This window comes from Streptomyces arenae, from assembly GCF_022343545.1.
Taxonomy (GTDB): domain Bacteria; phylum Actinomycetota; class Actinomycetes; order Streptomycetales; family Streptomycetaceae; genus Streptomyces; species Streptomyces humi.
Window position 1 is genome coordinate 1 of record NZ_JAKQYH010000054.1, and the last position, 56,895, is coordinate 56,895.

General features: G+C 71.5%; 53 protein-coding genes and 1 pseudogene (1 of these 54 only partly in view). 39 read left to right on the plus strand and 15 right to left on the minus strand.

Annotated features, from left to right (window positions below; genetic code table 11):
• Positions 1–395, minus strand: a pseudogene (locus tag MB828_RS24025) (hypothetical protein); the annotation flags it as partial.
• A 237-nt stretch (positions 396–632) separates the two neighbouring features.
• On the opposite strand from MB828_RS24025, the gene MB828_RS24030 reads away from it, so the two are divergent.
• Positions 633–1,466, plus strand: a complete 834-nt coding sequence (locus MB828_RS24030; protein ID WP_133025550.1) for a trypsin-like serine peptidase — start codon at positions 633–635, stop codon at positions 1,464–1,466.
• A gap of 66 nt (positions 1,467–1,532) precedes the next feature.
• On the opposite strand, the gene MB828_RS24035 is transcribed toward MB828_RS24030, so the two are convergent.
• Both MB828_RS24035 and MB828_RS24040 read right to left on the minus strand, forming a co-directional pair.
• Entirely contained in the window at positions 1,533–3,143 is a 1,611-nt protein-coding gene (locus tag MB828_RS24035; protein ID WP_301650040.1) for an N-acyl-D-amino-acid deacylase family protein, read from the minus strand.
• A gap of 8 nt (positions 3,144–3,151) precedes the next feature.
• Positions 3,152–4,429 (minus strand): amino acid deaminase, encoded by a 1,278-nt coding sequence (locus MB828_RS24040; protein ID WP_301650041.1) that lies wholly within the window; start codon positions 4,427–4,429, stop codon positions 3,152–3,154.
• Between the two features lie 136 nt (positions 4,430–4,565).
• On the opposite strand from MB828_RS24040, the gene MB828_RS24045 reads away from it, so the two are divergent.
• From MB828_RS24045 to MB828_RS24065, 5 genes are all read left to right on the plus strand, one after another.
• Complete coding sequence (locus MB828_RS24045; RefSeq protein WP_301650042.1) at positions 4,566–5,909, plus strand: sugar kinase; 1,344 nt, start codon at positions 4,566–4,568, stop codon at positions 5,907–5,909.
• On the plus strand, positions 5,906–6,673 hold the full coding sequence (locus tag MB828_RS24050) for an IclR family transcriptional regulator (protein WP_301650043.1): 768 nt from the start codon (positions 5,906–5,908) through the stop codon (positions 6,671–6,673). The genes MB828_RS24045 and MB828_RS24050 overlap by 4 nt, the downstream gene beginning before the upstream one ends.
• On the plus strand, positions 6,670–7,080 hold the full coding sequence (locus MB828_RS24055; RefSeq protein WP_301650044.1) for a RidA family protein: 411 nt from the start codon (positions 6,670–6,672) through the stop codon (positions 7,078–7,080). The genes MB828_RS24050 and MB828_RS24055 overlap by 4 nt, the downstream gene beginning before the upstream one ends.
• A 118-nt stretch (positions 7,081–7,198) precedes the next feature.
• Positions 7,199–8,677, plus strand: coding sequence for a GntP family permease (locus MB828_RS24060; RefSeq protein ID WP_301650045.1), 1,479 nt, complete (start codon positions 7,199–7,201; stop codon positions 8,675–8,677).
• A 78-nt stretch (positions 8,678–8,755) separates the two neighbouring features.
• The gene (locus MB828_RS24065) at positions 8,756–9,358 is read left to right on the plus strand and encodes a hypothetical protein (RefSeq protein WP_301650046.1); all 603 of its coding nucleotides are present in this window, start codon (positions 8,756–8,758) and stop codon (positions 9,356–9,358) included.
• On the opposite strand, the gene MB828_RS24070 is transcribed toward MB828_RS24065, so the two are convergent.
• Positions 9,355–10,710: a M14 family metallopeptidase gene (locus tag MB828_RS24070; protein ID WP_133025543.1), complete on the minus strand. Its 1,356-nt coding sequence runs from the start codon at positions 10,708–10,710 to the stop codon at positions 9,355–9,357. The two genes, MB828_RS24065 and MB828_RS24070, sit on opposite strands and share 4 nt — an antisense overlap.
• Before the next feature lie 275 nt (positions 10,711–10,985).
• Between MB828_RS24070 and MB828_RS24075 the strand changes: the two genes are divergently transcribed.
• The 3 genes from MB828_RS24075 (at position 10,986) to MB828_RS24085 (ending at position 15,073) form a co-directional block, all read left to right on the plus strand.
• Positions 10,986–13,550, plus strand: coding sequence for an ATP-binding protein (locus MB828_RS24075; protein ID WP_301650047.1), 2,565 nt, complete (start codon positions 10,986–10,988; stop codon positions 13,548–13,550).
• A gap of 15 nt (positions 13,551–13,565) precedes the next feature.
• Positions 13,566–14,486 carry an MEDS domain-containing protein gene (locus tag MB828_RS24080; RefSeq protein ID WP_301650048.1) on the plus strand — a complete coding sequence of 307 codons (921 nt, stop codon included), beginning with the start codon at positions 13,566–13,568 and terminating at the stop codon, positions 14,484–14,486.
• Positions 14,487–14,590: 104 nt separating this feature from the next.
• Positions 14,591–15,073 carry an ATP-binding protein gene (locus MB828_RS24085; RefSeq protein ID WP_301650049.1) on the plus strand — a complete coding sequence of 161 codons (483 nt, stop codon included), beginning with the start codon at positions 14,591–14,593 and terminating at the stop codon, positions 15,071–15,073.
• 55 nt (positions 15,074–15,128) lie between these two features.
• Here the strand turns inward: MB828_RS24085 and MB828_RS24090 are convergent, their stop codons facing one another.
• The gene (locus MB828_RS24090) at positions 15,129–16,850 is read right to left on the minus strand and encodes a chitinase (protein WP_343236191.1); all 1,722 of its coding nucleotides are present in this window, start codon (positions 16,848–16,850) and stop codon (positions 15,129–15,131) included.
• 260 nt (positions 16,851–17,110) lie between these two features.
• Between MB828_RS24090 and MB828_RS24095 the strand changes: the two genes are divergently transcribed.
• The 14 genes from MB828_RS24095 (at position 17,111) to MB828_RS24160 (ending at position 28,421) form a co-directional block, all read left to right on the plus strand.
• Entirely contained in the window at positions 17,111–17,971 is an 861-nt protein-coding gene (locus tag MB828_RS24095; RefSeq protein WP_430381419.1) for a hypothetical protein, read from the plus strand.
• A 91-nt stretch (positions 17,972–18,062) separates the two neighbouring features.
• Entirely contained in the window at positions 18,063–18,767 is a 705-nt protein-coding gene (gene cpaB / locus MB828_RS24100; RefSeq protein WP_133025539.1) for a Flp pilus assembly protein CpaB, read from the plus strand.
• A gap of 12 nt (positions 18,768–18,779) precedes the next feature.
• Positions 18,780–20,012 (plus strand): AAA family ATPase, encoded by a 1,233-nt coding sequence (locus tag MB828_RS24105; protein WP_301650050.1) that lies wholly within the window; start codon positions 18,780–18,782, stop codon positions 20,010–20,012.
• Between the two features lie 215 nt (positions 20,013–20,227).
• Positions 20,228–20,557: a pilus assembly protein gene (locus MB828_RS24110; protein WP_301650051.1), complete on the plus strand. Its 330-nt coding sequence runs from the start codon at positions 20,228–20,230 to the stop codon at positions 20,555–20,557.
• A gap of 1 nt (position 20,558) precedes the next feature.
• On the plus strand, positions 20,559–20,903 hold the full coding sequence (locus MB828_RS24115) for a TadE/TadG family type IV pilus assembly protein (protein WP_046732338.1): 345 nt from the start codon (positions 20,559–20,561) through the stop codon (positions 20,901–20,903).
• A gap of 18 nt (positions 20,904–20,921) precedes the next feature.
• Positions 20,922–22,259, plus strand: coding sequence for a CpaF family protein (locus MB828_RS24120; protein WP_301650052.1), 1,338 nt, complete (start codon positions 20,922–20,924; stop codon positions 22,257–22,259).
• A 2-nt stretch (positions 22,260–22,261) separates the two neighbouring features.
• On the plus strand, positions 22,262–23,206 hold the full coding sequence (locus tag MB828_RS24125) for a type II secretion system F family protein (RefSeq protein ID WP_133025535.1): 945 nt from the start codon (positions 22,262–22,264) through the stop codon (positions 23,204–23,206).
• Positions 23,207–23,218: 12 nt separating this feature from the next.
• The gene (locus tag MB828_RS24130) at positions 23,219–24,106 is read left to right on the plus strand and encodes a DUF5936 domain-containing protein (RefSeq protein WP_165941580.1); all 888 of its coding nucleotides are present in this window, start codon (positions 23,219–23,221) and stop codon (positions 24,104–24,106) included.
• A gap of 216 nt (positions 24,107–24,322) precedes the next feature.
• Positions 24,323–25,480 carry a sensor histidine kinase gene (locus tag MB828_RS24135; RefSeq protein ID WP_301650105.1) on the plus strand — a complete coding sequence of 386 codons (1,158 nt, stop codon included), beginning with the start codon at positions 24,323–24,325 and terminating at the stop codon, positions 25,478–25,480.
• Positions 25,481–25,516: 36 nt separating this feature from the next.
• Positions 25,517–26,290: a response regulator gene (locus MB828_RS24140; protein WP_301650053.1), complete on the plus strand. Its 774-nt coding sequence runs from the start codon at positions 25,517–25,519 to the stop codon at positions 26,288–26,290.
• A 107-nt stretch (positions 26,291–26,397) separates the two neighbouring features.
• The gene (locus tag MB828_RS24145) at positions 26,398–26,583 is read left to right on the plus strand and encodes a membrane protein (RefSeq protein WP_046732333.1); all 186 of its coding nucleotides are present in this window, start codon (positions 26,398–26,400) and stop codon (positions 26,581–26,583) included.
• Complete coding sequence (locus tag MB828_RS24150; RefSeq protein ID WP_301650054.1) at positions 26,583–27,164, plus strand: pilus assembly protein TadG-related protein; 582 nt, start codon at positions 26,583–26,585, stop codon at positions 27,162–27,164. Before MB828_RS24145 ends, MB828_RS24150 begins: the two co-directional genes overlap by 1 nt.
• 35 nt (positions 27,165–27,199) lie before the next feature.
• Positions 27,200–27,784, plus strand: a complete 585-nt coding sequence (locus tag MB828_RS24155) for a hypothetical protein (RefSeq protein WP_301650055.1) — start codon at positions 27,200–27,202, stop codon at positions 27,782–27,784.
• A gap of 7 nt (positions 27,785–27,791) precedes the next feature.
• Positions 27,792–28,421, plus strand: a complete 630-nt coding sequence (locus MB828_RS24160; RefSeq protein WP_301650056.1) for an OmpA family protein — start codon at positions 27,792–27,794, stop codon at positions 28,419–28,421.
• 39 nt (positions 28,422–28,460) lie between these two features.
• Here MB828_RS24160 and MB828_RS24165 read toward each other — a convergent pair whose 3' ends face one another.
• On the minus strand, positions 28,461–28,823 hold the full coding sequence (locus tag MB828_RS24165) for a DUF192 domain-containing protein (RefSeq protein WP_301650057.1): 363 nt from the start codon (positions 28,821–28,823) through the stop codon (positions 28,461–28,463).
• 229 nt (positions 28,824–29,052) lie between these two features.
• Between MB828_RS24165 and MB828_RS24170 the strand changes: the two genes are divergently transcribed.
• The 6 genes from MB828_RS24170 (at position 29,053) to MB828_RS24195 (ending at position 33,404) form a co-directional block, all read left to right on the plus strand.
• Positions 29,053–29,364 carry a hypothetical protein gene (locus MB828_RS24170; protein WP_301650058.1) on the plus strand — a complete coding sequence of 104 codons (312 nt, stop codon included), beginning with the start codon at positions 29,053–29,055 and terminating at the stop codon, positions 29,362–29,364.
• The gene (locus MB828_RS24175) at positions 29,361–30,644 is read left to right on the plus strand and encodes a hypothetical protein (RefSeq protein WP_301650059.1); all 1,284 of its coding nucleotides are present in this window, start codon (positions 29,361–29,363) and stop codon (positions 30,642–30,644) included. The genes MB828_RS24170 and MB828_RS24175 overlap by 4 nt, the downstream gene beginning before the upstream one ends.
• Entirely contained in the window at positions 30,641–31,264 is a 624-nt protein-coding gene (locus MB828_RS24180; protein ID WP_301650060.1) for a hypothetical protein, read from the plus strand. Before MB828_RS24175 ends, MB828_RS24180 begins: the two co-directional genes overlap by 4 nt.
• A 1-nt stretch (position 31,265) precedes the next feature.
• Positions 31,266–31,922 (plus strand): hypothetical protein, encoded by a 657-nt coding sequence (locus MB828_RS24185; RefSeq protein ID WP_301650061.1) that lies wholly within the window; start codon positions 31,266–31,268, stop codon positions 31,920–31,922.
• Positions 31,923–31,987: 65 nt separating this feature from the next.
• Entirely contained in the window at positions 31,988–32,866 is an 879-nt protein-coding gene (locus MB828_RS24190; RefSeq protein ID WP_301650062.1) for an LLM class flavin-dependent oxidoreductase, read from the plus strand.
• Positions 32,867–32,906: 40 nt separating this feature from the next.
• Positions 32,907–33,404: a GNAT family N-acetyltransferase gene (locus MB828_RS24195; protein ID WP_301650063.1), complete on the plus strand. Its 498-nt coding sequence runs from the start codon at positions 32,907–32,909 to the stop codon at positions 33,402–33,404.
• Positions 33,405–33,455: 51 nt separating this feature from the next.
• Here the strand turns inward: MB828_RS24195 and MB828_RS24200 are convergent, their stop codons facing one another.
• Positions 33,456–33,980 (minus strand): DinB family protein, encoded by a 525-nt coding sequence (locus tag MB828_RS24200; RefSeq protein WP_301650064.1) that lies wholly within the window; start codon positions 33,978–33,980, stop codon positions 33,456–33,458.
• A gap of 52 nt (positions 33,981–34,032) precedes the next feature.
• Here MB828_RS24200 and MB828_RS24205 point away from each other — a divergent pair, with 52 nt between their 5' ends.
• The 5 genes from MB828_RS24205 (at position 34,033) to MB828_RS24225 (ending at position 41,034) form a co-directional block, all read left to right on the plus strand.
• The gene (locus MB828_RS24205) at positions 34,033–34,830 is read left to right on the plus strand and encodes a methyltransferase domain-containing protein (protein ID WP_301650065.1); all 798 of its coding nucleotides are present in this window, start codon (positions 34,033–34,035) and stop codon (positions 34,828–34,830) included.
• Positions 34,831–35,922: 1,092 nt separating this feature from the next.
• A complete protein-coding gene (locus MB828_RS24210) occupies positions 35,923–36,696 on the plus strand; it encodes an isoprenyl transferase (RefSeq protein ID WP_133025523.1) in 774 nt (257 codons plus the stop codon).
• Between the two features lie 409 nt (positions 36,697–37,105).
• On the plus strand, positions 37,106–38,431 hold the full coding sequence (locus tag MB828_RS24215) for a PhoH family protein (RefSeq protein ID WP_046732322.1): 1,326 nt from the start codon (positions 37,106–37,108) through the stop codon (positions 38,429–38,431).
• A 426-nt stretch (positions 38,432–38,857) separates the two neighbouring features.
• Positions 38,858–39,550, plus strand: coding sequence for a transglycosylase SLT domain-containing protein (locus MB828_RS24220; protein WP_301650066.1), 693 nt, complete (start codon positions 38,858–38,860; stop codon positions 39,548–39,550).
• A gap of 119 nt (positions 39,551–39,669) precedes the next feature.
• Positions 39,670–41,034, plus strand: coding sequence for an AI-2E family transporter (locus tag MB828_RS24225; protein ID WP_301650067.1), 1,365 nt, complete (start codon positions 39,670–39,672; stop codon positions 41,032–41,034).
• A gap of 63 nt (positions 41,035–41,097) precedes the next feature.
• Here MB828_RS24225 and MB828_RS24230 read toward each other — a convergent pair whose 3' ends face one another.
• From MB828_RS24230 to MB828_RS24240, 3 genes are read right to left on the minus strand one after another with little or no spacing between them, the layout of a single operon-like run.
• Positions 41,098–43,434: an ABC transporter permease gene (locus MB828_RS24230; protein ID WP_301650068.1), complete on the minus strand. Its 2,337-nt coding sequence runs from the start codon at positions 43,432–43,434 to the stop codon at positions 41,098–41,100.
• Positions 43,431–44,120: an ABC transporter ATP-binding protein gene (locus MB828_RS24235; protein ID WP_301650069.1), complete on the minus strand. Its 690-nt coding sequence runs from the start codon at positions 44,118–44,120 to the stop codon at positions 43,431–43,433. The genes MB828_RS24230 and MB828_RS24235 overlap by 4 nt, the downstream gene beginning before the upstream one ends.
• Positions 44,117–44,641 carry a PadR family transcriptional regulator gene (locus tag MB828_RS24240; RefSeq protein WP_133025519.1) on the minus strand — a complete coding sequence of 175 codons (525 nt, stop codon included), beginning with the start codon at positions 44,639–44,641 and terminating at the stop codon, positions 44,117–44,119. Before MB828_RS24240 ends, MB828_RS24235 begins: the two co-directional genes overlap by 4 nt.
• 195 nt (positions 44,642–44,836) lie before the next feature.
• Between MB828_RS24240 and MB828_RS24245 the strand changes: the two genes are divergently transcribed.
• Positions 44,837–45,769: an NAD-dependent epimerase/dehydratase family protein gene (locus MB828_RS24245; RefSeq protein ID WP_301650070.1), complete on the plus strand. Its 933-nt coding sequence runs from the start codon at positions 44,837–44,839 to the stop codon at positions 45,767–45,769.
• A 338-nt stretch (positions 45,770–46,107) separates the two neighbouring features.
• On the opposite strand, the gene MB828_RS24250 is transcribed toward MB828_RS24245, so the two are convergent.
• Together MB828_RS24250 and MB828_RS24255 are read right to left on the minus strand one after the other, a co-directional pair.
• Positions 46,108–46,368 carry a hypothetical protein gene (locus tag MB828_RS24250; protein ID WP_301650071.1) on the minus strand — a complete coding sequence of 87 codons (261 nt, stop codon included), beginning with the start codon at positions 46,366–46,368 and terminating at the stop codon, positions 46,108–46,110.
• On the minus strand, positions 46,365–47,282 hold the full coding sequence (locus MB828_RS24255) for an SPFH domain-containing protein (protein ID WP_046732315.1): 918 nt from the start codon (positions 47,280–47,282) through the stop codon (positions 46,365–46,367). The genes MB828_RS24250 and MB828_RS24255 overlap by 4 nt, the downstream gene beginning before the upstream one ends.
• Before the next feature lie 258 nt (positions 47,283–47,540).
• Between MB828_RS24255 and MB828_RS24260 the strand changes: the two genes are divergently transcribed.
• Positions 47,541–49,958, plus strand: a complete 2,418-nt coding sequence (locus tag MB828_RS24260; protein ID WP_301650072.1) for a transglycosylase domain-containing protein — start codon at positions 47,541–47,543, stop codon at positions 49,956–49,958.
• Positions 49,959–50,014: 56 nt separating this feature from the next.
• Here MB828_RS24260 and MB828_RS24265 read toward each other — a convergent pair whose 3' ends face one another.
• The gene (locus MB828_RS24265) at positions 50,015–50,428 is read right to left on the minus strand and encodes a hypothetical protein (protein WP_133025514.1); all 414 of its coding nucleotides are present in this window, start codon (positions 50,426–50,428) and stop codon (positions 50,015–50,017) included.
• Positions 50,429–50,675: 247 nt separating this feature from the next.
• Here MB828_RS24265 and MB828_RS24270 point away from each other — a divergent pair, with 247 nt between their 5' ends.
• Genes MB828_RS24270 through MB828_RS24280 form a run of 3 tightly spaced genes read left to right on the plus strand, consistent with a single transcriptional unit; the run spans position 50,676 to position 54,101 of the window.
• Entirely contained in the window at positions 50,676–53,054 is a 2,379-nt protein-coding gene (locus MB828_RS24270; protein ID WP_301650073.1) for a glycoside hydrolase domain-containing protein, read from the plus strand.
• Positions 53,051–53,422 carry a hypothetical protein gene (locus tag MB828_RS24275; protein WP_301650074.1) on the plus strand — a complete coding sequence of 124 codons (372 nt, stop codon included), beginning with the start codon at positions 53,051–53,053 and terminating at the stop codon, positions 53,420–53,422. Before MB828_RS24270 ends, MB828_RS24275 begins: the two co-directional genes overlap by 4 nt.
• Positions 53,415–54,101, plus strand: a complete 687-nt coding sequence (locus MB828_RS24280; protein ID WP_301650075.1) for a hypothetical protein — start codon at positions 53,415–53,417, stop codon at positions 54,099–54,101. The genes MB828_RS24275 and MB828_RS24280 overlap by 8 nt, the downstream gene beginning before the upstream one ends.
• A 62-nt stretch (positions 54,102–54,163) precedes the next feature.
• Here the strand turns inward: MB828_RS24280 and MB828_RS24285 are convergent, their stop codons facing one another.
• Positions 54,164–56,245 carry a SpoIIE family protein phosphatase gene (locus MB828_RS24285; protein ID WP_133025510.1) on the minus strand — a complete coding sequence of 694 codons (2,082 nt, stop codon included), beginning with the start codon at positions 56,243–56,245 and terminating at the stop codon, positions 54,164–54,166.
• 318 nt (positions 56,246–56,563) lie between these two features.
• Positions 56,564–56,895: the final stretch of a cytidylyl-2-hydroxypropylphosphonate hydrolase gene (fomD, locus tag MB828_RS24290; protein ID WP_301650076.1), read on the minus strand. The gene runs 382 nt beyond the window's last position; 332 of the gene's 714 nt are visible here — the last part of the coding sequence; its start codon lies beyond the right edge, outside the window; the stop codon is at positions 56,564–56,566.

Sequence of the window (56,895 nt, forward strand, 5' to 3'; positions counted from 1 at the left end):
GGCCGCCGCCCGAGGAACCGGGCGGCGGCCGTCGGGGCGATCGGCGCCGCATCGGTGGCCGCGCTGCTCGCCGGAGTCGCCTGGACCTCGTCGTCCGACGGCGCGCAGGGTGAGCGGAACCACACGGAGCGCGCGACGGCCGACGCGTCCGCGCCCGCGGAGGGCGCGACCCCGGGCGGTACGTCCGCCGCGGCGTCGCCGGGATCGGCCGTGCCCGCCGCGGTGCCGCCGTCGGCCCGTACGGCCGTGACGGCCGCGAGCGCCGCGGCCGGCGCGCAGTCGGCGACCGCCTCCGTGCCGGGTGCCACCTCGAACGCCACGCCGGGTGCCACCTCGACCGCCACCCCGAGCCGTACCGCGAGCCCCACACCCGCACCGACCGCTACCGGCGCCACGCCCACCGAGTCCTCCGGCTACGGGGGCCACGGCTGGGGCCACGGCAGGGGCGGCGGCCACTCCCACTAGTCCCCGGCAGCCGGAGGCGCGGGTCGCTGTCACCGGCGGAAATCCGCCATGGCCGTTCCGGAAACAGCTCCTTGCCCTCGCGTGCGCATGTGCTGAGAATGTGCATGACAAAACAGTGGGTGACCGGAAGATCTCCGGTCACCTCGTCATATAGAGGGGACCCCCACATGAACAAGCCTCTCGTCGCCGCGCTCGCCTCCCTGGCCATCACCGGGATCGGCACGGCACCGGCGGTCGCCGCACCGCAGGCCAAGGCGGCCGCGGCGGTGACCGTCAACTTCGCCGGCACCGTCTCGCTCAGCAACTGCTCCGGCTCCGTCATCCGCTTCCCCGACTCCGCGGACACCGACCCGGCGCTGGTCCTCACCAACGGCCACTGCCTGGAGACCGGCTTCCCGGACCCCGGCGAGGTCATCACCGGCCAGTCCTCCAGCCGTACCTTCGGCCTGCTGAACTCCTCCGGTACCCGCGTCGCCACCCTCCGCGCCAACCAGGTCGTCTACTCGACGATGACCGACACCGACGTCACGATCTACCGCACCACCACGACGTACGCGGCGATCAAGAGCTCCTACGGGATCAGCCCGCTGACCGTCAGCGCCACCCACCCCGTGGCCGGCACCGCCATCAAGGTCGTCTCCGGGTACTGGAAGACGATCTACAGCTGCAACATCGACGGGTTCGTGTACCGGCTGAAGGAGGGCGACTGGACCTGGAAGGACTCGGTCCGCTACACCTCCGCGTGCAACACGATCGGGGGGACCTCGGGGTCGCCGGTGATCGACACCACCACGGGGCAGGTCGTCGCCGTCAACAACACGGGCAACGAGGACGGGGAGCGGTGCACCGTGGACAACCCGTGCGAGGTGGACGCGAACGGGACGGTGACGGTTCGGCAGGGGATCAACTACGCCGAGGAGACGTACAACATTCCGGCGTGCTTCACGACGGGGAACGTGCTGAACCTGAGCGCGAGTGGGTGCACCTTGCCGAAGCCGTGAGGGGTGGCGGGCGTTTCGTTTTCGGGTGCGGATGGGTGGGGGGTGGTCGCGCAGTTCCTCGCGCCCCTAAAGGGGCGTTCTGCGTACCGCTCGTCCGGCCAGAACCTCTGTTCTGTGACCGTCCTCCATGACGAAGTGGCCGTTGATCAGGACGTGGGGGATGCCGGTCGGGAGGCGGCGGGGGTTTTCGAACGTCGCGCCCGCCGCCACCGTCTCCGGGTCGAAGAGGACCAGGTCGGCGACGTAGCCCTCGCGTACGAGGCCGCGGTCCGGCAGGCGTAGCCGGGCCGCGGGGCGTGAGGTGAGGTGGGCGACGCATTCCTCCAGGGAGAGGATGCCCAACTCCCGTACGTAGTGGCCGAGGTAGTGCGGGAACGTGCCGTAGGCCCGGGGGTGCGGCTTGGTGCCGTGCAGGATGCCGTCCGAGCCGCCCGTGTGGACCGGGTGGCGCATGATCGTGCGGACGTTCTCCTCGTGGCCGACGTGCTGGAGGATCGAGGTGGCCAGCCGGTCCGCCAGCAGCAGATGGCGGGCCGTCGCCCACGGGGTCTCGCCGCGTAGCCGCGCCGACTCCGCCACCGTGCGGCCGGTGAACTCCGTCAGCACGGGATCGGCGACGCCCGAGATCTCGATCGTGTCCCACTCGACGGGGACGCCGTGGCAGCCGTCGGAGCCGACCGCCTCCAGGTGGTGGCGGACGCGTTCGGACGTGTCGTCGTCCGCCAGCCGGGCCAGGGCCGCCGCCGGGCCGCCCTCGTTCGCCCAGCTCGGCAGGATCGCCGCGAGGGTCGTGCTGCCGGGGGTGTACGGGTAGGTGTCGAGGGTGATGTCGGCGCCGGCGGCGAGGGCCTCGTCGAGGAGGGACAGCAGCTCCGGTGCCCGGCCCTCGTTCACGCCGAAGTTCATGGTGGCGTGGGCCAGGTGCAGCGGGCAGCCCGCCGCCCTCGCCAGGGTCACCATCTCCGCGTAGGCGTCGAGGGCGCCCGCGCCGTACGAGCGGTGGTGCGGGCAGTAGTAGCCGCCGTACTCCGCCACCACCCGGCACAGCTCCGTCAGTTCGGCGTCCGGGGCGTACATGCCGGGGGTGTAGGTGAGCCCGGAGGACAGGCCCACCGCGCCCTGCTCCAGGCCCTCCGCGACCAGACGGCGCATCCGGTCCAACTCGGCGGGGGTCGCCGCGCGGTCCTCCCAGCCGACGACGAGCGCGCGGACCGTGCCCTGGGGGACCAGGTAGGCCGCGTTCACCGCGATGCCCCCATCGAGACGGTCCAGGTACTCGCCGACCGACCGCCAGTCGAAGTCGACGTCGTCGCCGTGGCCGTTCCAGCCGGCGATCGCCCGGCGGACCTCCGCCAGGGTGCGGTCGTCCACCGGCGCGTACGACAGCCCGTCCTGGCCGAGCACCTCAAGGGTCACGCCCTGCGCGGCCTTGGCGCTGTGGTCGGGGTCGCGGAGCAGCGCCAGGTCGCTGTGCGCGTGCATGTCGACGAAACCGGGGGAGAGGACCAGGCCCTCGGCGTCCAGTTCGCGCATGGCGCGGGGGCGTTGGCAGCCGGCCGCCGCGGCCTCTTTGACGACGGCGACGATCCGGCCGGCGTCCACCACCACGTCCGCGCGGTAGGAGGGTGCGCCGCTGCCGTCGACGACATCCGCGTCCCGGATGACCAGGTCCTCCACGACCCCTCCTAGAAGAACGTACGGATGTGGTCGACGACCGTCCCGTCCGCCTCGGCGACCGGGATCAGCTGCCACTTGTCGAACGACGTGCAGGGGTGGGACAGGCCGAGCCCGATCCAGTCCCCGACCGCCAGGTCCGCCCCGGGAGCGGTCTCCAGCCAGGTGTGCTGGTCGGACAGGCCGGTCACGGTGATGCCCGTCGCCAGCCACCGCACCCCGTCCCGGCGGACCACCTGGGCGAACGGCAGGTGGAGGTCGTAGGCCGCGTCCCGCTTGCCCGCGTTGGCGAAAGCCTGCCCGGGGGACGGGCGGGAGACGACCTGCGCCCAGAGCCGGAAGGCCGGCTCCAGGGCCCCCTCCTCGGGGACGCGGTTGAAGGGGGTCAGCTCGCGGTAGTGGCCGTCGTCGTGCGAGACGTACGCACCCGAGCGGAGCAACTTCAGTACCGGCAGCGAGAGTTCGGGGATCTCCGCGAAGACGTCCGCCACCGCGTCGAACCACGCGCTGCCGCCCGCGCTGACCACGATCTCCGAGCCACCGCTGAACCGGCCCGCCTTGTCGAGGTCGACGGCGAGCGCGACCAGCCGGCGCAGATACGCGCGGACCCGGTCCGGGTCCGGCCGCGGGACCTCGCCCTCGTACCCGGCCACGCCGACCAGCCGCAGCGTCCGCGTCCCGGCCACCGCCTCGGCGACCGCCGCGCCCTCCGCCTCCGTGCGCACGCCGGTACGGGCTCCGTCCCCGGCCGCCAGTTCGACGACCACCTCCACCGGCCGCGGGCTGCCGCGCAGGGCCGCGTCCATCAACTCGACCCCGCGCACCGAGTCGACGTAGCAGACGAGGCGGAAGTCCTCGTCCCGGGCCAGCTCGGCGGCGATCCAGCGGAGCGACGGGGCGTCCACCAGCTCGTTGGCGAGGAAGACGCGGCGGGTGCCGAACGCCCGCGCCACCCGTACCTGGTGCGGCACGGCGAGGGTGATGCCCCACGCCCCGCGCTCGGTCTGACGCCGGAAGAGCTGGGGTGCCATGGAGGTCTTGCCGTGCGGGGCGAAGGCGAGCCCGTGCCGTGCCGTGTACGACTCCATGAGCGCGAGGTTGTGCTCCAGGCGCTCGGCGGAGAGCGTCAGCACCGGGGTCGTGAAGCCGTCGGTGAAGAGGTTGCGGCGCTGGGCGGTCAGCTCGCCGACGGTGAGGCCCTCGGCGTCCGGCGGGAGGCCCTTGAAACGGTGGTCGACCCGTTCCTCCGCGAGCCGGGCGAGCGCTTCGGTGCCGGTGTCGAGGGACACGGAGCCTCCCTGATCAGAGTGGTTGCGTTCTCTGCAACGTTCATTGCGTATATCGCTTACGGCTGTCTAACATCCACGCCAATGCCGGGTCAATGGAGCCCGCAGCGACCCGAGACCACGAGGAGCCCTTCCCATCGTGAAGGCCACGGACGCCGTTGACGCCCCGGACACGGTGGATGTCGTCGCCCTCGGCGAATCCATGGTCACGTTCCTGCCCGGCCGGCCGGGACGGCTCGCGGACGTGCCCTCCTTCGACCGCGCCATCGGCGGCGCCGAGTCCAACGTGGCCTGCGGGCTGGCCGCCGCCGGGCACACCGTGCGGTGGGTCAGCCGGGTCGGGACGGACGGCTTCGGCGACCACCTGGTGGAGACGGTCGCGTCGTACGGCGTCGACGTCTCGTACGTGGGCCGGGACGCCGTACGCCCGACGGGGGTGTACTTCCGCACGGCGGGGGACCGGGCGACGGACGCGCACGAGGTGGCCTACTACCGGGCGGGCTCGGCGGCGTCCGCGATGTCGGTGGAGACGGTCGACCTGGGCGCGGTGCGTGCCGGGCGGGTGCTGCACCTGTCGGGGATCACGGCCGCGCTGTCCGAGGGCTGCCTGGGGCTGCTGCGCGAACTGACGGCCCCCGGCGGGGCACGGCCGCTGGTGTCGTTCGACGTCAACTACCGGCAGAGCCTGTGGACCGCGTCGGGGGGCACGGGGGCCGGGGTGCTGCTGGAGCTGGCCCGCCGGGCCGACATCGTCTTCGTCGGGGAGGACGAGGCGGAGCAGGCGTGGGGGGTGGACGGCGGCCCGGAGGCCGTCCGTGAGCTGCTGCCGGAGCCGGCGGTGCTGGTGGTGAAGGCCGGCGCGAAGGGAGCGACGGCCTTCGTGCCGAGTGGCTCGGGCAGTTCTTCGGCCGCGGGCGCGTGGGGGCCGCTCGCGCAGTTCCCCGCGCCCCTGACGGGGCGCTGCCCAGCCGCGCCCGACCAAGCCCCCCAGCCGCGGGCAGACGCCTCCGGTGAAGTCCCTGAGCTGCGGGCAGCCGCGTCCGGTCAAGCCGCCCAGCTGCGGGCAGGCGCCTCCGGTCAAGTTCCCCAGCTGCGGGCAGGCGGGCCGCAGGGCGGCACGGGTGGGCGCAGCGGCACCCTGACGGCGCCGGTGAGCGCCCCCACCCCCACGGCCGCCCCCACCCCCGGCGCCTTCGAGCCCGCCCCCGCCGTGGATGTCGTGGCGACCGTCGGGGCCGGGGACGCGTTTGCCGCCGGGTTTCTCTCCGGTGTTCTGCGCGGACTGCCGGTCAGGCAGACGCTGCGGCTCGGTCACCTCTTCGCCGCCGCCACCCTCACCAGCCCCGCCGACCTCGCTCCGCCGCCCGCCCGCGACACCACCGACCGCCTGACCGCCCTCGACGACACCGCGTGGGAGAGACTTCGACTCGGCCCCGGCTGGACGCAAGCCGAAGCGGCCGATGAGGAGGTACGCACCCCATGAGCCAGACCGTCGACCGAGCGCTCAGCATCCTGCCCCTGCTCGCCGAGGGCCCCGCCGACCTCGGCCGGGTCGCCGACCGCCTCGGCGTGCACAAGTCGACCGCGCTGCGGCTGCTGCGCACCCTCCACGAACACGGCCTGGTCTACCGCCAGTCCGACCAGCGCTACCGCCTCGGCGCCCGCCTCTTCGCGCTCGCCCAGGAGGCCATGGAGAACCTCGACGTCCGCGAGATCGCCCACCCCCACCTGGCCCGCCTCAACGCGGCCTGCGGACACACCGTGCACCTCGCGGTGTTCGAGGAGGGCGAGGTCCTCTACATCGACAAGGTCGAGAGCCGCTACCCGGTCCGCATGTACTCGCGGATCGGCAAGCCCGTCGCCATCACCGTCGCCGCCGTCGCCAAACTGCTCCTCGCCGACCTGCCGGAACCCGAGCGACGGGCCCTCGCCGACCAGCTCGAGTACCCGATGTACACGGCCCGTTCGACACCGAACGCGGAGGCGTTCCGCAGGGAACTGGCCAAGGTGCGCGAACAGGGCTGGGCCACCGACCTCGGCGGCCACGAGGAGTCCATCAACTGCGTGGCGGCCCCCATCCGCGGTGCCGACGGGCGCGTCGTCGCCGCGATGTCGGTCTCCGCCCCCAACGTCGTCGTCACCGCCGACGAACTCCTCACCCTGCTCCCGCAGGTGCGCCGCACGGCGGACGCGATCAGCGGCGAGTACTCAGGCAGAACCCCGATCACGGAAGCCGGTAACCGATGACCGAGAAGCTCGCGCTCACCCCGAAGACCCACACCACCCCGCCCGCGAAGTTCTCGCACGGCGTCCGCAAGGGCAACATCCTCCAGGTCGCCGGGCAGGTCGGCTTCCTGCCCGCCGAGGAGGGCAGGCCCCCGACCCCGGCCGGCCCGACCCTGCGCGAGCAGACCCTCCAGACCCTCGCCAACGTCAAGGCGATCCTGGAGGAGGGCGGCGCCGCCTGGGACGACGTGATGATGATCCGCGTCTATCTGACGGACGTGGACCACTTCGCCGAGATGAACGAGATCTACAACACCTACTTCGAGGAGCAGGCGCTCACCGCCCCGCCCGCCGCCCGCACGACCGTCTACGTCGGCCTTCCCGCGGGTCTGCTCATCGAGATCGACGCCCTCGCCGTCCTCGGCTGACGGGCCGTCACCCTCCGCACACCGTACGTCCGTCACGGCACGGCACCCGCCCCGGGCGCCGTGCCGCGATCTCCCCTGCCCGAAAGCGCGATGCACTTACGCAGAAGAGGACCCCCACATGTCCCTACCGCTCGCCGCGTCCACCACCCCCGCGACCCCACCCCACACCGGTGGCCTGCTCCTGGTCCTCGACGGCACCGCCGGTCTCCTCACGGTCGCCGCCGTCGGCATAGCCCTGCTGCTGTTCCTGATCATCAAGGCCCGGCTCCAGCCTTTCGTGGCCCTGCTCGCCGTGTCCATAGCCGTCGGCCTGCTCGCCGGGCTCTCGGTCACCGAACTCTTCGGCACCGTGCAGCGCTCCGACGCCGTCTCCACCGTCGAGTCCGGGATGGGCGGCATCCTCGGCCATGTCGCGATCATCATCGGCCTCGGCACCATGCTCGGCGCGATCCTCGAAGTCAGCGGCGGCGCCGAGGTGCTGGCCGGCCGCCTCCTGAACCTCTTCGGGGAGAAGCGGGCCCCGCTGGCCATGGGCCTGACGGGTCTCGTCTTCGGCATCCCGGTCTTCTTCGACGTCGGCATCTTCGTGCTCGCGCCCCTCGTCTACGCGGCCGCCAAGCGCGGGGGCAAGTCGATCCTCCTCTACTGCCTCCCGCTCCTCGCCGGTCTCTCCATGACCCACGCCTTCCTGCCGCCGCACCCCGGCCCGGTGGCCGCCGCCGCGCTGCTGCACGTCCAGCTCGGCTGGGTCATCCTCATGGGCGTCGTCTGCGGCGTCCCGGCGGTGCTGGCCGCGTGGGCGTTCTCGGCGTGGATCGGCAGGCGGATCTTCGTCGCCGTACCGCAGGACATGGTCGAGGCGGCCGACGAGGCCAGGCAGGCGCTGCTGGCGGAGCAGCGGGCGGCCGGGGTGGAGCCGCAGGAGAAGCCGGTCCCGCTGGGCACGGTCCTCGCCATCATCGGCACCCCGCTCGTGCTCATCCTCGCCGCGACCTTCTCCTCCATCGCCCTGGACCCCTCCACCGGCCGCTCGGTGCTGGAGTTCTTCGGGACGCCGATGGTCGCCCTCACCCTCGCGCTGGTCCTCGCCTACTACCTGCTCGGCATCCGGCGCGGCTGGTCCCGCAAGTCCCTGGAGACCGTCTCCACCGCGTCCCTCAAGCCGGTCGGCAACATCCTGCTGGTGGTCGGCGCGGGCGGGATCTTCGGTGCCGTGCTGAAGGCCAGCGGGGTCGCCCAGGCCCTCTCCGACACCTTCAACGGCGTGGGCCTGCCGGTGATCGTCCTCGCCTACCTGATCTCCGTGGTGCTGCGGGTCGCGCAGGGCTCGGCGACGGTGGCGATCGTGACGACGGCCGGCATCGTGGCCCCGCTGCTGACCGAGGGCGACCACTCCCAGGCCTTCGTCGCCCTGGTCATCATGGCCGTCTCGGCCGGGTCGATCTTCGCCTCGCACGTCAACGACGGCGGGTTCTGGATGGTGTCGAAGTACTTCGGCATCACCGAACGCGACACCCTGAAGACCTGGACCGTGCTGGAGACGGTGCTGTCGGTGGCCGGCTTCGCGATGGCCGCCCTGCTCAGCGTCTTCGTATAGGCGTCTTCGTGTAGGCGTCTGATAACGAAGTTGGGGTGGGCTGTGTCCGGCACAGGTTCTTCGACCATACTGCCCGCTGTGGAGCAGCGCATAGGAGCCAACAGCCAGCCCCTGGAGGGCGCCGGATTCGACCCGGCCTTCGTCCCCGGGCTCACCTCACCCGCGCCCGCCGAGCCGCAGGACGCGGAACCGCGGGACGCGGGGGCGGCGGACGCCGAGGTGAAGGCCGCGGATGCGAAGGCCGCGGAGGTGCAGGCCGTCGAGGTGGAGGCCGTCGAGGCGGAAGAGGCCGACGCCGTCGGGCCGAAGGCCGAGGACGCGGCGGACGACGACGAGGCGGAGCCCGCCGAGGGGCCCGTCTTCGAGGCCGCCGACCGCCGCGCGAGGATAGTGGCGGACGCCACCGGTGTGCGCCTCTCCCTCGACGAGGAGAAGTGCGAGTTCCGCTGGGACGAGATCGGCGCGGTCGAGACCGAGACGCCGCGCTTCGGCAAGCGGTTCACGATCACCGTGCACACCCCGGACCGCCGCTGGTACCCGATCGAGATCGAGGCGACGGCCCGGTCCCGCTTCACGGAGTGGGAAGAGCAGCTGGACGCGGTCCTGGACGCGTACTTCGACGAGGGTGCCGACGCGTCCGACGACGACACCGACACCGACGCCGAGGAGGCGCGCGCCTAACTGCAGTACTGGGCTTCCTTCCCGATCGCCCGGTACACGCAGTCCGCGTTCTCCAGCAACTGGAACACCGCGTCCCGGTTCCGGGAGGTCTCCCGCTCGATCACCTCGTCGGGCGGGTAGAACCCACCCCCGGAACTGGACGTCGGATACATCTCGAAGGTGTAGTCGAAGATCTTCTGCGTGCCCCACAGGTAGTCGTCGATCGACCCGTCGGTGATGTACAGGTCACTGGACTGCTCCGGCGTGTAGCCGTTGCTCGCGGCCATCTTCTGCCCCAGCGCCTTGAAGGCGGCGGCGTCGTCCGCGGTCATCCCCGTCGCCGTGTCGGCCGTCGTGTACCCGAACGGCCACAGCACCAGCTCGCTGTACGTGTGGAAGTCGATCCCGGCCTTGATCTGCTGCTTCCCGCCGACGACCCGGCTGCGCACGAAGTCGGCGACCACCTTGACCTCGGGCGCCGACTCGGCGGCCGCGCCCCGGTAGGTCTCCGAGGACGTCGATCCCGAGGAGCCGCCGCAGCAGCCCCACTTGTAGTTCCAGTTCCGGTTCAGGTCCGTACCGACGTACGAGGAGCCGGAGTTGGGCTGCCGGTTCTTGCGCCAGGACCGGTACGACCCGGTGGCGATGTCGTACTCGCCGCCGTCCGGGTTGAGGTCGGGCACGATCCAGATCTCGCGGCTGTTGACGATGTTCGTGACCCGGGAGTCGGTGCCGTACCCGGCGCCCAGCTCCCGCAGCAGGTACAGCGCCATCTCCACCGTGAGGTGCTCGCGCGCGTGCTGGTGGAAGGTGAGGAGGACCTCGGGTTCGTTCTCGTCCGTCGCCACGTTGTCGCTGACCTTGATGGCGACGATGTCCCGGCCCTGGTACGACTTGCCGATCACCCGCTTGCTCATGATGCCCGGGTAGGCGGCGAGCCGCTGGTCGATCTCGGCGTTCGCCTCGGCGTAGTTGTGGTACTTCGAGTCGGCGGTCGGGAAGTCGAACAGCCGGAGCTGATCGGCGGGGGTCGACCGGTCCGGGGCCGCGCCGAGCGGCGTGACCTCGTAGCCGAGCCGCTTCAGTGCGGAGATCTGCGCGGCCCGGCCGGAGACGACCACCGTCTCCTCGTCGGCCTCGTCCACGGTGACACCGGTCCGCTGGATGGCCGCGCGGGTCACGGGGGTGGTGCTCTGGTGGATCTCGTACTGCCGGACCTCGTCGGCCGAGGGTGCCGGCGGCCGCGCGCCGTCGGCGGTCGCGTGCGTGGCGGTCGCGGTCACGGGGGCCGCGAGGGCGAGGGCCAGCAGCGCGCCGAGTGCGGCGCTCCGTCTGCCGCCGCGGGCGCCGGAGGCGCGGGTGCGAAGTCGCATGAAGTCTCCTGGGGGGAGGTGGGGGTGGTCCGGTGCGACGTACCTGTGGAACGGCTGTGTGGTGCCGCTCATCGTCTGTGAATGGCATGGACAGGTCAAGACGGTAAAATCAGCCGCTCACGTCAACTCCCTTCGAGCGGCCGCGCAGTGTACGCCCGCCCACACTCTCGCAAGCGACCCCCGCCGAAGTGCACTCTCCCGCGTGACCTTCGTGTGCGTTCACCCGGTCCGCCGGGGGAACGTGGGCGAACGGCCAACAGGAGGGCTCGCTGATCATGGGCGGATCGGCGCCGCGCGGGGGCTGCCATCTGCCGGTCGAGACGACGAGTTTCGTCGACCGGAGGGACGAACAGGCTGCCGGCCGCGAGCTGCTGGCCAAGGCCCGGCTCGTCACGCTCACCGGCCCGGGCGGCGTCGGCAAGACCCGGCTCGCCGCCCACATCGCGGCCCGGGTCGCCCGCGCCTTCCCCGACGGCGTCCGCTACGTCGCCCTCGCCGGTCTGCGCGACCCGGAACTCGTCCCGCTCGCCGCGGCCGACGCCCTCGGGCTGCACGACCACTCCGCCCGGCCGCCCCTGGACGCGCTGGTGACCCGGCTGCGCGACCGCCGGCTGCTGCTCGTCGTCGACAACTGCGAGCACCTGCTCGCCGCCTGCGCCGGTCTGGCCGCCGCCCTGCTGCACGGCACCACCGGGGTCCGGGTCCTCGCCACCAGCCGGCACCGCCTCGGCCTCACCGAGGAACACCTCCTGGAGGTACGGCCGCTGCCGGTCCCCGACCCGGACGGCGACCTGTGCGCCGCCGGGTCCCAGGCGGCCCTCGCGCTCTTCGCCGACCGCGCGGCCGCCGTGCTCCCGGGATTCCGGCTCACCCCCGCCAACCGGGCCGCCGTCGCCCGGCTGTGCCGCCGCCTCGACGGGCTGCCCCTCGCCATCGAACTCGCCGCCGTCCGGATGCGCGTCCTCGGTCTCGACCAGCTCCTCGCCCGCCTCGACGACCGCTTCCGCCTCCTCGCCGCCGGCAGCCCCGCGGCCCTGCCCCGCCACCAGACGCTGCGCGCGGCCGTCGACTGGAGCCACGAACTGTGCACCGGGCCCGAGCGGCTGGCGTGGGCCCGGCTGTCGGTGCTGCCCGGCAGCTTCGACCTGGAGACCGCCGAAGCCGTCTGCCACGACCCGCACCCACCGAACACCGCCGACGCCGGTACCGGTGACGGGGCGAGCACGGCTGCGAGTGCCGGTGCCGGTGCCGGTGCCGGTGTTGTGTCCGGTGCGGGTGCGGGTGCGGGTGCGGGTGCTGGTGCAGGTCGCGGTCCCGTGGCCGGCCTCGAAGCCGAAGCCGAAGCCGAAGCCGCCGCCGGAGCCGGGGCGGTGGGCGGGGGTGGGGTGGAAATCGCCGCCGGGTCCGTGGGCACGGCCGGGTGCGCCGGCCACGACGTCCTCGAAGCCGTCGCCGGGCTCGTCGAGAAGTCGGTCCTCGTCCGGGAGGACGCCCCCGACGGTGCCGGTGTCCGGTACCGGCTTCTCGACACCCTCCGCCAGTACGGCCTCGACCGGCTCCGGGAGCGGTCCGGTGCGGAGGCCGCCGCACGGCACCGGCACCGCGATCACGTCCAGCGGCGGGCGTCCGCCCACGAGGCGGCCTGGTTCGGGCCCGGGCAGCGGGAGACCGTCGCCCGTCTGAGGGCCGACCAGGACAACCTCCGTGCCGCCCTCGACTTCTGCCTCACCGCGCCCGGCGAGGCCCGCGCCGGACTGCGGCTCGCGGGCACCCTCTGGTTCTACTGGCACGCCTGCGGCGCCCCGCGCGAGGGCCGCCACTGGCTCGACCGCGCCCTCGACGCCGACCCCGAGCCGACCCCCGAACGCGCCCGCGCCCTCTGGGTCTCCGCCCTGCTCGCCGGCAGCCCCGAGGATCTCACCCGGGGCCTGCGCCGGGCCCGCGAGGCCCGTGCCCTCGCCGAGCGGCTCGGCGACCCGGCGGAGGCCGCCCACGCCGACTACGTGATCGGCGTCGTCCAGCTGTTCGCCGACGAGCTGACCGCCGCCCGCACCCACTACGAGACCACCGTCGCCCGTGGCCCGGTACCCGGCCAGCACCTCAGCCTGCACGGCCTCGACCTGGTCGAACTCGCCTGCGCGCACGCCTTCCTGGGCCGGGCGGAACGGGCCGTCGCCGTCTGCGAGCGGGCCCTGCGGCTGTGCGAGGCGCACGGCGAGGACTGGGTCCGCTCCTACGTGCTGCGCGTCCTCGCCCTCGCCCACGCCGTCCGCGCCGACTGGCGGCGGGCCGAACCGCACGCCCGCGAGGCGCTGCGCCGCAAGCTCGACGTCCACGACGTGATCGGCATCGGGCTCACCCTGGACCTGCTGGCGAGGATCGCCGACGGCATGGGCGCCGCCGAGCGCACCGCCGTGCTCCTCGGCGGCGCCGACCGGGTCTGGGCCGACATCGATCCGGACCGCTGGGGCTCCGCCGCCCTCGACTCGGCCCGCCGGGCCAGCGAGACCCACGCCCGTGCGGCCCTGGGGGAGGACGGGTACGAGCGGGCGCACGGCCGGGGCGGAGCGCTCGGGCTCGCGGAGATCGTGGCGTACGCGCTCGACGGGCGGCCACCGCCGTCCGGGGCGGAGCCGGCGCCCGGGACCGCTCCGGTCCGGCTCACCCGGCGTGAGACCGAGGTCGCCGAACTCGTCGCCGAGGGACTCGGCAACCAGCAGATCGCCGACCGTCTGGTGATCGCCCGCCGTACCGCCGAGGGCCACGTGGAACGCATCCTCAGCAAGCTCGGCTTCCGCAACCGCAGCCAGATCGCCGCCTGGGTGACCGCCCGGCGCTGACGCACAGGAGACCCGATGAGCAGCAGTACGAGCGCCCGCCCCGCCGCGGCCCAGGAGCGGTTCGACCACCGGATGGCCGTGTTCGGCTCGGCCGACGCGTTCGTCGCCGCCGCCCTGCCCTTCCTCGCCGAGGGCCTCGCCGCCCCGGACGAGCCGCCGCCGGTCGCCATCGCGGCCCCCGGCAACCTGGCCGCCCTGCGCGACGCGCTCGGCACCGACGCCAAGGACATCGGCTTCGTCGACCACACCGACTGGTACACCGGGACGGCCGCCAACGCCGTGGCCCAGGGCGCCGGTTTCCTCGCGGCCAACGCCGGGCCCGGCGGCCGTATCCACCTGCTCATGGAGCCGGACTGGGCGGGGCGCGCGGGCCGTTCGGCCCGGGAGAGCACCGAGTGGATCCGTTACGAGTCCCTCGCCAACCTGCTGTTCGCGCCCTTCGCCACCACCGCCCTGTGCGCGTACGACACCCGGACGGCCGGCCCGGTGGTGGTCGACGCGGCCCGCCGCGCCCACCCGCGCTCCGGGGTGTACGAGCAACCGCCGGTGCTGGTGCGGGAGCTGGACGCGGTGCCGCTGCCGCCGGTGCCGCGGTCGGCCGTCCCGCTCGCGGACCCGGCGGGGGTGCGCGACTGGGCGGCCGGACGCGGACTGGCTGCCGCGGAGGCGGAGTTGTTCACCCGGGCGGTGACGGAGGCGGCCGAGGCGCACGGACCCGTCATCGAGTTCCTGGTCTGGGGCGAGGCGCCGGGCTGTGTCTGCGAGCTGCGCCTGTGCCGGGCCGTGGCGGACCCGCTGGCCGGCTTCGTGCCACCGGCGGGCGGGGACCTGGCACCGGGCCAGGGACTGTGGTTCACCCGCCAGGTGTGCGCCTACGTCGACGTCCGGGACGGGGTGCCGGGGGACGGCGGACGGATCCGTGTCCAGTACGCCTGAGCGAGCCGCCGTACGCACGTGCCCCCGGCGGCCCGCGCGCACAGGTACCTGATCAGGTATTCCTCCCCCTGCGCGGGGAGCCGGGCACCGGCACGCTGGGAGGCATGCTGCAACCCTTCGGGGGCCGGCTCCCGGACACCGGTCCCCCGTACGCCGCGTACCCGCAGCCACCGACCCGGGCCGGTCATCTGCGCGTCGAGTACGAACCGCGTCCCACGGCGGCGGGCGACGCCCGGGCGGCGGTACGGCGGCAGCTGGAGGAGTGGGGGCTGGAGGAGCAGGACGACGTGGCGTACGTGTGCGAGCTGCTGGCCGGCGAGCTGGCGGCGAACGCGCTGTGTCACGCGGCGAGCCGGTTCCGGCTCACTCTGTCCGCCTCGCACGGCCTGCTGCGCTGCGAGGTCGCCGACGAGGACCGCCGCCCGCCGCGGGTGCTGGACGCGGGGCTCGCGGAGGGCGGCAGAGGGATGTACCTGGTGGATGCGCTTGCCCGGCGCTGGGGCTGCCACCAGGACGGGCCGGGCAAGACCGTGTGGTTCGAGCTCGGCACCTGCGGGTGCGACGGCTGCGGTCGGCGGCAGCCGTAGCACCCCACAGCCCGGGCCCCGGCGGCCGGCCAAGCCGCCGGGACCCACCTACGGACTACGGCAGGGCGTGCACGTGGGCCCCGACCGACGACGACCAGGCGTTCCCGGAGGACGCGTCCCAGTTGGTCGACCAGGTCATCGCACCCCGCAGCCCCGGGTACGTCGTGGCCGGCTTGAAGGAGCCGCAGTTGGTGCCCTTGGCGAGGCAGTCCAGCGCGTTGTTCACCACGGTCGGCGACACGTAGCCGCTGCCCGCCGCACTGGTCGAGGCGGGCAGGCCGAGGCCCACCTGGGACGGCGCGAGTCCGCCCTGCAGCTGGATGCAGGCCAGCGCGGTGAGGAAGTCCACCGAGCCCTGGCTGTACACCTTGCCGTCGCAGCCCAGCATCGAACCGCTGTTGTAGTACTGCATGTTGACGACCGTGAGGATGTCCTTGATGTTCAGGGCCGTCTGGAAGTACGCGTTGGACGTCGACTGCATGTCGATGGTCTGCGGAGCCATGGTGATGATCAGCGAGGAGCCCGCCTTCGCCGACAGGGCGCGCAGCGCCTGGCTCATGTAGGTGGCGTTGAGGCCGTTCTCCAGGTCGATGTCGACGCCGTCGAAGCCGTACGTCTGCATCAGCGAATAGACGGAGTTGGCGAAGTTCGTGGCGGACGCCGAGTCGCTCACCGAGACCGTGCCGTTCTGGCCGCCGATCGAGATGATCACCTTCTTGCCGGCCGCCTGCTTGGCCTTGATGTCCGCCTTGAACTGGTCCACGGTGTAGCCGCCGAGCCCGGCCGAGTCGAGGCTGAAGCTCACCGCGCCGGGCGTGCCGGTCGCGTCCGCGAAGGCGACGGCGATGATGTCGTACGAGGACGGCACGTCGGAGATCTTCTGGACGGTCGCGCCGTTGTTGAAGTTCTGCCAGTAGCCCGTCACCGCGTGCTTGGGCAGGGTGCCGCCGCCCCCCGTGCCGGTCGCGGTGGTCGTCGCCGTCACCGCGGACGACTTGGCCGACTCACCCGCCGAGTTGGTGGCGGTGACCTGGAAGGAGTACGACGTCGAGGCCGCGAGCCCGGTGACGGTGGCCGAGGCGCCGGTGACCGCCGAGACCTTGGTGCCGTTCTGGTAGACGTTGTAGCCGGTCGCGCCCGAGACCGCGGTCCAGGACAGGGACGCCGAGGACGACGTCGTACCGGAGACCGCGAGGCCCGTGGGGGTGGCCGGGACCGTCGGGGCCGGGTCGCCGCCACCGCCGCCGTCGGGGCCGTAGACCGAGACGTCGTCGGCGTAGTAGGCGGCCTGGCCGTACCAGCCGTGCGTCCAGACCGTCACCGAGGTGGTGGAGGCGCCGGTGGTGAAGGTCGTGGACAGCTGCGTCCAGGTCGTGTTCGGGGTCCAGGTCGACACGTCCGTGGTGCCGGTGCCGGTCACCCCGAGGTAGGTGTAGGAGCCCTGCACCCATGCGCTCAGTGTGTAGGTCGAGTTGGCCTTCACCGCCACCGTCTGGCTGCACTGGGCGTAGTCCTGCCCGGCCGGGGTCGCCTTCAGCGCGGCGGCGCCCGTGTGGACGGGGGAGGAGACGGTCGTACCGCTGCCCGCGGAACAGGTCCAGTTGGACAGGGCCGACTCGAAGCCGGGGTTCTTCACGTTGTTCACGTCGGCGGCGGAGGCCGGGGCGGCGGCCAGACCGGCCATCGCGAGGGCCGTGGCGAGGGTGGCCACGGCCGACCAGGTGCGGATGCGCCGTCCGGTGTACCGGGACGCCAGTCGGGGGATGAGTCTGGGCATGACAATCAAGGTGGTCCAGACCAATTCGGCTGTCAATAGGTCCAGACCAAATTCGCACCGCCTCAGGCCTCGGTCATATGCTCAACCTGTCCCGTTTTGGCGCTGGTTGTGCGGTCACAGATCCCAGACGGCTGCACAAACGCTGTTCTCCGGCCACAGACGCGTGGTTACAGTGCTGAGGTAGTCACGCAATGAAGTCGTCCCGGCTCTCTGGAGTGACACCGGTGGGCCGTCGGGGTGTGAAGAGCGGGGAGCTGCGCGTGCCAACTGCCATTGCCGTGACCAGCGCCGACATGGCGCTGCCGGTGCAGGACGAGCGGACCATGCCCGCGGTCGTGCTCCGGGACCTCGACAAGCGCCCGCTCGAACAGACCCTCGCCGAGTTCGTCGCCCTCCTCGAGCAGCACGGACATGTGATCGTCGTGTACTCCGAGGCCGTACCGGACGCCGTGACCCGGCGCCTGCACACCCTCCGTTCCCTCCTGGAGAGCGACCGGATCGCGCTGTTCCGCCCCGGACTGCCGCCCCTCGGCATCGCCGTGCTGGCCCGGCAGCTGCGGCAGCTCGCCACCTGCGACCTCAGCCCCGGCGTGCTCGCCTCGGCCGGCCGGCTGCTCACCCACTACATCCACTCCGGCGCCGTCCTCGGCTCGGTCGCGAAGCTGGACCGGGTCCCGGTCACCCTCAAGGCACACGCCAAGTCCTGGATGCCCGGCACCCAGTTCGGGGTCGTCGCGCACCCCGAGCCGCAACTGGTGCGGATCGGCCCGGACGCCGTCCTCGGCGGCCCCGAGTTCAGCACCTGGATGCTGGTCGCCAAGGGCCAGTTGCAGTCGGACTGGGTCGGCGGGCTCGCCAAGGCCTGGGGCGCGCACGGCCTGCGCGAGACCCCGCTGCCGGCCGAGTCGTCCGAGTGGTGGGGGACCGGCCGGCTGATCGAGTTCACCAGCTACCTCTCCGACCTCTCGGTCCTCTACCAACTGGTCACCTCCGTACGGCGGACCACCTGTCACTGGTGCGGCATCGACGTCATCGGCGACCGCTGCGTCTTCTGCTCGGCCACCCCGCCCGTCTACGACCCGCCCGCGCCCCGCGCCCTGGAACAGCGCACGCCCGCCTGACGGCCGGGGCGGCGGCCGCCCCGGACGAACCCGTACCACCCACCGCACGGTTCCCCCACATCTCCGCTTCCCCGATGAGGTCGCACGGTCCATGAACTCCCGTCAGCGCCGCGGCGTGATACTCCTGATCCTGTCGGTGATCTGCGCGTTCGGCGCGTTCGCCGGCGTGCTCTCCGTCATCGACGACGTGAAGTCGAAGGTCGGCCCCGAGGTCACCGCGTACGAACTCAGGTCCGACGTGGCCCCGTACACGACGCTGAACCCGGGCCAGTTCAAGAAGATCTCGATGCCCAAGCGGTGGCTGTCCGCCAACGCGGTCACCAGCCTCGCCGGGATCCAGGACAAGATCGCGGTCACCACGCTGAAGAAGGGCTCGCTGCTCCAGTCCGACATGGTCGTCGACCAGCCCGAACTCAAGGCGGGCCAACAGGAGGTCGCGATCATGATCGACGCGGCCACCGGCGTCGCCGGCAAGATCACCCCGGGCTCGCTGGTCAACGTCTACGCCACCTTCCAGGGCAAGCAGCAGAGCGACCCCGACCAGTCGAAGATCATCGTGACCAACGCCCGGGTCCTGGACGTCGGCGAACTCACCTCGCTCGAACCCGACAACAGCAAGAACCAGCAGCCCACCGACGCCGTCCCCATCACCTTCGCGCTGTCCACGCTCGACGCCCAGCGCCTCACCTACGCGGAGTCCTTCGCCCAGCGGGTCCGGCTCGCCCTGGTCGCCCCCGGCACCACGACCACCGTGCCGGACAAGGACCGTACGTACGAACTCGCGACGGACAAGTGAGAGGCGCCTCGCATGCCCATCAGGATCCTCCCCGCCGTCGGTGACCCGGACGCCGCCCGCTCCCTGGTCTCCCTGCTCAGCCAGCTCCCGGACGCCGAACCGCTGGCCCCCGTCGTGGACTCCACCCAACTGGTGGACCTGCTGGCCCGGTTCGCCGCCGAGTCGGTCGACGAACTCCCCGAGGTCGTCGTCGTCCACGAACGCGTCGGCCCGGTACCGGCACTGGAACTGATCCGCGAGGTGGCCCTGCGCTTCCCGGCCGTCGGTGTCGTCCTCGTCACCACCGACACCAGCCCCGGCCTGTTCGCCGCGGCCATGGACTCCGGCGCCCGCGGCCTGGTCGGACTGCCCCTGAGCTACGAGGAACTGGCCGGCCGCGTCCAGGCCGTCGCCCAGTGGTCCACGGGTGTACGACGGCACCTCGGCCACGGCGCCGACGTCCTCGCCGGCGTCGGCGGCACCGTCGTCACCGTCAGCGGTGCGAAGGGCGGCACCGGCGCGACCCTGGTCGCGGTCCAGATCGCCCTCGCCGCGCAGGCCTCCGGCCACTCCACCGCCCTCGTCGACCTCGACCTCCAGACCGGCGACGTCGCCTCCTACCTCGACGTCCAGTTCCGCCGCTCGGTCGCCGACCTGGCCGCGGTGGGCGACATCTCCCCGCGGGTCATGGCCGAGGCCGTCTTCCGCCACGACTCCGGACTGGCGCTGCTGCTGGCTCCGGCGGAGGGCGAACGCGGCGAGGAGGTCACCGACCGCGCCGCCCGCCAGATCCTCAGCGTCCTGCGCTCCCGCTACGAGGTGGTGGTCGTCGACTGCGGCGCCCAGCTCGGCGGGGCGGGCGCGGCGGCCGTGGAGACCGCCGACCTGGCGCTGCTGGTCACCACGCCCGACGTGGTCGCCGTCCGCGCGGCGAAGCGGACGGTCCGGATGTGGGACCGGCTCCAGATCCGCAAGGCCGAGGAGACGACGGTGGTGGTGAACCGGTACACGAGGGCCACGGAGATCCAGCCGACGCTGATCCAGCGGATCACGGGCACGGCGGTGGCCGGCACCCCGGTCCCCGCCAACTTCAAGGAACTCCAGGGAGCGGTGGACGCCGGCCGGCTGCACGAACTGGACTCCCGGAGCACGGTGAAACAGGCCCTGTGGGCACTGGCGGGGGAGCTGGGGCTGGTACGGACGGGGGAGAGGCCGGTACCGCGCAGGACGTCCGTGGGATTCCGCCGACGGAAGGAACTCCCGTGAGGGGGCGGGGGGTAGGAGCGGGGACGGTGGGCCGCCGGTCGGGTGCGGGTGCGTGGGGGCTGGTCGCGCAGTTCCCCGCGCCCCTTGGCCGCGCCGAAGCGCCCCGTAGGGGCGCGGGGAACTGCGCGATCGGCCCCCACCGGGCCGCACCCGGCCACCGGCCCGCGACTTCCGTCCCCCGCGACCGCGGTCAGGTCTCCATCGAGCTCATCGGCATGACCCCGATCATCATCCTCACCCTCGTCCTGGTCTGGCAGGCGGTCCTCACCGGATACGCCTTCACCCTCGCCGGGAACGCCGCCGACGAGGGCGTCCGGGCCGGTACCGCCGTCCCCAGGGGCGAACGCTTCGGCGTCTGCCAGACCGCCGCCCTCAAGGACCTCTCCAGCGCCTGGCGGGAGGGAGCCACGGTGGACCAGTGCGGCGGCACCGGCACGGTCACCGCGGACGTCTCCCTGCGCGTCCCGGTCCTCTTCCCCGGCACGATCGACTTCCCGGTCACCGTGCACGGCCACGCCGGCACGGTGGAGGAGGTGAAGCGCTGACATGCACCCCCGTCGGCAGTCCCGCGACCGCGGCCAAGTGGCCGTCGAATACCTCGGCTTCGTGCCGATCCTCCTTCTCGTCGCGCTGGCCGGCATCCAGCTCGGCGCCGTCGCCTACGCCGCCGAACAGGCCGGGACGGCGGCCCGGGCGGGGGCCAGGGCCGCCTCGCTGGAGGAGGACGTCGGCGCGGCCTGCGCGTCCGCGGTGAGCAGCGGGATCGACGTGAGCTGCGCCTCCTCCGGCGGCGGCGACTCGGTCACCGTCACCGCCACGGTCCACATCCCGAAGATCGTCTGGGAGCTCGGCAACGCCACCAAGTCCGCCACGATGCCCGTCGACCACTGAACGAGGAGCACGGCAACCATGAGCCTGCGGGCACGCATCAACTCCCCCGAGGAGAACGGCAGCCGGGGCGAGGACGGCCACCTGGTCTCCTCGTACCGCGCCAAACTCCTGGAGGAGATCGACCTCGCGGAGATGAGCGCGCTGGCCGCCGCCGAGCGCCGGGCCCGTCTCGAACGGGTCCTCGGTCACATCATCAGCCGCGAGGGCCCGGTCCTCTCCACCGTGGAACGCTCCCAGCTGATCCGCCGCGTGGTCGACGAGGCACTGGGCCTCGGCATCCTCGAACCGCTCCTCGAAGACGCCTCGATCACCGAGATCATGGTGAACGGACCGGACGCGATCTTCGTCGAACGTGCGGGCCGGGTCGAGCAGCTGCCGCTGCGGTTCGTCTCGGCGGACCAGCTGATGCAGACCATCGAGCGGATCGTCTCCACCGTCAACCGCCGTGTCGACGAGTCGAACCCGATGGTCGACGCCCGCCTCCCGTCCGGCGAACGCGTCAACGTCATCATCCCGCCGCTCTCCCTGACCGGCCCCATCCTCACCATCCGCCGCTTCCCGCGCTCCTTCACCCTCCAGGAGCTGATCGGCTTCGGCTCGCTCGACGAGAACATGGTCTTCCTGCTGGCGGGCCTGGTGCAGGCGAAGTTCAACATCATCGTCTCCGGGGCCACCGGCACCGGCAAGACGACCCTCCTCAACGCCCTCTCCGGCCTCATCCCGGCCCACGAACGCATCATCACCATCGAGGACTCCGCCGAACTCCAGCTCCAGCAGTCGCACGTGGTCCGGCTGGAGTCCCGGCCGGCGAACGTCGAGGGCAAGGGCCAGGTCACCATCCGCGACCTGGTCCGCAACTCGCTGCGGATGCGCCCCGACCGGATCGTGGTCGGTGAGGTCCGCGGCGGCGAGTCGCTCGACATGCTCCAGGCCATGTCCACCGGCCACGACGGCTCCCTCGCCACCGTCCACGCCAACAGCGCCGAGGACGCGCTCACGAGGCTGCAGACCCTGGCCTCCATGTCCGACGTCGAGGTCCCCTTCGTCGCCCTGCACGACCAGATCAACAGCGCGGTCGAGGTCATCGTCCAGCTCACCAGGTTCGCCGACGGCGCCCGCCGGATCACCGAGATCGCCGTGCTGGACAGCCACGGCAGCGAGCCGTACCGGATCGCCACGGTGGCCCGCTTCGACGCCCGGCCGATGACCCACGACGGCCGGGTGCACGGCGCCTTCCAGTACTTCCCGTTGCCGCGCCGCACCGCCGACCGCCTCTACATGGCGAGCCAGCCCATTCCGCAGGCCTTCGGCGTGGCCCACCACCTCGACCAGCTGACCACCCGAGAAGCGAGGTAGCCATGCCTCTCCACGACCTCGTCACCCTCACCACCGGAGTCACGCTGCTGGCCGGTCTGCTGGCCGTGCTCGGCCTGCACAGCTACGCCTCCGGCCGGGCCCAGCGGGCCGCCCTGGTGGACCGGCTCTCCTCCACCGGCCAGGGCCCGCTGTCCGGCCGCCGGCGCCGCTTCCGCAACCTCGACCGGCGGCTGCGCGGCACCTCGGTGGGCCGCCGCCTGGAACTGCGCCTGGCGGCGACGGGCCTGGACGTGACACCCGGCGAGTTCTTCGTCTACATGCTCGCGACCGTGGTCGCCCTCTGGCTCGTCGGCCAGGCAGCGCTCGCCCCGTTCTTCGGTCCGATCGCCGGCCTCGTCGGCGTCTTCGCGGCCGTCCAGTTCCTCAACTGGCAGCGGCAGAAACGCATCGAGCGGTTCATCGGCCAACTCCCCGAGCTGGCCCGCATCCTGGCCAACGCCACCCACGCGGGGCTCGCCCTGCGCACCGCCATCGGCATGGCGGCGGAGGAACTGGAGGCCCCGGCGGGCGAGGAACTGGCCAAGGTCGCCGACCAGTTGGCGATCGGCCACTCCATGGACGACGCGCTGGGTGAACTCGCCGACCGACTCCCGTCCCGCGAACTGGTCGTCCTGGTCACCACACTCGTCCTCTCCAACAGGGCGGGCGGCCAGGTGGTCTCGGCCCTGCGCAACCTCACCGAGACCCTGGAGGAACGCAAGGAGACCCGCCGTGAGATCCGCACCCAGCTCTCCCAGGTGACGATGACGTCGTACGCCGTCCCGGTCCTCGGCATCGGCGCCCTGTTCCTGATGAACGGCGTCAAGGACGGCACGCTGGACCGTATGACCGGCTCCCCGCTCGGCCAGGGGGCGGTCCTCGTCGCCTTCGGCCTGTACGCGGTCGGCTTCGTCCTCATCCGCCGCCTCAGCCGGATCGACGTGTAGGGGACCATGACGATGGCACTGCTCCTGGCCCTCCTGATGGCCCTCGGCGTCTACGGAGCCTTCGCGGGCATCCGGATGTACCGCGCGGACGCGAAACTCCCCGCCGACCTGGCGATCGCCCTGGAGGTCGGCGCCACCCGCACCGGCGCGGCCAACTCCCTCATCGACCGGATGGGCATGCGCTACGCGCCCGCGGTGCTCCGCCTGATGGGGCCGACGCTGGTCGCCAAGTACCGCCGCAAGATCGACCTGGCCGGCAACCCCGGCGGCCTCACGATCGACCGCTACGCGGCCCGCCGGGCGGTCTACGGCGCCCTCGGCGCCACCGGCTTCCTGGTCTTCCTGCTCCGCGGCCAGTACCTGATAGCCCTGGTCCTGCTGGTCTTCGGCGCGTTCTGGACGGAGGTCGGCATCTGGTCGGCGATCCGCGTCCGCAAGGACGTCATCGAACGCACCCTGCCGGACTTCCTGGACGTCCTCGCGGTGGTGGTGGGCGCGGGTCTCGGCTTCCGCCAGGCGCTGGACCGGGTCGCCACGCACTACGAGGGCCCGTGGGCCGACGAACTGCGCATCACGCTCCGCCAGATGGACCTCGGCATGAGCCGCCGGCAGGCCTTCACCGAGCTCAGGAGGCGCAACGACTCCGAACAGGTCGCGATGTTCGTGACGGCGCTCCAGCAGGGCGAGGAACTCGGCGCGCCGATCGTCGACACCCTGGTGGCGCTGGCCAAGGACATGCGCCGGACGGACGCCCAGAACGCCCGCCGCAAGGCGGCCCGGGCGGTGCCGAAGGCCACGCTGATGATCACGACGTTCATGGTCCCGGCGACGATGCTCCTGCTCGCGACGGGCCTGCTGCTGGGCTCGGGCATCGACTTCGGGTCGGTCACGGGGAAGTAGACGGGGGTGACGACGACCGTGACGACGAGGGAGGAAGACGAGCGAGCCGAGGCGACGCGAAAGCCCGGAACCGGGACCGAGACGACCGAGGAGCATGAGCCGGTCGGCGTGCGCGAGGCGGTTGCGGGACGCGGGGCGGCCGAGGGGCGTGGGGTGACCCACGGGGGTGAGGCGGTCGGCAGAGGCGAGGCCGTCGAGATCCGGGCGCTTCAGGCCATGTGCCGTCAGGTCTTCGGCTTCCGGCTGGCGATGATCGCCGTGGCCACCCCCGTGGCCCTCCTCAACGCCACCCCCGGCCTGGGCGCCCGCCTGGTCGGCTCGGCGGTGGTCGTCACGTTCATGATCTCGTACGTCCTCTTCCGGGACTGGCGCCGCTTCGGCCCGCTCCTGCTGCGCCACCCCACCCTGCTGGCCGCCGACGCCCTCTTCGGCTCCCTCCTCCTGATCTCGGCGGGCCCCGACACCACCCTGGCGTACGTCAGCGTCTGCACCCCGCTCCTCGCCGGCCTCCTCTACAGCTGGCGCGGAGCAGCCGTCTTCGCCTCGCTCGAGTCCCTGATCCTGCTGCTGGTCCAGGCGACGCTGCACCACCACACCGTCGTCGCCGAATCCCTGCTCCTGCCCGGCCTCTGCGTCATCACCGGCGCGAGGGGCTCGACCCTGCGCACCCTGATGCTCCGCTTCGGCACCGCCACCGAGGCCCTGACCGAGACCCGGTCCCGGCTGGCCGCCACGGAGGCGGTGAGCGCCGAACGCGCCCGGCTGGCACGCGAGATGCACGACTCGGTGACCAAGACGCTGTACGGCGTCGCGCTGGTCGCCGACGGACTCGCGCAGTCGGCGGCCGCGTCCCCGGACCGCCTGGACCCGGCGCTGATCAGAGAGCAGGCGGAACTGGTGGCGAACGCGGCCCGCCGGGCGGCGGCCCAGTCCCGCGACCTCCTGACGGACCTGCGCGCCGAGCCCGACGACGCCACTCCCGACGTCATCCCGCAACTGGCGTCGCTGACCGCGGACTTCACCTCCCGCACGGCCCTCCCCACGACGTACGACGGCCCGGCCGCCCCGGTCCCGCTGCCGGCCGCCACCACCCGCCAGCTGCTGAGCATCGCCGCGGAGGCCCTGGAGAACGCGCACCGCCACGCACGGGCCACCCAGGTCGACGTACGCGCCACGACGACCCCGACGCACCTGCTGCTGACGATCCAGGACGACGGCCGGGGCCTTCCCGCCGACACGACCCTCGAAGACCTGGGCCGCTCCGGCCACTTCGGCCTGCTCGGCATGACCGAACGGGCTGCGTCGGTGGGCGCCCGGATCGAGCTGTCCGCCGACCGGGGTACGGAGGTCCGAGTGGAACTCCCCCTGCCGTGAAGGACTACATGACGGGGACGACATGAGGGGCACGACATGACGGAGACGAGAGGAGGCCCCCCGGTGCCACAGCACCCCTTCCCGGAGCGCGCGGAAGCCCCGCCGCCCCTGCGCGTCCTGGTGGCCGACGACAACCCGGTCATCCGCGCGGGCCTCACGACGGTGCTCTCCGCGGCGGACGACCTCACGGTGGTGGCCGAGGCCGAGGACGGCCGCGCGGCCTACGAGGCGGCCCTGCGCCACCGCCCCGACGTGGTCCTCCTCGACGTGCGCATGCCGGGCGTCGACGGCATGACGGCACTGCCCCACCTGGTCCGGCTGGCCCCGGTCATGATGCTGACGTACAGCGACGAGACGGACATCGTCCAGGAGGCCGTACGCCTGGGCGCCGCCGGCTACCTGGTGCACGGCGAGTTCACGACCGCACAGCTGACCCAGGCGGTACGGGACGTGGGCAGCGGCCGACCCCACTTCACACCGACTGCGACGAAGGCATTGCTAGCGCACATCAGAGGCAACGCAACCGCACACTCAACGCCTCAACTGGCCCCGAGGGCAGCAAATCACCCTCTCCAAAACCTTTCGCAAATGCAATCCGCTGTGAGACAGTCGACGCAGTCCCGGTTTCAACTGAGCGGCAGGGAGGCGGAGATCATGGACCTCATCGCGACCGGCATGGACAACCGGCAGATCGCCGCCGTCTGCTTCATCAGCGAGAAGACGGTCAAGAACCACATCAACCGCATCTTCGCCAAACTCCACACCACCACCCGCGCCCAGGCAACGGCCAAGTGGCTGGGGGTCGCCTGAGATGAACAGGATGAACTGGGTCCGGATTTGGGTCCTGAGACCCTCCGCCGAAGGGTATGTTCCGCCGTACGGTGCCACGATCGGTACCGAACCCGGAGGGGAGCACCATGAGCGACCTGATGCTGAGGATGCTTGTTGCGATGCAGCGGCGCACCGACGACCGGGGGCAGACCGCGGTCGAGTATCTGGGAATCATCGCGGTGGTGGTGGCGATCGTGCTGGCGGTCACCGGTACCAGCATCGGCTCGGCGATCCTCGACAAGATCATGGCGCAGATCAACAAGATCGTGTGATGCGTGGCCGCCGTTACGGCGACTCAGGGCAGGCCTTCCCCATCTACATCACCGTTGTGGGGGGCCTGCTCTTTCTCGCGTTCGCCTACCTCGCTGTCGGCCAGGCCGCGGTGAACCGGAACGGTGCCCAGACGGCCGCCGACGCGGCAGCGCTCGCCGCGGCGATGAACACGCGTGACGAGCTTGCGGACCAGTGGGTGAAGGACGTACTCGACCCGACCAAGTGGCAGGACATCTTCGACGGTCACATCGACGTCGCCGACTCGTGCTGGCGTGCCGACCAGTTGGCAGCCCAGAACGACGCGACGGCGCAGTGCAGCCCCGACCCGCCGCTGAGTTACCGGGTCGACGCCGAGACGAACAAGACGGTGGGTGACTCCGTGGTGCCCGGCACGGAGAACCTGAAGTCGAAGGCGCGGGCCACTGCCGTGATCGAGCCGCTCTGCACGTTCTCGCTCACCGGCGGGGGCGGCGTCCTGCCCGAACTCACCTGCCGGGACCGGGACTGGACCCTGGATCCGACCGACCTCACGCAGCTCCCGGGTCCCGAGGACCTCTTCGACGTCCACCTGGCCGACTGACAAGCGAATCGACGAGTGAAGGAGGAGGCCGAGCGATGAGTATCCGGGTCACTGCGAAGGCTCGCAGGGGGATGGTCGCCCTGGCCGTTGCGGCCGGTCTCGCCGTAGGTGTCGCCGGTTGCGGCGGCGGTGGTGGCGGCGACGACAAGAGCCCGAAGGCGTCCGCCTCCGCGTCGAAGAGCAGTGGATCGAACACGAACGCCCAGGAGGGGCAGTCGGACACTCCTCTGGCCGAACTCAAGGGTGAGGACGGGCTGCTGCTCCAGATCACCTCGGCCGACCGGGACTCGGGCGGATTTCTCACCGTGAACGGGGTCTTCAAGAACGACGGCTCCCAGTCGCTCGTGATCCCCTCGATCCTCCGTGGCGACGAGACCGAGATCGTCCAGCACGGCACGTCACTGGGCGGTGCCACGCTCGTGGACTCCAAGGGCAAGAAGCGTTACTACGTCCTGCGGGACACCGATGGACGACCACTCACCACGACCGGACTCTCGACGATCCAGGCCGGCCAGACCATCCCCGTCTTCATGCAGTTCCCCGCGCCCCCCGCCGACACCACCGACGTCACCCTCCAGCTCCCCACCTTCTCCAGCGGCACGATCAAGATCTCCGGGTGAGGCCGAAGTGACCACACCACGCCTGCCTCTGACCTTGGGCGCCGCGACGCTCCTGCTCGTCACGAACCTCTACGGCGCGACGGCGGCCCGTGCCGACGACGGCGGACCGAGCGTGCCCCCGGGCACCGAACCGTCCGCCTCCGCGCCCGTGAAGATCGACCCGACCGACCCCGACCTCAAGCTCCCCGAGGGCGCCACCCTGGCCGCGCCCAAGGTGCTGGACATCAAGTCGGTCGTGGAGGACCAGAGCGGGGACGAGCGCCGCGAGGACACCAACGCGGACGTGACCTTCGCCCTCCAGGCCGAGGTGCTGTTCAGCAAGGACAGCGCCAAGCTGAGCGCGGCGGCGAAGTCCCGGATCTCGGCGATCGCGGACGAGATCAGGAAGCAGAACGGGACCCAGGTCCGCGTCTTCGGCTTCACGGACAACCTGGGCTCCTCCGCCCACGGTGACGTCCTCTCCCGCCAGCGCGCCAACGCCGTACAGGGCGTCCTGGACCAGGACCTGAACGACCCGAACATCACCTTCGACGTCCGCGGCTACGGCGAGCAGTACCCGATCGCCGACAACTCCACGGAGGAGGGCCGCAAGAAGAACCGCCGAGTGGAGGTCACGTTCCCGAGGACCGGAAGCTGATCGGCGGAGCTGCTGTGCACGGCCGCTCCGGCACCGTCCTCACGGCACCTCGACGCCGACCCGCACCCCGGCCGTAAGCCCCCATCCCGCCATGGCTCCGGCCTCCGCCTCCAGCACGTGCCGAGAGCGGAGCCGGGGCCGGCCCAGGCGCCCCGGCGGCATCGTGCGAACGGCGATGACGGTCAGACGGCGGTCCAGGTAGGCGACGTCGATCGGCATCCGCATGCGGAAGGTGTGCACGCTGCCGGCCGGCGAGAGCAGCATCGCGCCGTCGAGCGCGTCGCGGCCCAGCAGCCCCTTCGTGCGGGCCCGGTAGGAGGCCGCGATCTCCAGAGGAACGACGACGGGTTCCGCGTCCCCGTGGATGAGCAGCCGTCCGCGTCCGTCCCGCCAGCGTGCCACGCCCGACCCCTTCCACGGTTCCCCGGAGGTTTCCGTGGAGACGGTATCCGCAACACGGGTGACGGGCGATGCCGCCACCGGTCACTCGGACCGGTGACGCCTCCCGGCCCGCAGGCGCCGAGGCGGCTGGCTGACCGCCGCCCGCCCGGCGGGTTCCCGGCACCGGCCCCGTTGGCGCGCGGCTATCGTCCACGGATCAAGAGACCTCCGGCCCCACCTGGAGTCACGCATGGCTGATCGGCTGAAGGTCGACGACACGGAACTGGACAGGTTCTTCAAGGACCTGAAGAAGGCGCAGGAGTCGTTCTCGGCGCTCCAGAAGGTGTTGGGCGATCCGGGGGCCGACGGCCTCGGCACCGACGAACTGGACCGGGCCTGCGACCGGTTCCAGGAGGACTGGCACTACGGCGCCAAGGAGATCGCCGAGCAGATCGGGCAGCTCACGGACATCACGAAGAAGGCGAAGGACGACTTCCACGAGGTCGACGTGGCGCTGGAGAGAGCTCTGGAGAACGCGCGGCGGAAGGGCGGGGCCAGGTGACGGTCGCGGACCGCTGCCCGCATCTCGGCTTCGACCCGGCGCCCGGCAGCACGGACCTGGTACGGGACATGCGGCGCAAACTGTCCGACTGCGCCAAGGAGATGGAGAGGGCCCACTCCAAGCTCACGAGGCTGATGGACGGGAGCTACTGGGAGGGCGACGCCGCGGTCGCCTTCCGGGAGCAGCTGGCGGGCGGTCCGCTGCCGCTCAACCTGAAGGACGGCGCCCACTCCGTCCACAGGGCCGCGCGACAGCTCGAACTGTGGGGCACGGAGCTCGCGGAGTTCCAGCGGCGGGCGAGGAAACTCGACGGTGAGGCCAAGGACGCGCGCGAGGCGCTGCGGCGCGCCCAGAGGCACGCGGACGACGCCGGTGGCACGCCGCCGGGCGGAAACAGGGCGCACCGCGGGGTGACGGCGGCGCAGGGCGACCTGGACGACGTGCTTGAGCGCGCCCGAGCCCTCGCGGGCGAACACGAGGACACCGCGCGCAGGCGGGCCCGGTACATCGGCGACGCCACGCACAAGCTGGCTCCGCACGAGCCGGGTGCGTGGGACAGGTTCACGGACTGGCTGGGCGACAACCTGCCGGACATCCTCAGCGCGTGCGCCGCCGTACTCGGTGTGATCGCGCTCCTGGGCCTCACGGCGGTGGCCCCCTGGATGCTGTTCCTGGCGGCGGGACTGCTCAGCGCCATGGCCTTGGGCCTGCGCGTCAGCGACCCCGAGGTCCTGGCCTCCCTCACGGACGGCTTCACCAAGGGCGAACTGGACATCGACTTCTGGGCCAACCTCCTGGGCACAGCAGGAGACTTCCTGGGCATGCTCCCGGGCCTGGGCGCGGTGACCAAGGGAGTCATGAAGGCCCCCGAGTTGCTGTCGGCCACCGCGGGAGCGGTCGGTGACGCCGGGGAGGTGCTGACCCTGGGGCAGAGAATCGCCAGGGCCGGTACCACGGCGGGGACTTCGATCAAGACCGTGGGCGTCTCGGTCCGGACGGAGGCCGCCGCGGCCGAGGGCGCCGTGAGTGTCCTGTCCCATCCCCGGGTGTTCGGCGGGCGGTTGGCGCCGATCATCGAAAAGGTGGACAAACCAGCGACCGTTCTGGGTGCCGGCACCGCCGTCTACGGCGTGGCGAGCAGCGCTGTCGACGCCTTGGACAACGACGCCGCAAAGACCGTCACCAGCCTCCTCGACGGGCCCAGAACCCTCGGAGTCGACGTCCCGGCGACAGCGGGTGCGCTCCATTTCCTGCTACGTGGTGCGGGTGAGGCTTCGTGAGTGGCGGAGCCTACGTGATCGACGAGTCGGCCCGGCGCGCGGACACCGACGTCTGGTTCGCGCTGCCCCCGGGATTCGTGCCGCTCCCGCTCGAGGAGCTGACGGCGGCGCGTGATCCGGAACGGACGGCAGGTCGGCTGACCGGTCTCGGTCCGGTCCTCCGGCTGGCCCACCTGTTCCTGGCGGCCGGGGCGGTGCGTTGCTGCCTCGGCCTTCACGCCGACGACCAGGCCGACGGCGGACCGCTGCTGTCTCTCTTCACGCTCGCCTGGCGTCCCGCCGAGTGGGCTCCTCGCAGTGTTCTCGCGGCCAGGGCCGCCAGTGGCTCCGCAACGGCCGAGTACCTGGAGACCCTGGAGCTGCCGTGCGGCCCCGCCGCGCTCGTGCAGACGCGTCTGGAAGCGCCCTCGGAGCTGGATCTCCACACGCCGGGCGGACTGCTCCAGATCACGGCCCACATTCCCTGCCCCGACGGCCGGCGCATGGCGATCCTCTCGCTCGCCACGACGGCCGTCGAGCGCGCCCGGCTCTACCGCGATCTGCTCCGGGACATCGCCGGCACGGTCAGTTTCGAAGACCCGCTACCGGTTGTGTCCGACGACGTACCCGAGAAGGACTGACATGCTCCCCACGCACCACCGAACGGCCTGGGACGACTCCGAGACCCGCCGTGCCTGGGCAAAGCTGGTCACCTGTGCGTTCCTGGGCCAGCTTCTCTGGCCCGCCGCGTGGCTGGGGCTGCTGGCCTGGTACGTGAGCATCTCGATCAGCTGGACGCTGTGGCTCTTCTTCGTTCCCCTGCTCTACACGTTCTACCGGGCGTTTCTTCAACCGGCCTATATCTCCTGGGCCTTCCACACCCGACGGTTGCTGCGCGCCTACCCCTGGCAGGTCTTCGAGGAGCCCCGGAGCGGCATCGGGGAGATCCCGGGAGCCACCGACGGAGACGTCTGGCTGAGCTTCCCCAACCCGGAGCGCCCCGACGAGACACTGCCGATGATTCTCAAGGTGCACGTTCGGTCCATGTGGTGGCGACGACGCCTCGGGCGTGGTTACACCACCGCGAAGGCCGCCCGGGCCAGGCAGGTGTGGTTCGCCGGCGACCCCCGTTTCGCCGCTGTCATCGCCGTTCCCGGTCCCTGTCGCCTCTACGTGGTCCAGCAGCGCCCGAGCGGCGACCGAGGTGTCGCCGACACCCATGGCGCAAGTGCGGCGGCCCTGGAGCGCGCCCGCCGTGCGGGAGTACGGCTGCCGGACCCGGATTCCGTCGCCCCGTGATATCTCCGGTGCCCGGTGCCCGGTGCCCGGTTGCAGTGGCTCGGGCGGCGGGTAGGACCACTCCCATGACTGCGCTTGGTGCTGTGTTTCGTCCTCAGTTGCCGCCTGAGCGGCTGCGTGACGTGGTTCGGGTTGCCGATGATGCGGGGCTCAAGGAGTTGTGGTTGTGGGAGGACTGTTTCCGGGAGGGCGGGATCTCGGCGGCCGCCGCCGCGCTCGCCTGGAGCGAGCGGGTGCGGATCGGCGTGGGGCTGCTGCCCGTGCCGTTGCGGAACGTTGCCGTCACCGCGATGGAGGCGGCCGCGCTGCACCGGATGTTCCCGGGGCGCGCCGTGCTCGGCGTCGGTCACGGCGTGCAGGACTGGATGGGTCAGGTCGGCGCCCGCGCCGAGTCCCCGCTGACCCTGCTGCGGGAGCATCTGGACGCTCTGCGCGCCCTGTTGCGCGGTGAGCGGGTGAGCGTGCAGGGGAGGTACGTCCGGCTCGACGACGTCGCGCTGGACTGGCCGCCAGCCACCCCCGTCGACGTCCTCGCCGGCGCCGAGGGCCCCCGTACGCTGCGGCTGTCCGGTGAGGCCGCCGACGGGACCGTGCTCACCTCCGCCACCTCCCCGGACGGGGTCCGCCGGGCCCGCGCGCTCATCGAGGAGGGGCGGCTGGCCGCGGGACGCGGTGCCGGCGAGCCGCACCACGTCGTCGTCTACCTGCTCACCGCCACCGGACCCGACGCCCCCGCCCGGCTGCGCGCCGAACTCGTCGCGGAGGGCCTGGAGTCCGTGCCCGACCTCGGCGTCGCCGGGGACGCGGACGCCGTCGCCAAGGCCGTGCAGCGGCTCGCGGAGGCCGGCGCCGACACCGTGATCCTCCAGCCGACGGCGGACGAACCCGACCCCGAGGGCTTCGTACAGTTCACCGCGCGGGAGGTCCGGCCGCTCGTGCCGTGAGCCCGGCCCGTTGTCAGTGGCGGGTGCCACACTCGCCGGTATGACGACCGACGACGTACGCCTGCGGCCCGTACGGGACGACGACCTCGAACTGTTCCTCGCCTACGAGCACGACCCGGAGGCCGTCCGGCGGTCGAGGTTCACCCCCCGGCCGCGGGACGCCTTCCTCCGGCACTGGAGGAACAGGGTGCTCGGGGATCCGACGGGCCTGGTGCGGACCGTCGAGGTGGACGGCGAGGTCGCGGGGAACATCGTCGCCTGGTGGGAGGGGCGGCGGCGGTTCACCGGCTACTGGCTGGGGCGGCCCTACTGGGGCCGGGGCGTCGGCAGCCGCGCCCTCGCCCTCTTCCTCCAGGAGGAGACCGTACGCCCCCTGTACGCGGACCCGTTCGCCGCGAACACCGCCTCCGTACGGCTGCTGGAGAAGAACGGGTTCGTGCCGTACGACGACCCCGAGCACCCGGTCGACGAGGGGTTCGTGCTCCTCGTGCTGCCCGACCCCCACCCGGCAGACGCTCCCCCCGACGAGACCCCCTGACCCCGGCCCCCTGCTCCCGGCCCCCCCGGCCCGGGATCTGGGCACCTCACTTCACTCCGGGGCCGTGTCCGGGTCCGGCGTCCGCGGGTGGTCGCCGGTCGCCCCGTCGATCAGTTCCCGCAGGATGTCCATGTGCCCGGCGTGCCGTGCCGTCTCCTCGATCATGTGCACCAGGACCCAGCGCAGCGACACCTCGTGGTCCCGCCAGTCCGGCCGCCCCAGCGCGTCCAGCGGCCGCTCGGCGATCACCGCGTCGGCCGCGGCGCGCGCACGGCCGTAGAAGTCCACGATCCGCCCGGTCGACTCCCCGGGCCCGGCCGACATGTCCTCGTCGCTGTAGGGGTCGAACCAGAGCGGCTCGACCTCGCCGCCGAAGCTCGCCACGAACCAGCCGTACTCCACCGAGGCCAGGTGCTTGACCAGTCCCAGCAGGTTCGTCCCCGACGGCGTCACCGGCCGCCGCAGCTGTTCGTCGTCGAGGCCCCGCAGTTTCCACAGCACCGCGTCCCGGTGCCGGTCGAGGCTCGTGTGCAGGATTTCCTTCTCACCAGCGGTGTACATCCCATCGGTCTCCATGGCGGGCGAAATTATCAGCGGGCACCGACAGCGGGCTGGGACCATGCGGCTCATGACAGAGCGGCAGCACCGCACCTTCGAGGACCTCGTGGCCGAGGGCATCGGCGTGCCGACGGACGGCTGGGACTTCTCCTGGTTCGAGGGCCGCGCCACCGAGGCGCGCCCGTCCTGGGGCTACGCCCGGTCGGCGGGCGCCCGGCTGGCCCGCGCGGCGGCGGCGCTCGACGTCGAGACCGGCGGCGGTGAGGTGTTCGACTTCGCCCTCCGTACGGCGGCCCCGGACCGGCCGCGGCTGCTCGCCGCCACCGAGAGCTGGCCGCCGAACGTCACCAGGGCGGGCGCCCTGCTGGGCCCGCGCGGTGTGCTGGTCGTCGCCGCCACCCAGGACGCCCCGCTCCCGTTCGCCGACGGGACCTTCGACCTGGTGCTCAGCAGGCACCCGGTACGGGCGGACTGGACCGAGATCGCCCGGGTGCTGCGGCCGGACGGTACCTACTTCGCCCAGCACGTCGGGCCCGCCAGCGCCTTCGAACTGGTCGAGTACTTCCTGGGCCCGCAGCCGGAGTCCGTCCGCCGCGGGCGTCACCCCGACCGGGAGCGGGCCGACGCGGAGGCGGCCGGGCTCGAGGTGGTCGACCTGCGCGCCGAACGGCTCCGCATGGAGTTCCACGACATCGCCGCGGTCGTGCACTTCCTGCGCAAGGTCGTGTGGATGGTGCCGGGCTTCACGGTCGAGGCCCACGAGTCCCGACTCCGTGCCCTGCACCGGCGGATCGAGACGGACGGACCCTTTGTGGCGTACAGCAGCCGGCACCTCTTCGAGGCCCGCAAGCCGGGCGGCCGACCCTGATGCACGGCCCTGATGCCCGGGCCTGATGCACGGGCCTTGGAATGCCAGGCGCCGAAGAATGGCCAAGAACCGCCGTCCGGCCCGGCCGACGTCGACCCTGCCCGCACCCGGCTCCCGGGGAACCCGCCCGAAGCCACGCCGATCCGTGCGGGCCCTGAGCAGGTCCGGGCGGGGCTCAGTTCGCATTGCGTGGCATTTGCTACCGGATTCACCCCAAACAGTGATACCGGATCATCTCGTACGACAAGTGGCGAATCTATGCATACGCGAACGCGAGACCTACGTGGGGTCTCCTCGTTCGCCCCCTCGCCTTCACAGCGTTCCCACATCGTTACCGTTGTCGCTACATGTGGACCCGACGGCTCGCGTAAGTTCAGACCAAGGCAATTCGCGTGAGCAAAGCTGCGCGGGCGGTACCGCGCAGTGGAGGGGGCTGCGCGGTGCCGCGATGTCCCACCCGCTGCCGTCAAGCCGCCGTTCGCAGCGGGGTCGCCCGTCGGGGGGACGGCCGGACAACACGCCGAGGCGGCCCCAAGGCGCCTCAAACCCTCTTGATCTCCCCGTCGGCGGCCACTTTCCCTGGGATTCCGCTGTGAATCGGCCATGCGGGACCCCCGAATCCAGCGTTTCCACCCCATCGGGGCGTCGCCGGACGACTCCGGAGAGTAGTGATGACGCGCCAATGCACGCAGCATCACTTACAAAGGGTTATGGTGGAAACCCCCCCTCGGGCCGGTCCGTCTCCCCCCCACGGACCGGCCCGTTTTTTCTGCCCCGGACTTCGCCGACGTGCCGAGCACCCCAAGCCGCGGCGTCCCGGCGTCTGGGCGTCCCGGCGTCTCGGGGCCACGCGGCAAATCGCGCGACCTACGCGATCCGTCCGCAATCAGCCGCGACCGGGCGCGACCCGTCCGCAACCCGCTCGCGACCGGCCGCGACCAGCCGAGACGTGTCCCCGGCCGACCTCGCGCCACAACTCCCCACCCCCATGGGCGCCCTCCCGCCGAACCCCCGTCAACTCCCAGCGGGGTAGGCTTCGGCCCGCGGATTCCCGCAGACTCCCGCAGCCGAATCACGAGGGGCGGACTTCAAGTGAACCTGCGCGACAAGCTGCGCGGCCTGCTCGTCAGGCTCTACGCACGCCGGGTGGAAGGCCACCTGGACCACGCTCAGGTGCCCAAGCACATCGGCGTCATCATGGACGGCAACCGCCGCTGGGCGAAGGCCGCAGGGTCCAGCACCGTGCACGGCCACCGGGCCGGCGCCGAGAAGATCGAGGAGTTCCTCGGCTGGTGCTCCGAGACCGACGTCGAGGTCGTCACCCTCTGGCTGCTGTCCACGGACAACTTCGACCGGGCCAAGGAGGAGCTGGTCCCCCTCCTCGGCATCATCGAGGACGTGGTCCGCACCCTCGCCGCCGACGGGCGCTGGCGCGTCCACCACGTCGGCACCCCCGACCTGCTGCCCGCCCCGATGCAGACGGCGCTGAAGGAGGCCGAGGAGGCCACCGCGCACGTCGACGGAATACTGGTGAACGTCGCCATCGGCTACGGCGGCCGGCAGGAGATCGCCGACGCCGTCCGCTCGATGATCCTCGACGCCCACGACAAGGGCGTCTCGATGGAGAACCTCGCCGACTCCGTGGACGTCGACATGATCGGCCGTCACCTCTACACGGGCGCCCAGCCCGACCCGGACCTGGTGATCCGCACCAGCGGCGAGCAGCGGCTGTCCGGATTCATGCTCTGGCAGACCGCCCACTCGGAGTACTACTTCTGCGAGGTCTTCTGGCCCGCGTTCCGCAAGGTCGACTTCCTGCGCGCCCTGCGTGACTACGCCGCCCGCCACCGCCGCTACGGCGGGTGACGTCACCGTGACGGCCGACGCGGACACGGCACACCTCCCGGGGTGCCACGGCCGCACCGGACGACACGGTCGTCACGTCGGACGACCCCGCCTCGCCCATGAGGTGTGAATCACCCGTTCCGGGACAGGGGTAACGCGGAGTTCACTTTCCCGTCGTTGCAGAACGTTGCATGGCGGCGCATGTTCGAGGGCATAAGCCAAGCAGGTCGATGCCCGAACCACGGGCGTCGGATCTCAGCGGGCGGCTCGGGGCCGTCCGCCCGGGAGGCCCTTTGCACCAGCCCGACCGTGCGGTCACGGCACGGACGAAGCAGCGGGGGGCCGGTTTTCGGCCCGTGCAGAGCGGCCGGCAACCGGTCCAGCTTCTCCTCGTCGCTCCCCGACCTCATCCGAGGGGGTACGTCCTTCCGTGGTGACCAGCACAACGCGCCGCAAGTCCGACCGGCGCACCTATGTTCTCGACACCAGCGTCCTGCTGGCCGACCCGAACGCCATGGCCCGCTTCGAGGAGCACGAGGTCGTGCTCCCCATCGTCGTGGTCACGGAGCTGGAGGCCAAGCGGCACCATCCCGAACTCGGTTACTTCGCCCGGCAGGCCCTGCGCCTGCTCGACGACTACCGGGTCCGGCACGGCCGCCTCGATGCCCCCATCCCGATCGGCGAGCTGGGCGGCACGATCCGTGTCGAGCTCAACCACTCGGACCCCAGCGTGCTGCCGAGCGGCTACCGCCTGGGGGACAACGACTCCCGCATCCTCGCGGTCGCCCGCAACCTGCAGGCCGAGGGGTACGACGTCACCGTCGTCTCGAAGGACCTGCCGCTCAGGATCAAGGCGTCCTCGGTCGGCCTCCTCGCCGAGGAGTACCGTGCCGAGCTCGCCATCACGGACTCCTCCGGCTGGACCGGTATGTCCGAACTGACCCTGTCCGGCGAACAGGTGGACACCCTCTTCGAGGAGGGCCGGCTGTACGTCCCGGAGGCCGCGGACCTGCCTGTGCACACCGGCCTGACCATCCAGTCCGAGCGCGGCAAGGCGCTCGGCCGGGTGACGCCCGAGGGCAGCGTCCGGGTGGTGCGCGGCGACCGGGAGGCGTTCGGCATCAAGGGCCGCAGCGCCGAGCAGCGCATCGCGCTCGACCTGCTGCTCGACCCGGACGTCGGCATCGTGTCGATGGGCGGCCGGGCCGGCACCGGCAAGAGCGCGCTGGCGCTGTGCGCGGGCCTGGAGGCGGTCCTGGAGCGCCGTCAGCACCAGAAGGTGATGGTCTTCCGGCCGCTGTACGCGGTCGGCGGGCAGGAACTGGGCTATCTGCCGGGCAGTGAGGCGGAGAAGATGAGCCCCTGGGCGCAGGCCGTCTTCGACACGCTCTCCGCGGTCACCAGCCGGGAGGTCATCGAGGAGGTCACCGCCCGCGGGATGCTGGAGGTCCTGCCGCTCACCCACATCCGCGGCCGCTCCCTGCACGACGCGTTCGTGATCGTGGACGAGGCCCAGTCGCTGGAACGGAACGTCCTGCTGACCGTTCTGTCCCGGATCGGCGCCAATTCGCGGGTGGTTCTGACCCATGATGTGGCGCAAAGGGACAATCTGCGGGTGGGCCGTTACGACGGCGTGGTCGCCGTGGTCGAGAAGCTGAAGGGGCATCCGCTCTTCGCGCATGTCACCCTCACGCGGTCCGAGAGGTCCCAGATCGCCGCACTTGTGACCGAAATGCTGGAGGACGGGCACATCTGAACCATCTGATCAGAGTGTCCAACTTGGGTTGAGTACCCGTCCGTTGGCGCCGTCCGGCAAAGGCCCCGAGCCTAGCCGGGCGGCGCCTTCGTGCGTGGGGGTTTCCTGAAAACCCCTGGGGGAAACGGGATGTGAGCTTTCACACGCAACTCGGAATTGCCACCCGGCGTCGGGTTACGGCAGAGTCTCATTCCTGTCAGGCCCCGCATACGACACACCCGTACCCCCAGCGGTGCGGAACAACAGAAGCACAGAGCTAATTCCATAGCGACGTCGTATGCCGCCCGAGCACCACGCGGCGCTCTCCTAGCGGGAGTTGCCCACCGGGCCCGTGTCTCCCGTGACCCAGTAGTGAGGAGACCAGCGTCGGGGGCAAGATTGCGTCCGCCAGGGTCACCGAAGCGGGCGATGCTGGAAGGAAACCGTGTGAGCCGGATCTCGGTCCGGGGATTCGCAGTGGCTTCGGCCACCGCGGTCACCGCTGTCGGAAGCGTCGTCGGTGTTGCCTCGGGCAGCGTGGCGCAGCCGAACAACGACGCAGAGGCGACAGCAGCCGACACCACGCTCCTCGCCGACCTGCCCGCTGGTCAGCAGGCCCAGGTGCAGACCGCCTCCCTGACGCAGCAGGCCGACGCCGTGGCGATCCAGGCCGACGCGTCCGCCAAGAAGGACGCCGAGCAGGCGGCCCGGGTGGCAGCGGCCAAGACCGCGACCGCCAAGAAGGCCGCGGCCGAGCAGGCGGCCAAGGAGGCCAAGGAGCGCGCCGAGGCGAAGAAGGCGGCCAGCCGCTCCGCGTCCACGGCCAGCTTCCCGGTCCAGAGCTCGTACACCGTGGCGCAGATCCAGGCGATGGCGCAGAGCATGGTGGCCAGCGGCCAGTTCCAGTGCTTCAGCAACATCGTGGACCACGAGTCCAGCTGGAACTACCGCGCGGTCAACGCCTCCTCCGGCGCCTACGGTCTCTTCCAGGCCCTGCCCGGCTCCAAGATGTCCTCCGTCGGAGCCGACTGGCAGACCAACCCGGCCACGCAGATCAAGTGGGGCCTGAACTACATGAACTCCCGCTACGGCAGCCCGTGCGAGGCCTGGTCCTTCTGGCAGGCCAACCACTGGTACTAGAGCCCACTCGGCTTCTCAACCTTCGACAGCCCCTCCCCGTCCTAGGGGGAGGGGCTGTCGCCCTGTACGGTCGGAGCCAACGACTCCAGGGGGGAGTGGTGAGCAACAGAGGGCGGATCATGTCGCGAGTGCCTCAGTGGCTCGGCCGGCTCGGTGCCGGACTGACCGAGATGGGCGAGCGGTTGGACGAACGCCGGGCCGAGGTGGAACGGGAGCACGGCGAGCCGGAACCGGCCCCGCCGTCCCCTCCCGTGCCGGCACCCGCCACCGCCGCCGTGCCGGCCCAGAAGCCCCGCAGGCCCGTCCGCCGCCCCGACCCCGTCACGGCGGTCCCCTGGGGGGTACGGGTCGCGGCCGAGGCCGGCTGGCGTCTCCTGGTGCTCGCGGGCACGGTCTGGGTGCTGATGCGGGTCATCAGCGCCGTGCAACTGGTCGTCTTCGCCTTCGTCATCGCCCTGCTGGTCACCGCGCTGCTCCAGCCCACGGTCGCCTGGCTGTGCCGGCGCGGCATGCCGCGCGGTCCGGCCACGGCGCTCACCGCGATCTCCGGGTTCGTGGTGATCGGCCTGATGGGCTGGTTCGTGACCTGGCAGGTCATGGAGAACATCGACACGCTCTCCAACCAGATCCAGAGCGGCATCGACGACCTGCGCAACTGGCTGCTGAAGAGCCCCTTCCACGTCACCGACAAGCAGATCAACCAGATCGCCAAGAACCTCCGCGAGGCGATCGGCGCCAACACCGACCAGATAACGTCCTTCGGTCTGGAGGGCGTCCAGGTCGTGGTCGAGACGCTGACCGGTCTGCTGCTGGTCTTCTTCTCGACGCTCTTCCTGCTCTACGACGGCGCGCGCATCTGGCAGTGGTTCCTGAAGCTGGTCCCCTCCGCCGCCCGCGACGGCGTGGCCGGCGCCGGCCCGCGCGCCTGGCGCACCCTGACGGCCTACGTCCGGGGCACGGTGCTGGTCGCCCTCATCGACGCCATCTTCATCGGCCTGGGCATCTACTTCCTGGACGTCCCCATGGCCGTCCCGCTCGCCGTCTTCATCTTCCTGTTCTCGTTCATCCCCCTGGTCGGCGCGGTGGCCTCGGGCGCCCTGGCGGTGGTGGTCGCGCTCGTCACCCAGGGCGTGTTCACGGCGGTCATGACGCTGGTCGTGGTCCTCGCCGTGCAGCAGATCGAGGGCCACGTCCTGCAGCCGTTCATCCTCGGCCGGGCGGTCCGGGTGCACCCGCTCGCCGTGGTCCTCACGGTCGCGGCCGGCGGCATGGTCGCGGGCATCGGCGGCGCGGTGGTGGCCGTACCGCTGGTGGCGGTGACGAACACGGTGGTCAGCTATCTGCACCAGTACTCGCACGAACGGTACGTGGACGCGGAGCCCGAAGACGCCGCCCCGCCACCGGATCCGGCCCCTTCCGAACCCGAGGACGCGGTCGTGCCGGCCGACGCCGGGGCCGAGAACGCCGAGGACCCCGCCCACTGATCGGTGAGCGGGGCCCACGGGCCCGGCGCCGGCGCCGGGCCCGCTGTGACGGGGCCGTGACCGCTATTCGGTCCGCAGGCCGTCCGGGCGCATCAGCCGCAGCAGCGGCGGCAGGCTGAGCAGGGTCACCGCGACGACGATCCCCGCGCCGATCCCGGTCATCGACAGCACGCTCGCCCAGTCCACGCGCAGCGGCACCGCCGTCATCTTCATCAGCACCCCGCCGAGCGCCAGCCCGACCGCCGTCGCCAGCAGCAGGCCCAGCGTGATCGGGATGGCCGTCTGCCACAGCACGGACAGCGTGAGGGTACGGCGCCGGGTGCCGAAGGCGATCAGCGCCGACAGCAGCTTCCTGCGCTCACGCAACTGCTCCAGCTGGGAGACCAGCAGACTCGCCCCGATCAGGGCCAGGACGGCGGCCGCGCCCACGAACAGTCCGGTGCGGATGGTGTCGAACTTCTCGTCACGGGTGGTCGCCTCCCAGGTCCAGGTGTAGGCGAGCGGGGCGATGCCCATCGCGGTGGTGCGCACCTGCTCCTCGGCATCCGGCACCGACGGGTCCAACCGCAGGTACACGCTGGCGCGCAGGGCGGTCAGCGCCTTCGCGGGCAGCGCGGACGGGGTGACCAGGACACCGCCGAGGTCGGTGCTCAGCGCGTTCTTGCGGGTGGGTACCTTCGGGAGCTTCGCCGGCACCGTCCAGGGCGCCTGGACTCCGGAGCTGCCCGTGTAGACGGGATCGACCCACACCTTGCGGCCCGGCGCCAGCAGTTTGCGCGCGGCCGGTTCGTCGGACCAGGACGCGGACAGGAAGGCGTCGCCCTCACGGCAGGACGGCAGGGTGGCCACCTCGCGCAGCGCCGCGCAGTCGCCGACGATGAGCTGCATGGTGGTGTCCGGGTCGCGGCGCTCGGCGCTGTACTCCGTCCGGGACAGCGCCACCGCCCCCTTCACCCCCGGGGTCCCCTTGAGCTTCGCCCCCGCGGCGGCCACCTGGACACCGTCCGGCAGGTCCACCTCCATCTGGGCGCGGTTCGGGTCCTTCCCGGTGCTCTTGGTGAAGTCGGCCTGGACACCGGAGAACAGCATCTGGAGGGCGATCGCGCCGGCCACCGCGACCGCCACGCCGTTGACCATCCGCGCGGCCGTACCGCTGCTCAACTGAAGCCTGCGCACCGCCAGTTGCCAGGACACACCGCCGTCGCCGAGCCGGCTGACGGTGCGTTCCACCACCCAGGGCAGCAGCGCGGTGATGCCGACGAGCAGGGCCAGCACGCCCCCCGTCACCAGGTACTGGTTGAAGTCCCCGTTGTCGCCGCCCTGCCCGATCATCGGGTAGAGCATCGCGAGGCCGCCGACCGGCAGCAGCAGCCGCCACCACAGCCGGCGCCGGGTGGGCCGGGCCGTGCGCACCACGCCCAGCGGTTCGATGACGACCCGGCGCAGCGCGAACAGCGTCACGAGGACCGCGGCCGCCGGTACCGCGACGGCGACCAGCGTGGCCAGGGCCGGCGTCGGGTTGAGATAGTCCGGGAAGACGCTGACCCCGAACAGCTCGACGGTGGCCGCGGCCTGACTGCCCAGCACGAAGAAGCCGGTGCCGAGGACCAGGCCGAGCACCGCGCCCGCCAGGGCCTCACCGGCGGCGATCCGGCGGACCATCCGGCCGTCGCAGCCCACCAGCCGCAGCGCCGCGAGCCGCCGGTCGCGCCGCTCGCCCCCGAACCGCACGGCGGTGGCGATGAAGATGCCGACCGGGGCCAGCAGCACCACGAAGACGAGCAGCACGAGGAGCAGCAGAATCGGGTCCAGGCCCTCCGACGAATCGTCGGAGACGTCCCCGAAGCTCTTGATGCGGCCGACCTCCGGATTGTGGCCGATCTGCCGCTCCAGCCCCGACACGCCCATGTAGTAGGCGAGTTCCGTCGGGCCGATCAGCCCCCGCTCGCCGATCGTCCCGACCACCTTCGCGGGCAGCCGCTCGCGCAGCAGCCCGTTGCCGGGCGCCTTCAGCAGCTTGTCCAGGGCGGGGGAGACGTACATCTCGCCGGCCGCCGGGACCCGGTCGACGCCCACCGGCACCGGCGCATGCGGTCCGTCGGGGTCGACCAGCCGGGCCCGGATGTCCGCGCCGTACCAGGAAGTGTTCACATGGGCGACGACGATCGTGTCGTCCGCCGCCGGGATCTTCGGAGGGGTCAGCGAGAAGTCCCTCCGCACGGCGTCCTTCCCGTGCCGGGCGTCCAGGATGTCCGGCACCGCCGCCGTGAGCAGCAGCAGTGCCACGCCGAGACCCACGCCGACGGCGGTCAGCAGGGCCCGGATCCAGCCCTCGCGGCCGCCGGTCAGGGCGAACCGCGCCCCCATGGCCAGGTCCCCGGCCCAGCGCCGTGCGCTCATACGGCCCGCTCCATGTCCCGGGACTTCCCGTCGCGTACGACGATCTCGCGGTCGGAGTAGGCGGCGACCCGGGCCTCGTGCGTGACCAGTACGACGGCCGCGTTGGTGGAGCGGGCGGCGTCGGTCAGCAGTTCCATCACGCGCTCGCCGTTGAGCGAGTCGAGCGCGCCGGTCGGCTCGTCCGCGAACACCACCCGCGGCCCGGTCACCAGCGCCCGCGCGACCGCGACCCGCTGGCCCTGGCCGCCGGAGACCTCGCCGGGCCGCTTCTTCGCCAGGTCGTCGACCTCCAGCCGGGCCATCCAGTCGCGGGCCGTCTTCTCGGCCTCCTTGCGGGAGGTGCCGTTCAGCCGCAGCGGCAGCGCCACGTTCTCCACACAGGTCAGCTCCGGGACCAGCTGCCCGAACTGGAAGACGAACCCGAACTCGCTGCGCCGCAGCGCGCTGCGCTCGGCGTCGGTCATGCCCGACATCTCCCGCCCGGCGTAGACGATCGACCCGGCGTCGGGTGGCACGATCCCGGCGAGACAGTGCAGCAGGGTGGACTTGCCGGAGCCGGAGGGCCCCATCAGGGCGACGACCTCGCCCGCGTGTATGGAGAACTCGGCCCCGTCGAGGGCGACGGTCGGGCCGTACGTCTTGCGCAGCCCCTCGGCCGCGAGCAGCGAACCTGCGGGCGCGGTCACTTGGCCACCTCCGTACGGAGCTTGTCGAGCCGGGCCGCGGTCAGCTCCAGCCACCGCAGGTCCGCCTCCAGGTGGAACAGCGCGTGGTCGCAGACGAGCTGGTCGGCGAGGTCGCCGTGGCGCTTGCGGTCGGTGAGGATCCGCATGCTGCGCAGGTGCTCGGAGCGCTGGCTGTCGAGGATGTCGGCGGCGTCGCGGTGGGTCAGCAGCGCGAGCACGACCTTGGTGTACAGGGTCGACTGGAGGTACTCCTCCGGCTTCTCCGGGGTCGCCAGCCACCTGTCGACGTCGGTGATCCCGGCGTCGGTGATGGCGTACCGCTTCCGCTCGGGGCCGCCGCCGGCCTCGATGCCGTCGACTTCGACGAGCCCGTTCTTCAGCAGCCGGGACATCGTCGAGTAGACCTGGCCGTAGTGCAGCGGCCGGTCGTGACCGAACTTCTCGTCGAACGCCCGCTTCAGGTCGTAGCCGTGGCGCGGGCCGGACTCCAGGAGCCCCAAAAGGGTGTGACCGATGGACATGCGAGCACTCTACACACGGTGTATACGCGGCATGTATACGCGCAGTGTGCAGATGATGGCTCGCTGTGCGTCCGCTGTGCCTTCGCGCAGGTGACGGCCGATTGTCACGGTTCGGCGACAGCGCGATGTCACAACCGGGCGGGTCCGTCCCGTCTCAGGTGCGAGTCGGTTTCTCGTACCTGGAAGGAGAACGCCGTGCGGGTGTTCGTGGCGGGTGGCAGTGGGGTCCTGGGACGGCGGCTGGTGCCGCGGCTGGTGGCGCGGGGGCACCGGGTGACGGCCACCACGACCGGTGCGGCCGGGCTGGAGCTGCTCAGGGGGATGGGCGCCGAGGGCGTGGTGATGGACGGGCTCGACGCGCTGTCGGTCGGGGCGGCGGTGGCCGAGGCCCAGCCGGACGTCATCGTCCATCAGCTGACCGCGATCTCCCCGGCGCACGCGGGCAAGCCCGACATCCGGCGCCCCGACCGCTGGTTCGCGCTCACCAACCGGCTGCGCACCGAGGGCACGGACCACCTGCTCGCCGCCGCCGAGGCGACCGGCGTGCCCCACTTCGTCGCCCAGGGCCACGCCAGCTGGAACGGCATCCGCGAGGGCGGCTGGGTGAAGACGGAGGAGGATCCGCTCGACCTGATGCCCGGCACGGCCGCGCACCGGGGGATGCTGGCGCTGCGCCACCTGGAGGAGGCGGTCCTCGGCGCGGGCGGGGCGGTCCTGCGCTACGGCGCCTTCTACGGGCCGGGCGCCGTCGACGACCAGGTCGAGCTGATCCGCAGACGCCAGTACCCGCTGGTCGGGCGGGCCACCGGGTACAGCTCCTGGATCCATCTGGACGACGCGGCGAGCGCGACCGTCCTGGCCGTGGAGCAGCAGGCGCGGGGCGTCTTCAACATCGTCGACGACGACCCGGCGCCGGCCGCGGAGTGGCTGCCGTATCTCGCCGAGTGCGCGGGGGCCAGGCCGCCGCTGCGGATACCGGTGTGGGTGGCCCGCCTGCTCGCCGGCGAACAGGCGGTCGTCATCATGACCGAGGGCCGCGGCTTCTCCAACGCGAAGGCCAAGCGTGAACTGGGCTGGGAACCGCGGTACCCGTCGTGGCGCCAGGGCTTCAAGGAGGAACTGGCATGAGCGCCGCGCAGAGGGACCGCGGAGGCGCCGGTGCGACTCTCACGGCGGGAGCCGGATGACGTGCGGGTGCGACTCTCACGGCGGGAGCCGGATGACGTGCGGGTGCGACTCTCACGGCGGGAGCCGGATGACGTGCGGGTGCGACTCTCACGGCGGGAGCCGGATGACGTGCGGGTGCGACTCTCACGGCGGGTGCCGGATGACGTGCGGGTGCGGCTCCCGCGGCGGTAGTCGGTGTCAGCGCGTACGCGGGTTCGGGGGCCGGCGCCCACGGGGGTGCCGGCATGACCGGGCAGGGCGGACACCGGCGAGGGGCCCGCACGCCAGGGCGCGCCGGTTCAGGCCGACGGTGGTGCGGGGGTGCCGCCGCCCGGAGGCCGTCCCCGGCGGGGCAGCGGGCCCGCCTCGCCCGGGAGGCGGCCCGCCTCCGCGAGGGCGCGGCGCAGCAGGAACTCGATCTGGGCGTTGGCCGACCGCAGCTCGTCCCCGGCCCACCGGGCCAGCGCGTCGTACACCGACGGGTCCAGCCGCAGCAGCACCTGCTTGCGCTGCTGCGGCCGGCGCCGCGGCGCCTCCTCGGGGGAGGGCGAGCCCGTCACTGGTAGAGCGTCCCGGTGTTGAGCACCGGCTGCGGCGCCCGGTCCCCGCACAGCACCACCATCAGGTTGGACACCATCGCCGCCTTGCGCTCCTCGTCCAGTTCCACGATGTCCTGCTCGGCGATCCGCGCGAGCGCCGCCTCCACCATGCCCACCGCGCCGTCGACGATCTGCCGCCGCGCGGCCACCACCGCACCGGCCTGCTGCCGCTGGAGCATCGCCGAGGCGATCTCCGGAGCGTACGCGAGATGCGTGAAACGCGACTCCACGATCCGCACCCCGGCCGCCTCCACCCGCGCCTGGAGCTCGACGGCCAGCTTCTCGGTGATCTCCTCGGCGTTGCCGCGCAGCGAGAGCCCGCCCTCGTCGTGCGCGTCGTACGGGTACTCGATGGCGATGTGCCGTACCGCGGTCTCGGTCTGCGTGGCGACGAACTCCGTGTAGTCGTCGACCTCGAAGACCGCCTGCGCGGTGTCCTGGACCTTCCACACCACGACCGCGGCGAGTTCGATCGGGTTGCCGTAGGCGTCGTTGACCTTGAGGACCGCGGTCTCGTGGTTGCGCACCCGGGTGGAGATCCGCGTGCGGGACGTGAACGGGTTCACCCAGCGCAGCCCGTCCTGCCGGATGGTGCCCCGGTACCGCCCGAAGAGCTGGACGACCCGCGCCTCGCCCGGCGCCACCGTGTTCAGCCCGCGCATCGCGATGACGGCGGCGAGGAAGACGAGGACACCCCCGGCGGCGAAGGCGGGATTCACGGAGGCGGCGACGAAGAGCCCGGCGGCGGCCAGCAGCCCCACCAGGCCCAGCAGCAGCGCGAGCCCGCCGCCGATGCTGTGCGCGGTGAACTCCCGCACCCGCGGCGCGGGCATCTCGGGTACGTCGGCGGTCAGTGATGAGTCGTGAACGGACATGGGTTCCCCCTCGAACGACGGACTGCCTAGCTCTGTTCTAGCTAAGTGATATCACTTTATCCGACGGGGCAACCCTACGTCTTCCCTGCTCGTCGGTTCCGTTGGGCGAGGTGCTGATTGTCACGTCCGCAAAAGGCGTGATCGTGCGTCCTTTGTCATAGACAGCGGTGTTAGTTTTCTGGACTGACCTGAGCCAAGTGCTTGTGTGACAGTCGCACACACGTGTGACAGCCGAGACGAAGCGGAGCAGACGGACTCATGGGACGAGCGGAAGAGAGAAAAGCGCGGCAGCGGGGCGGCCGCCGCGCCGCGCCCCGGAACCGCCCGTCCCCGCCGCCCGAGCCCGAGACGCCCGCGGCGGGCACCACCACCACGGTCGAGGCCCCGCCCGCGGCCGAGGGCGCCACCCGCGCGGAGCGCCGCAAGGCCGCCGCGAAGGCGGGCTCCGGCAAGGCGGCCGGCAAGCCGGGCAAGCCCGCCAAGGGCCGGATACGCCGGCTGTTCACCTGGAAGAAGATGCTCGGCGCGTTCTTCGGCGTCTGCCTGCTGGGCATCGGCGCCTTCGTCGCGCTCTACGTGATGGTGAGCGTTCCTGAGGGCAACGCGCTCGCGCAGACGCAGAGCAACGTCTACAAGTACAGCGACGGCACGGTTCTCGCCCGCAAGGGCACCGTCAACCGAGAGATCGTGGACCTCTCCAAGGTCCCGAAGGACGTCCAGCACACCTTCGTCGCGGCCGAGAACAAGACCTTCTACAACGACAACGGCATCAACCTGCGGGGCATGGCCCGCGGCCTCTACAACACCGCGATGGGCCGCGGCACCCAGGGCGGTTCGACGATCACCCAGCAGTACGTCAAGAACTACTACCTCGACCAGGACCAGACCGTCACGCGCAAGCTGAAGGAACTGGTCATCACGCTGAAGGTGGACCGGGAGAAGACCAAGGACTACATCCTCGCCGGTTACATCAACACCAGTTACTACGGCCGCGGCGCCTACGGCATCCAGGCCGCCGCCCAGGCCTACTACCGCGTCGACGCCGACAAGCTCACGGTGCAGCAGGGCGCCTACCTGGCCGCGCTGCTCCAGGCGCCGAGCCAGTACGACTGGGCGGTGGCCGGTCCCGTCGGCAGGAAGCTGGTGCAGGAGCGCTGGAACTACGTCCTGGACAACATGGTCGGCCAGGGCTGGCTGGACAAGTCCAAACGGGAGGCCATGAAGTTCCCGATCCCCAAGGACCCCAAGGCCGCCTCCGGCCTGGAGGGCCAGAAGGGCTACCTGGTCGAACTGGCCAACACCCAGCTGGAGAACCAGCTGATGAAGAAGCAGGGCATCACCAGGTCCGAGGCCGAGGCCCTGGTCGTCGACCAGGGCTGGACGATCACCCTGAACATCGACCCGAAGAAGCAGACCAAGCTGGAGGCGGCCGTCAAGAGCCAGCTCACCAGCAAGCTCGACGGCAAGAAGCGCAAGGTCGACAAGAACGTCCAGGCCGGCGCCGTCTCCGTGGACCCGAAGACCGGCAAGATCCTCGCCCTGTACGGCGGCACGAGCTACTACGACCACTACCTGAACAACGCGACGCGCGCCGACTACCAGCCCGCCTCCACCTTCAAGCCGATCATCCTCGCCTCCGCCCTGGAACACAGCGCCCAGACGCAGGACGGCAAGGACATCGACGCCAACACCATCTACGACGGCACCAGCGGCCGGCCGGTCAAGGGCAGTGACATCGCCTTCTCGCCGCCGAACGAGGACAAGACCGACTACGGCGACATCACCGTCCAGACGGCGATGAACAAGTCCGTCAACTCGGTGTTCGCACAGATGGGTGTGGACGTCGGCATGAAGAACGTCATGCAGACCGCCGACGACCTGGGCCTGGACACCACGGGCCTCCAGGCGGTGCCCGCGATGACCCTGGGCAGCATGGGCGCGAGCCCGCTGGAGATGGCCGGCGTGTACGCCACCTTCGACAACCACGGCAGGAAGGTCACCCCGACGCTCATCGCGTCGGCGGAGAAGACCGGCCGCAAGGTGGACATACCGAACCCGATCGGCGAACAGGTCATCAGCCGCTCCGCGGCCGACCAGGTGACGTCGGTGCTGACCGGTGTGGTCGACGACGGTACGGCCAAGGTGTCGGTGGCCCAGAACCCGCTGCGCAACGGCCAGCAGGTGGCGGGCAAGACGGGTACCTCCGACAACAACAAGTCGGCATGGTTCACCGGCTACACCCCCGACCTGGTGACCTCCGTCGGCCTGTTCGGTGAGGACGTCAAGAGCCACAACCAGGTCACGCTGACCGGCGCCACGGGCCTCATCCCCGGCACCGGCCGTATCAACGGTGGCGGCTACCCGGCACAGATCTGGGCGACCTACACCTTCGGTGTCACCAAGAAGGCCAAGTTCGACCTGGACACCGACCTGGGCGCGGCGGTCCAGCCGTCGCAGACCCCGTCGAAGTCGGCGACCCCCTCGGAGACGCCCTCCGAGACGCCCAGCGAAACCCCGACGAAGTCGGCGACCCCGTCCCGGACCCCGTCGAAGACCCCGACCTCGACCGCCCCGACGACCTCCCCGCCGGCCACGACGAACGAGCCGTCACTGCCGGTGGAGACCCCGACGGACGGCGACACGAACAACCCGCTCGACCCGGCCGACGACCAGTAGCGGACGCCCGTACGACGGGGCACCCGGCAGCGCTCCGGGTGCCCCGTCGGCGTTCGTCAGGCGGTGGGGCGGGTGTTGACGGGACCGCAGGTGTCCCAGAGGATGCCGCCCGTCGCGGTGCCGGACCACTCGCCGAGACAGGCCTGGATCGCGAGCGGCTGGCCCTCGTAGAGGTCCAGGTCGATCGTTCTGGTGGTGCCGGCTCCGCTGTGGTTCCAGTAGTAGTAGAACGTGCTGCCGAGGTTGACGACCCCGATCGCGGAGTGCCCGTCCGCACAGGTGTCGCTGACGGTCACGACCTCTCCGTACGACTGGAAACCGATCGCCCCACCGGATTCGCAGCTGGAGTCGTCGGCCCCGTAGGAATAGGCGACGTAGACCTCGTGGCCGGCGGCGTTCGCGGGGGCCGAGGCGAGACCCACCAGGGCCAGTGCGGAGACGGCCATGGCGGCACGTGCGGCGATGCGCATATCTGGACCACTTTCCTTTTCGGGTGAAAGTTCCTTTTACTGCGGCATGACTGCCACTTTACGTTCGGACCGGCGACACCCTAGCTTCGGACGAGGCGCGGGAGCCATCAATTTCCCTGCCCCTGTGCGCAGTTGGGGGTCTGTCGCACGATGTCCGAATTGTGATCGCGGGTGATTTATTGCCTGGACTTTTTGCGTGCCGCCCCCGGAAGGTAAGGGCTCCGTAATGACGGCAGAAGGAGAGTCCATGGCGGATGAAAAGGTTCTCGACGCCCAGAAATGGGTGAACGCCACGTACGGTTCGGTTTCCGGCTACGTCAGATGTCCCGAGACCGGCGTGACCGGCTGGGCCACGATGTACTCGCTCACGATGGGCCTGCAGCACGAACTGGGCATCAGCCCGGTGGTGGCGAACTTCGGGGCCGGCACGCTCGCGAAGCTCGCGGCCTACGGCAACGTGGGGCCGAACGACCCCAACAAGAACATCCTGACCATCGTCAAGCACGCCCTGTTCTGCAAGGGCTACTGGGGCGACAACGGTGCCGGGAGCTTCTCCGCCGAGAGCCTCGTCGAGATGAAGTCGGACATGGGCCTGGGCGGCTCGGCCGATCCCGGGTTCGTCCAGCCCAAGGTCTTCAAGGCGCTGCTCACGATGGACGCCTACGTACTGCTGTCCGGCGGCTCGGACAAGGTCCGGGGTATCCAGCAGTGGCTCAACGGCCGCTACTTCGGCAAGTCCACGTTCTACGTCGGCCCGTGCGACGGCCACTACTCCCGCGACGTGCAGCAGGCCCTCATGAAGGCCATCCAGTACGAACTGGGCATCCCCGAGGACCAGGTCACCGGCAACTTCGGGGCCGGCACCCAGGCCGGACTCAAGAACCACCCGGTGTCCGAAGGCGGCTCGGGCATCTTCGTACAGCTCTTCTCCGCGGCCTGCGTGTTCAACGAGCCGGTACTCTACGGCGGCTCGGCCTACGTCACCTCGTTCAAGAGCACCTTCGACGACTCGCTCACCACCTGGGTCAGAGCCTTCCAGGGCTTCTCGATGCTGGACGTGACCGGCGTCGGCAACTACCAGACCTGGGCCCAGCTGCTGGTCTCCACCGGCGACCCGGAACGGTCCGTGCAGGCCTGCGACACCCGCTTCACCATCACCGCGTCACGTGCCAAGGCCCTGTACGCGTCCGGGTACCGCCACGTCGGCCGCTACCTGTACGACCCGCCGGGCAGCACCCTCGACAAGGAGATCAAGCCGGGCGAACTGGCCGACATCTTCGCCTCGGGCCTGCGGGTCTTCCCGATCTACCAGGACAACGCCCGCCAGCTCGCCGACTTCACCTTCAGCCAGGGCTACGCGCACGGGCTGAACGCACACAACCTGGCCCTGTCGTACGGCTTCAACCGCAGCACGGTCATCTACTTCGCCGTCGACTACGACGCGACCGGCGAGGAGATCACCTCCAACATCGTCCCCTACTTCCACGGCGTCAACGCCGCGCTCGCCAACAAGGGCAAGCGCTACGTGCACGGCGTGTACGGCTCACGGAACGTGTGTACGCAGGTCACCAAGGAGACGTACGCCCGGTACTCCTTCGTCTCCGGGATGTCCTGGGGCTTCTCCGGGAACCTCGGCTTCCCTCTGCCTTCGAACTGGGCGTTCAACCAGATCAAGGAGTTCAGCTACACCACCGCCGGCGACACCTTCGACCTGGACAACGACGCGCACCGCTCGGGCTCCGACGGCGGCCAGAACAGCGTCAACAAGCCGACCACGTCGGCGGACGACCTCATCTCCTACGTCGACATGCTGTACGGCCTCGCTCTGGACTACGGCAAGGGCAACCCGAACCAGCTGGTGATGGAGTACATGCGCCACCTGGCGTACGGCGACTTCACGTGGTGGGCGCTGATCGGCGACCCGGACCAGGGGTTCATCGACTACGCGGAGAGCCACGGGGCCTATCTCTACGACGAGTTCAAGGACCCCTTCACCGGCTACCCGATCGGCGCCGAGCACCTGATGGCCACGGCCAACGCGCACTTCGTCAAGGAGCAGCCCGCGGACATCATCAACGCGGGCGCCGGCGACGTGGGCGGCTGGGGCGGCGACCTGATGACGCTCTACGGGGAGTGGCGCCGGGACTCCGACAGCTACCCTTCCGGAGCGGCCTACGTCGCCGACAAGTTCGCGAAGATCGGCGTGGACTCCACGTTCGCCTACCAGGACCTGCTGGAGGACACCGACGGCTATCTGATCGCCGAGCGGGTCCGGGACGGCAAGACCATCGTCCAGGCGGTCACCGACCACTACCGGGGGACGGGCGGCCTCAGCCGCTTCCGGGACTACTACATCCAGCGGTTCGGCGGCACGGTGAGCCTCGCCTCCGACACCGCGCGCATGATGCTGATCACCGAGAAGGACCCGGTGATCACGGTCGGCCGCAACACGCTCATCTGGGGCATCGCCGGTTACGCCACCCTGCTGCCGGCCATGCTGCCCGACGACAAGCTCACCGAGTTCGTCGACGCGTTCGGCGAGTCCCTGGCCTCGCTGGCGAGTCTCGAAAGCGGCCAGAAGACCACCCTCCTCGCCAACCAGCGCAAGAACCTGAGTTCCCGATGACACAGAGCACGTCACAGAGCACGGCACAGAGCAGCAGCAACCGGAGCCGCAAGTGGGCGGCCGGCGCCTTGGTGGCCGCGGTCGTCGCCCTGATCCTGTACGCCGTGGGCGCCCTGTCCGGGTTCACGCAGGACGCGAAGGTCTGCGCGGTCAGGGCGGGGAAGGGGGCGGCGAGCCGGCCGGAGTCCATCACGGAGAGCGCCTTTCCGCTGTCCCACGTCTGCCGGTGGGGCGACGGGACCTCGGTCGACCTGGTGCCCGGATGGCTCAACCCGCTGCTCTACGTCGCTCTGACCGGCGTGGTCGTCTGCTCGGCCCTGGCCGTTCGCGCGGCCCTCCAGCGAAAGAAGGAGCTCGTCCATGAATGAAGTCGTCCGGCACCCGGTCACCGTGGACCGCCGTCGTTTCCTGACGGCGGGCCTCGGCGTCGCCGGTGGCGCGGCCCTGTGGGCGAGCGGGGCCGCGGGCACCGCCGAGGCCGCGCCGGAGAACCGGCAGTGGCGGGGCGCCCGGTCGGCCAACGGATGGCCGGTCATCGACGCCCCCACGCCGAAGGCGATCGAGGGCAGCGGTCTCGACGTGGCGGTGCGTGACGGCGCGGTGGCCACCGTCCTGCTGCACGTCGCCCGCCGCTTCCACTACGAGATCGACGCCCTGAGACCGGGCGACGTCACCGGCCACCGGACGTCACGCACCCTCCGGCAGCCGTACGAGAGCAACTGCCTGTCCGGCACGGCGATCGCGATCCGCCCCCTGGGCTATCCGGTCGGCGCGGAGAACGGCTTCTTCCCGAACGAACTGGTGGTCGTGCGGGACATCCTCGCCGAGTGCGAGGGCGTCGTGCGGTGGGGCGGGGACGAACCGACCCCGAAGGAGAGCCATTTCCAGATAGACGTCGGGCCCGGCGACCCGCTCCTGAAGACGGTCGCCGCCAAGATCGCCGGCTGGGACGACACCCCGGGCAGGGGGGCCGGCACGGTCGACGCCTTCGACGCCACGCGGCGCCGTGCGGCCGAGCGGTGGGTACGCCGCCGGCGTGCCGCCTGACCCGGCGTCGCGACGGATCGCCGGAAGGCCGGACCCGCGCGGCGGGTCCGGCCTTCCGGCGCTCAGGTCCGGTTCAGCTCGAACCAGACGACCTTCCCGGTGCTCAGCCGGGTCGCTCCCCACCGTCTGGCCAGTCTGTTGACGAGGTACAGCCCGCGGCCGCCCTCGTCCGTCGCCCGGGCCTGCCGCAGCCGCGGCAGCTGGGGCACGTCGTCGCCCACCTCGCACCGCAGCACATCGGTCCGCAGCAGCCGCAACGTCACCGGCCGCGAGGCGTACCGCACCGCGTTGGTGACCACCTCGCTCACCAGCAGCTCCACGGAGTCGGACAGCTCCTCGAGCCCCCAGCGGGCCAGCGCCCGCCGCGCGAGCCGCCGGGCCCGGCCGGGTGCCGCGTCCTCCGGCTCCAGGAACCAGTACGCCACGTCGCTCGGCGCGATCCCGTCGAACCGGGCGGCGAGCAGCGCGATGTCGTCGTCCCGGTCGCCCGGCCCGAGCATGTCGAGGACCTCGTCGCAGAGGGCCTCCAGCGGCGGCGGATGGTCCGGCCCGGTCAGCTGCGCGGTCGCGGCGAGCTTCTCCCGCAGCTGCTCTATCCCGGTCCACACGTCCCGCAGCCGGGACTCCACCAGACCGTCGGTGTACAGCAGCAGCGTCGCCCCGGCGGGCGCGTCCAGCTCCACCGCCTCGAAGTCGACCCCGCCGACCCCGATCGGCGCCCCCGGCGGCACCCGCAGCACCTCGGCCCGGCCGCCCAGGTGCAGCAGCACCGGCGGCGGATGCCCGGCGTTGGCGATGGTGATGCGGTGCGACACCGGGTCGTAGACCGCGTACAGGCAGGTCGCCATGCGGTCCGAACCGAGCCGCTGGGCCTGCTCGTCGAGGTGGTGCAGGACCTCCTGCGGCGGCAGGTCGAGACCCGCGAGGGTCTGCGCGGTGGTGCGCAGCTGGCCCATGATGGCCGCCGACGTCATCGAGTGGCCCATCACGTCGCCGACGACGAGGGCGACCCGGCTGCCGGGCAGCGGGATCGCGTCGTACCAGTCACCGCCCACCCGCGCGGTCTCGGCCGCCGGCAGGTAGCGGGACGCCAGCCGCACCCCCGTCGCGCTCGGCAGGTGCTCGGGCAGCATGGTCCGCTGCAGCTCGTCGGCGATGTAGGCCTCCCGGCCGTACAGCACCGCCTTGTCGATGCCGAGCGCGCTGTGCGTGGCCAGCTGCGCGGCGACCAGCAGGTCGTCGGTCTCGAACGCGAGCCGCTCCGGACGGCGCAGGAACAGCGCGGCGCCGATCACCCGGCGGCGGCCGCGCAGCGGGGCGAGGATCGCGTGCTGGGCGCCCGGGACCAGTGACTCGTTGCCCTCGCCGAGGAGTTCGGGGAGGGCGGAGCGCGCGGCGGGGGAGTCGGCGAAGACCGGTCGCACGCCCCGCAGCACCTCGTTGAGGGCACCGCCGGGACGCACCTCGCACAGTTCCGCGGTGAGCGCGGCCAGGCCGACGTCGGCGGGGTCCGGCTCCGGGACCGGCAGCTGCGGGAAGCCGCCCTCGGTGTCCCGCTCCTCGGGGATCCGGTCGGTGCGGCGCAGCCGCAGCACCACCGGACCGGTGGGCCGCTCGTCGCCGACCGGCAGCGGGTCGCGCAGATAGACCAGGATCGCGTCCGAGAAGGTCGGCACGGTCGCCCGGCACAGCCCCATCACGATCTCGTCGAGGTCTATGCCCCGGGCGATCCGCCGGGTCGCGGCGCCCACGAAACGCAGCCGGTCGCCGTCCCGGCGCATCGGCATGGGCCGGCCGGGCGGCAGCCCGCGTCCGCTGCGGCGCTCCTGGGCGCCCGCGGCCCGCTCCTGTTCGGCGCCCGGCTGGGGCGGGATGGCCTCGGTGGGGCGCGGCCGGTGCGGGTCGGGCTCCGCGCTGGTGGGCTGGGCGTGCTCGGGGCCGTTGACGGAGTGCTCCTTGGACGTGCTGGTACCGGGGCCGCAGGGCGTCTCACCCGCACGGGCCTGCGCGGGTAACGCCGTGGCGCCGACGGGATGGGGCGGTGTCTGGGCCTGGGGCTGCGGGGAACGCAGGAGCGCCCCGCGGGTCTGAGCGGGGTCGGCGCCCGGCTGGGGGCGCTCGTAGGAGGTGGGGTGCTCCGTCACGCGAGTCGAATCCGTCCGTCCGGGGCTGCGCGCCGGGCACGCAGGTGGTCCCGCCGAAAGTCCGATACCCGGATTAGCTGTCCCAGGAACGGAATTCCGGCGTGGCTGGAGGCTGTTCCTGTGCCACCGGCGAACGTTCTGCGGCCCGCGTACCGTTCGCCCGTGCTGCCCTCGTACCCCTCGCTCACGTCCTGCCGCCCCTCGGTGACGTTCGGTCAAGCCCGGAGCACGGTCCGGGAGTTGCACGCGACACGTTTGATCGACGCGCCCTTGCGGAGGACGATCCTACGGTTGTGGACCGGGGGCGCATCAAGGGTCTCATGAGGACACGTGCGCGGGCGTACGGTCCCAGTCCTCCGGCAGTGACGGTACCGCCCAGGACGGGTCGGGCCGCCAGTGCTGCCAGCCGTCCGAGAACGGCGGCTCCCAGGCCCGTACCGCCTCGGCCGCCGCCAGGCCCGCGGCCCGCGCCGACGCGGCCTTCGCCGGGTCCATCAGGCCGTCCTGCTGGGCCTGCGCGAACTCGTCCTCGTCGAGCCACTCCCAGCTCCGGTCGGGGTGCACGGAGATGTCCAGGAAGTAGTCCTCCGAGTCCACCCCGCCGTCCCAACGGGCCAGCGGCTGCTCCAGGTTGACGTACCAGTTCTTGA

Bases quoted from the DNA above. Each gene is read 5' to 3' on its own strand.
- MB828_RS24090 (WP_343236191.1), bottom strand. From the start codon at position 16,850: ATGCCCAGACTCATCCCCCGACTGGCGTCCCGGTACACCGGACGGCGC.
- MB828_RS24195 (WP_301650063.1), top strand. From the start codon at position 32,907: ATGACGACCGACGACGTACGCCTGCGGCCCGTACGGGACGACGACCTC.
- MB828_RS24080 (WP_301650048.1), top strand. From the start codon at position 13,566: ATGAGCAGCAGTACGAGCGCCCGCCCCGCCGCGGCCCAGGAGCGGTTC.
- MB828_RS24170 (WP_301650058.1), top strand. From the start codon at position 29,053: ATGGCTGATCGGCTGAAGGTCGACGACACGGAACTGGACAGGTTCTTC.
- MB828_RS24205 (WP_301650065.1), top strand. From the start codon at position 34,033: ATGACAGAGCGGCAGCACCGCACCTTCGAGGACCTCGTGGCCGAGGGC.
- MB828_RS24075 (WP_301650047.1), top strand. From the start codon at position 10,986: ATGGGCGGATCGGCGCCGCGCGGGGGCTGCCATCTGCCGGTCGAGACG.
- MB828_RS24055 (WP_301650044.1), top strand. From the start codon at position 6,670: ATGACCGAGAAGCTCGCGCTCACCCCGAAGACCCACACCACCCCGCCC.
- MB828_RS24145 (WP_046732333.1), top strand. From the start codon at position 26,398: ATGAGCGACCTGATGCTGAGGATGCTTGTTGCGATGCAGCGGCGCACC.
- MB828_RS24200 (WP_301650064.1), bottom strand. From the start codon at position 33,980: ATGGAGACCGATGGGATGTACACCGCTGGTGAGAAGGAAATCCTGCAC.
- MB828_RS24255 (WP_046732315.1), bottom strand. From the start codon at position 47,282: ATGTCCGTTCACGACTCATCACTGACCGCCGACGTACCCGAGATGCCC.
- MB828_RS24265 (WP_133025514.1), bottom strand. From the start codon at position 50,428: ATGCGCATCGCCGCACGTGCCGCCATGGCCGTCTCCGCACTGGCCCTG.
- MB828_RS24110 (WP_301650051.1), top strand. From the start codon at position 20,228: ATGACCCCGATCATCATCCTCACCCTCGTCCTGGTCTGGCAGGCGGTC.
- MB828_RS24105 (WP_301650050.1), top strand. From the start codon at position 18,780: ATGCCCATCAGGATCCTCCCCGCCGTCGGTGACCCGGACGCCGCCCGC.
- MB828_RS24240 (WP_133025519.1), bottom strand. From the start codon at position 44,641: ATGTCCATCGGTCACACCCTTTTGGGGCTCCTGGAGTCCGGCCCGCGC.
- MB828_RS24115 (WP_046732338.1), top strand. From the start codon at position 20,559: ATGCACCCCCGTCGGCAGTCCCGCGACCGCGGCCAAGTGGCCGTCGAA.
- MB828_RS24190 (WP_301650062.1), top strand. From the start codon at position 31,988: ATGACTGCGCTTGGTGCTGTGTTTCGTCCTCAGTTGCCGCCTGAGCGG.
- MB828_RS24140 (WP_301650053.1), top strand. From the start codon at position 25,517: ATGACGGAGACGAGAGGAGGCCCCCCGGTGCCACAGCACCCCTTCCCG.
- cpaB (WP_133025539.1), top strand. From the start codon at position 18,063: ATGAACTCCCGTCAGCGCCGCGGCGTGATACTCCTGATCCTGTCGGTG.
- MB828_RS24155 (WP_301650055.1), top strand. From the start codon at position 27,200: ATGAGTATCCGGGTCACTGCGAAGGCTCGCAGGGGGATGGTCGCCCTG.
- MB828_RS24060 (WP_301650045.1), top strand. From the start codon at position 7,199: ATGTCCCTACCGCTCGCCGCGTCCACCACCCCCGCGACCCCACCCCAC.
- MB828_RS24225 (WP_301650067.1), top strand. From the start codon at position 39,670: ATGTCGCGAGTGCCTCAGTGGCTCGGCCGGCTCGGTGCCGGACTGACC.
- MB828_RS24125 (WP_133025535.1), top strand. From the start codon at position 22,262: ATGCCTCTCCACGACCTCGTCACCCTCACCACCGGAGTCACGCTGCTG.
- MB828_RS24070 (WP_133025543.1), bottom strand. From the start codon at position 10,710: ATGCGACTTCGCACCCGCGCCTCCGGCGCCCGCGGCGGCAGACGGAGC.
- MB828_RS24275 (WP_301650074.1), top strand. From the start codon at position 53,051: ATGACACAGAGCACGTCACAGAGCACGGCACAGAGCAGCAGCAACCGG.
- MB828_RS24050 (WP_301650043.1), top strand. From the start codon at position 5,906: ATGAGCCAGACCGTCGACCGAGCGCTCAGCATCCTGCCCCTGCTCGCC.
- MB828_RS24150 (WP_301650054.1), top strand. From the start codon at position 26,583: ATGCGTGGCCGCCGTTACGGCGACTCAGGGCAGGCCTTCCCCATCTAC.
- MB828_RS24120 (WP_301650052.1), top strand. From the start codon at position 20,922: ATGAGCCTGCGGGCACGCATCAACTCCCCCGAGGAGAACGGCAGCCGG.
- MB828_RS24130 (WP_165941580.1), top strand. From the start codon at position 23,219: ATGGCACTGCTCCTGGCCCTCCTGATGGCCCTCGGCGTCTACGGAGCC.
- MB828_RS24185 (WP_301650061.1), top strand. From the start codon at position 31,266: ATGCTCCCCACGCACCACCGAACGGCCTGGGACGACTCCGAGACCCGC.
- MB828_RS24270 (WP_301650073.1), top strand. From the start codon at position 50,676: ATGGCGGATGAAAAGGTTCTCGACGCCCAGAAATGGGTGAACGCCACG.
- MB828_RS24135 (WP_301650105.1), top strand. From the start codon at position 24,323: ATGTGCCGTCAGGTCTTCGGCTTCCGGCTGGCGATGATCGCCGTGGCC.
- MB828_RS24280 (WP_301650075.1), top strand. From the start codon at position 53,415: ATGAATGAAGTCGTCCGGCACCCGGTCACCGTGGACCGCCGTCGTTTC.
- MB828_RS24085 (WP_301650049.1), top strand. From the start codon at position 14,591: ATGCTGCAACCCTTCGGGGGCCGGCTCCCGGACACCGGTCCCCCGTAC.
- MB828_RS24260 (WP_301650072.1), top strand. From the start codon at position 47,541: ATGGGACGAGCGGAAGAGAGAAAAGCGCGGCAGCGGGGCGGCCGCCGC.
- MB828_RS24030 (WP_133025550.1), top strand. From the start codon at position 633: ATGAACAAGCCTCTCGTCGCCGCGCTCGCCTCCCTGGCCATCACCGGG.
- MB828_RS24230 (WP_301650068.1), bottom strand. From the start codon at position 43,434: ATGAGCGCACGGCGCTGGGCCGGGGACCTGGCCATGGGGGCGCGGTTC.